The 57,671-nt window shown below is 52.9% G+C and carries 55 protein-coding genes (2 of these 55 cut by a window edge); 24 read left to right on the plus strand and 31 right to left on the minus strand.

Annotated features, from left to right (window positions below):
• Nucleotides 1-1,084, minus strand: the 5' portion of a protein-coding gene (locus B2R29_RS15785) for an MFS transporter (protein ID WP_301181938.1). 242 nt of this gene lie to the left of the window's left edge; only the first 1,084 of its 1,326 coding nucleotides appear in the window; the start codon lies at nt 1,082-1,084; the stop codon falls past the left edge of the window.
• A gap of 103 nt (nt 1,085-1,187) precedes the next feature.
• Entirely contained in the window at nt 1,188-2,408 is a 1,221-nt protein-coding gene (locus tag B2R29_RS15790; RefSeq protein ID WP_301181939.1) for a polyhydroxyalkanoate depolymerase, read from the minus strand.
• Between the two features lie 314 nt (nt 2,409-2,722).
• Between B2R29_RS15790 and B2R29_RS15795 the strand changes: the two genes are divergently transcribed.
• The 3 genes from B2R29_RS15795 to B2R29_RS15805 all read left to right on the plus strand — a co-directional run bounded on the left by B2R29_RS15795 (nt 2,723) and on the right by B2R29_RS15805 (nt 4,721).
• The gene (locus B2R29_RS15795) at nt 2,723-3,082 is read left to right on the plus strand and encodes a DUF962 domain-containing protein (RefSeq protein WP_301181940.1); all 360 of its coding nucleotides are present in this window, start codon (nt 2,723-2,725) and stop codon (nt 3,080-3,082) included.
• Between the two features lie 35 nt (nt 3,083-3,117).
• Nucleotides 3,118-3,930: a substrate-binding periplasmic protein gene (locus B2R29_RS15800; protein ID WP_301181941.1), complete on the plus strand. Its 813-nt coding sequence runs from the start codon at nt 3,118-3,120 to the stop codon at nt 3,928-3,930.
• 83 nt (nt 3,931-4,013) lie between these two features.
• Nucleotides 4,014-4,721, plus strand: coding sequence for a DUF481 domain-containing protein (locus tag B2R29_RS15805; RefSeq protein ID WP_301181942.1), 708 nt, complete (start codon nt 4,014-4,016; stop codon nt 4,719-4,721).
• A gap of 112 nt (nt 4,722-4,833) precedes the next feature.
• Here B2R29_RS15805 and B2R29_RS15810 read toward each other — a convergent pair whose 3' ends face one another.
• Nucleotides 4,834-5,466, minus strand: a complete 633-nt coding sequence (locus B2R29_RS15810; protein WP_301181943.1) for a hypothetical protein — start codon at nt 5,464-5,466, stop codon at nt 4,834-4,836.
• Nucleotides 5,467-5,574: 108 nt separating this feature from the next.
• Between B2R29_RS15810 and smrA the strand changes: the two genes are divergently transcribed.
• Complete coding sequence (smrA, locus tag B2R29_RS15815) at nt 5,575-6,159, plus strand: DNA endonuclease SmrA (RefSeq protein WP_301181944.1); 585 nt, start codon at nt 5,575-5,577, stop codon at nt 6,157-6,159.
• A 5-nt stretch (nt 6,160-6,164) separates the two neighbouring features.
• Here the strand turns inward: smrA and B2R29_RS15820 are convergent, their stop codons facing one another.
• Together B2R29_RS15820 and ilvA are read right to left on the minus strand one after the other, a co-directional pair.
• On the minus strand, nt 6,165-6,881 hold the full coding sequence (locus B2R29_RS15820) for a lysophospholipid acyltransferase family protein (protein ID WP_301181945.1): 717 nt from the start codon (nt 6,879-6,881) through the stop codon (nt 6,165-6,167).
• Between the two features lie 86 nt (nt 6,882-6,967).
• The gene (gene ilvA / locus B2R29_RS15825) at nt 6,968-8,485 is read right to left on the minus strand and encodes a threonine ammonia-lyase, biosynthetic (RefSeq protein WP_301181946.1); all 1,518 of its coding nucleotides are present in this window, start codon (nt 8,483-8,485) and stop codon (nt 6,968-6,970) included.
• Nucleotides 8,486-8,576: 91 nt separating this feature from the next.
• Between ilvA and rpiA the strand changes: the two genes are divergently transcribed.
• Together rpiA and B2R29_RS15835 are read left to right on the plus strand one after the other, a co-directional pair.
• Nucleotides 8,577-9,248: a ribose-5-phosphate isomerase RpiA gene (gene rpiA / locus B2R29_RS15830; RefSeq protein WP_301181947.1), complete on the plus strand. Its 672-nt coding sequence runs from the start codon at nt 8,577-8,579 to the stop codon at nt 9,246-9,248.
• Between the two features lie 9 nt (nt 9,249-9,257).
• The gene (locus B2R29_RS15835; RefSeq protein ID WP_301181948.1) at nt 9,258-11,972 is read left to right on the plus strand and encodes a YdbH domain-containing protein; all 2,715 of its coding nucleotides are present in this window, start codon (nt 9,258-9,260) and stop codon (nt 11,970-11,972) included.
• 49 nt (nt 11,973-12,021) lie between these two features.
• On the opposite strand, the gene rho is transcribed toward B2R29_RS15835, so the two are convergent.
• The gene (gene rho, locus B2R29_RS15840; RefSeq protein ID WP_301181949.1) at nt 12,022-13,284 is read right to left on the minus strand and encodes a transcription termination factor Rho; all 1,263 of its coding nucleotides are present in this window, start codon (nt 13,282-13,284) and stop codon (nt 12,022-12,024) included.
• A 209-nt stretch (nt 13,285-13,493) separates the two neighbouring features.
• The gene (trxA, locus tag B2R29_RS15845; protein ID WP_068436003.1) at nt 13,494-13,820 is read right to left on the minus strand and encodes a thioredoxin TrxA; all 327 of its coding nucleotides are present in this window, start codon (nt 13,818-13,820) and stop codon (nt 13,494-13,496) included.
• A 140-nt stretch (nt 13,821-13,960) separates the two neighbouring features.
• On the opposite strand from trxA, the gene ppx reads away from it, so the two are divergent.
• Nucleotides 13,961-15,469 carry an exopolyphosphatase gene (gene ppx, locus B2R29_RS15850; protein WP_301181950.1) on the plus strand — a complete coding sequence of 503 codons (1,509 nt, stop codon included), beginning with the start codon at nt 13,961-13,963 and terminating at the stop codon, nt 15,467-15,469.
• Between the two features lie 86 nt (nt 15,470-15,555).
• On the opposite strand, the gene ppk1 is transcribed toward ppx, so the two are convergent.
• The 6 genes from ppk1 to ftsY all read right to left on the minus strand — a co-directional run bounded on the left by ppk1 (nt 15,556) and on the right by ftsY (nt 23,144).
• Nucleotides 15,556-17,661: a polyphosphate kinase 1 gene (gene ppk1, locus B2R29_RS15855; RefSeq protein WP_301181951.1), complete on the minus strand. Its 2,106-nt coding sequence runs from the start codon at nt 17,659-17,661 to the stop codon at nt 15,556-15,558.
• Between the two features lie 93 nt (nt 17,662-17,754).
• Nucleotides 17,755-18,765, minus strand: a complete 1,011-nt coding sequence (gene hemB / locus B2R29_RS15860) for a porphobilinogen synthase (protein ID WP_301181952.1) — start codon at nt 18,763-18,765, stop codon at nt 17,755-17,757.
• Between the two features lie 222 nt (nt 18,766-18,987).
• Nucleotides 18,988-19,857, minus strand: a complete 870-nt coding sequence (rpoH, locus tag B2R29_RS15865) for an RNA polymerase sigma factor RpoH (protein WP_301181953.1) — start codon at nt 19,855-19,857, stop codon at nt 18,988-18,990.
• 256 nt (nt 19,858-20,113) lie between these two features.
• Nucleotides 20,114-21,118 (minus strand): permease-like cell division protein FtsX, encoded by a 1,005-nt coding sequence (gene ftsX, locus B2R29_RS15870; RefSeq protein WP_301181954.1) that lies wholly within the window; start codon nt 21,116-21,118, stop codon nt 20,114-20,116.
• Complete coding sequence (ftsE, locus tag B2R29_RS15875; RefSeq protein WP_301182128.1) at nt 21,105-21,806, minus strand: cell division ATP-binding protein FtsE; 702 nt, start codon at nt 21,804-21,806, stop codon at nt 21,105-21,107. Before ftsE ends, ftsX begins: the two co-directional genes overlap by 14 nt.
• Before the next feature lie 18 nt (nt 21,807-21,824).
• On the minus strand, nt 21,825-23,144 hold the full coding sequence (gene ftsY / locus B2R29_RS15880) for a signal recognition particle-docking protein FtsY (protein WP_301181955.1): 1,320 nt from the start codon (nt 23,142-23,144) through the stop codon (nt 21,825-21,827).
• A 95-nt stretch (nt 23,145-23,239) separates the two neighbouring features.
• Between ftsY and B2R29_RS15885 the strand changes: the two genes are divergently transcribed.
• Both B2R29_RS15885 and rsmD read left to right on the plus strand, forming a co-directional pair.
• Nucleotides 23,240-24,007, plus strand: a complete 768-nt coding sequence (locus tag B2R29_RS15885) for a hypothetical protein (RefSeq protein ID WP_301181956.1) — start codon at nt 23,240-23,242, stop codon at nt 24,005-24,007.
• Nucleotides 24,004-24,561, plus strand: coding sequence for a 16S rRNA (guanine(966)-N(2))-methyltransferase RsmD (rsmD, locus tag B2R29_RS15890; protein WP_301181957.1), 558 nt, complete (start codon nt 24,004-24,006; stop codon nt 24,559-24,561). The genes B2R29_RS15885 and rsmD overlap by 4 nt, the downstream gene beginning before the upstream one ends.
• A 5-nt stretch (nt 24,562-24,566) precedes the next feature.
• Here the strand turns inward: rsmD and B2R29_RS15895 are convergent, their stop codons facing one another.
• Nucleotides 24,567-25,217, minus strand: a complete 651-nt coding sequence (locus tag B2R29_RS15895) for a sensor histidine kinase (RefSeq protein WP_301181959.1) — start codon at nt 25,215-25,217, stop codon at nt 24,567-24,569.
• A 12-nt stretch (nt 25,218-25,229) separates the two neighbouring features.
• Nucleotides 25,230-26,867 carry a response regulator gene (locus tag B2R29_RS15900; protein WP_301181960.1) on the minus strand — a complete coding sequence of 546 codons (1,638 nt, stop codon included), beginning with the start codon at nt 26,865-26,867 and terminating at the stop codon, nt 25,230-25,232.
• Nucleotides 26,868-27,022: 155 nt separating this feature from the next.
• On the opposite strand from B2R29_RS15900, the gene B2R29_RS15905 reads away from it, so the two are divergent.
• On the plus strand, nt 27,023-27,928 hold the full coding sequence (locus B2R29_RS15905; RefSeq protein WP_301181961.1) for a lysophospholipid acyltransferase family protein: 906 nt from the start codon (nt 27,023-27,025) through the stop codon (nt 27,926-27,928).
• 85 nt (nt 27,929-28,013) lie between these two features.
• On the opposite strand, the gene B2R29_RS15910 is transcribed toward B2R29_RS15905, so the two are convergent.
• From B2R29_RS15910 to B2R29_RS15925, 4 genes are all read right to left on the minus strand, one after another.
• Nucleotides 28,014-28,613 carry a DoxX family protein gene (locus B2R29_RS15910; RefSeq protein WP_301181962.1) on the minus strand — a complete coding sequence of 200 codons (600 nt, stop codon included), beginning with the start codon at nt 28,611-28,613 and terminating at the stop codon, nt 28,014-28,016.
• Nucleotides 28,614-28,641: 28 nt separating this feature from the next.
• On the minus strand, nt 28,642-28,977 hold the full coding sequence (locus tag B2R29_RS15915) for a hypothetical protein (RefSeq protein ID WP_301181963.1): 336 nt from the start codon (nt 28,975-28,977) through the stop codon (nt 28,642-28,644).
• A 97-nt stretch (nt 28,978-29,074) separates the two neighbouring features.
• Entirely contained in the window at nt 29,075-29,269 is a 195-nt protein-coding gene (locus tag B2R29_RS15920) for a zf-HC2 domain-containing protein (RefSeq protein ID WP_301181964.1), read from the minus strand.
• An 18-nt stretch (nt 29,270-29,287) separates the two neighbouring features.
• Nucleotides 29,288-29,863 carry a sigma-70 family RNA polymerase sigma factor gene (locus tag B2R29_RS15925; protein ID WP_301181965.1) on the minus strand — a complete coding sequence of 192 codons (576 nt, stop codon included), beginning with the start codon at nt 29,861-29,863 and terminating at the stop codon, nt 29,288-29,290.
• 183 nt (nt 29,864-30,046) lie between these two features.
• On the opposite strand from B2R29_RS15925, the gene B2R29_RS15930 reads away from it, so the two are divergent.
• The 4 genes from B2R29_RS15930 to B2R29_RS15945 all read left to right on the plus strand — a co-directional run bounded on the left by B2R29_RS15930 (nt 30,047) and on the right by B2R29_RS15945 (nt 35,786).
• Nucleotides 30,047-30,370 carry a hypothetical protein gene (locus tag B2R29_RS15930; protein WP_301181966.1) on the plus strand — a complete coding sequence of 108 codons (324 nt, stop codon included), beginning with the start codon at nt 30,047-30,049 and terminating at the stop codon, nt 30,368-30,370.
• A gap of 128 nt (nt 30,371-30,498) precedes the next feature.
• Nucleotides 30,499-31,722, plus strand: coding sequence for a TolC family protein (locus B2R29_RS15935; RefSeq protein ID WP_301181967.1), 1,224 nt, complete (start codon nt 30,499-30,501; stop codon nt 31,720-31,722).
• Nucleotides 31,719-32,648: an efflux RND transporter periplasmic adaptor subunit gene (locus tag B2R29_RS15940; protein WP_301181968.1), complete on the plus strand. Its 930-nt coding sequence runs from the start codon at nt 31,719-31,721 to the stop codon at nt 32,646-32,648. The genes B2R29_RS15935 and B2R29_RS15940 overlap by 4 nt, the downstream gene beginning before the upstream one ends.
• 9 nt (nt 32,649-32,657) lie before the next feature.
• Nucleotides 32,658-35,786: an efflux RND transporter permease subunit gene (locus tag B2R29_RS15945; protein ID WP_301181969.1), complete on the plus strand. Its 3,129-nt coding sequence runs from the start codon at nt 32,658-32,660 to the stop codon at nt 35,784-35,786.
• Between the two features lie 57 nt (nt 35,787-35,843).
• Here the strand turns inward: B2R29_RS15945 and B2R29_RS15950 are convergent, their stop codons facing one another.
• The 3 genes from B2R29_RS15950 to B2R29_RS15960 form a co-directional block, all read right to left on the minus strand.
• Nucleotides 35,844-36,698 carry a universal stress protein gene (locus B2R29_RS15950; RefSeq protein ID WP_301181970.1) on the minus strand — a complete coding sequence of 285 codons (855 nt, stop codon included), beginning with the start codon at nt 36,696-36,698 and terminating at the stop codon, nt 35,844-35,846.
• Between the two features lie 72 nt (nt 36,699-36,770).
• The gene (locus B2R29_RS15955) at nt 36,771-38,258 is read right to left on the minus strand and encodes a SulP family inorganic anion transporter (RefSeq protein ID WP_301181971.1); all 1,488 of its coding nucleotides are present in this window, start codon (nt 38,256-38,258) and stop codon (nt 36,771-36,773) included.
• Between the two features lie 177 nt (nt 38,259-38,435).
• Entirely contained in the window at nt 38,436-39,275 is an 840-nt protein-coding gene (locus tag B2R29_RS15960; protein WP_301181972.1) for a DUF6160 family protein, read from the minus strand.
• A gap of 239 nt (nt 39,276-39,514) precedes the next feature.
• On the opposite strand from B2R29_RS15960, the gene B2R29_RS15965 reads away from it, so the two are divergent.
• The 3 genes from B2R29_RS15965 to vapC all read left to right on the plus strand — a co-directional run bounded on the left by B2R29_RS15965 (nt 39,515) and on the right by vapC (nt 41,074).
• Complete coding sequence (locus B2R29_RS15965) at nt 39,515-40,372, plus strand: hypothetical protein (RefSeq protein ID WP_301181973.1); 858 nt, start codon at nt 39,515-39,517, stop codon at nt 40,370-40,372.
• 73 nt (nt 40,373-40,445) lie between these two features.
• Nucleotides 40,446-40,676 (plus strand): type II toxin-antitoxin system VapB family antitoxin, encoded by a 231-nt coding sequence (gene vapB, locus B2R29_RS15970; protein WP_301181974.1) that lies wholly within the window; start codon nt 40,446-40,448, stop codon nt 40,674-40,676.
• Nucleotides 40,676-41,074 carry a type II toxin-antitoxin system tRNA(fMet)-specific endonuclease VapC gene (gene vapC, locus B2R29_RS15975; RefSeq protein WP_301181975.1) on the plus strand — a complete coding sequence of 133 codons (399 nt, stop codon included), beginning with the start codon at nt 40,676-40,678 and terminating at the stop codon, nt 41,072-41,074. Before vapB ends, vapC begins: the two co-directional genes overlap by 1 nt.
• Nucleotides 41,075-41,086: 12 nt before the next feature.
• On the opposite strand, the gene B2R29_RS15980 is transcribed toward vapC, so the two are convergent.
• Genes B2R29_RS15980 through def form a run of 6 tightly spaced genes read right to left on the minus strand, consistent with a single transcriptional unit; the run spans nt 41,087 to nt 47,238 of the window.
• On the minus strand, nt 41,087-41,557 hold the full coding sequence (locus tag B2R29_RS15980) for a hypothetical protein (RefSeq protein WP_301181976.1): 471 nt from the start codon (nt 41,555-41,557) through the stop codon (nt 41,087-41,089).
• A gap of 2 nt (nt 41,558-41,559) precedes the next feature.
• A complete protein-coding gene (locus tag B2R29_RS15985) occupies nt 41,560-43,008 on the minus strand; it encodes a TrkH family potassium uptake protein (protein WP_301181977.1) in 1,449 nt (482 codons plus the stop codon).
• Between the two features lies 1 nt (nt 43,009).
• A complete protein-coding gene (gene trkA, locus B2R29_RS15990; protein ID WP_076514464.1) occupies nt 43,010-44,383 on the minus strand; it encodes a Trk system potassium transporter TrkA in 1,374 nt (457 codons plus the stop codon).
• Nucleotides 44,384-44,407: 24 nt separating this feature from the next.
• Nucleotides 44,408-45,760 carry a 16S rRNA (cytosine(967)-C(5))-methyltransferase RsmB gene (gene rsmB / locus B2R29_RS15995; RefSeq protein ID WP_301181978.1) on the minus strand — a complete coding sequence of 451 codons (1,353 nt, stop codon included), beginning with the start codon at nt 45,758-45,760 and terminating at the stop codon, nt 44,408-44,410.
• A gap of 2 nt (nt 45,761-45,762) precedes the next feature.
• The gene (gene fmt / locus B2R29_RS16000) at nt 45,763-46,713 is read right to left on the minus strand and encodes a methionyl-tRNA formyltransferase (RefSeq protein ID WP_301181979.1); all 951 of its coding nucleotides are present in this window, start codon (nt 46,711-46,713) and stop codon (nt 45,763-45,765) included.
• 3 nt (nt 46,714-46,716) lie between these two features.
• Nucleotides 46,717-47,238, minus strand: a complete 522-nt coding sequence (def, locus tag B2R29_RS16005; RefSeq protein ID WP_301181980.1) for a peptide deformylase — start codon at nt 47,236-47,238, stop codon at nt 46,717-46,719.
• A 105-nt stretch (nt 47,239-47,343) separates the two neighbouring features.
• Here def and B2R29_RS16010 point away from each other — a divergent pair, with 105 nt between their 5' ends.
• The 3 genes from B2R29_RS16010 to B2R29_RS16020 all read left to right on the plus strand — a co-directional run bounded on the left by B2R29_RS16010 (nt 47,344) and on the right by B2R29_RS16020 (nt 50,496).
• Complete coding sequence (locus B2R29_RS16010; RefSeq protein ID WP_301181981.1) at nt 47,344-48,405, plus strand: LysM peptidoglycan-binding domain-containing protein; 1,062 nt, start codon at nt 47,344-47,346, stop codon at nt 48,403-48,405.
• A gap of 60 nt (nt 48,406-48,465) precedes the next feature.
• Entirely contained in the window at nt 48,466-49,614 is a 1,149-nt protein-coding gene (gene dprA, locus B2R29_RS16015; RefSeq protein WP_301181982.1) for a DNA-processing protein DprA, read from the plus strand.
• 69 nt (nt 49,615-49,683) lie between these two features.
• On the plus strand, nt 49,684-50,496 hold the full coding sequence (locus B2R29_RS16020) for a chemotaxis protein CheW (RefSeq protein ID WP_301181983.1): 813 nt from the start codon (nt 49,684-49,686) through the stop codon (nt 50,494-50,496).
• 27 nt (nt 50,497-50,523) lie between these two features.
• Here B2R29_RS16020 and B2R29_RS16025 read toward each other — a convergent pair whose 3' ends face one another.
• Entirely contained in the window at nt 50,524-52,278 is a 1,755-nt protein-coding gene (locus tag B2R29_RS16025) for a sensor histidine kinase (protein WP_301181984.1), read from the minus strand.
• Between the two features lie 105 nt (nt 52,279-52,383).
• Between B2R29_RS16025 and B2R29_RS16030 the strand changes: the two genes are divergently transcribed.
• From B2R29_RS16030 to aroE, 4 genes are all read left to right on the plus strand, one after another.
• On the plus strand, nt 52,384-52,785 hold the full coding sequence (locus B2R29_RS16030; RefSeq protein WP_301181985.1) for a BLUF domain-containing protein: 402 nt from the start codon (nt 52,384-52,386) through the stop codon (nt 52,783-52,785).
• 106 nt (nt 52,786-52,891) lie between these two features.
• Nucleotides 52,892-53,437: an L-threonylcarbamoyladenylate synthase gene (locus tag B2R29_RS16035; protein WP_301181986.1), complete on the plus strand. Its 546-nt coding sequence runs from the start codon at nt 52,892-52,894 to the stop codon at nt 53,435-53,437.
• 17 nt (nt 53,438-53,454) lie between these two features.
• On the plus strand, nt 53,455-54,402 hold the full coding sequence (gene hemF / locus B2R29_RS16040) for an oxygen-dependent coproporphyrinogen oxidase (RefSeq protein WP_301181987.1): 948 nt from the start codon (nt 53,455-53,457) through the stop codon (nt 54,400-54,402).
• Nucleotides 54,403-54,426: 24 nt separating this feature from the next.
• The gene (aroE, locus tag B2R29_RS16045; protein WP_301181988.1) at nt 54,427-55,251 is read left to right on the plus strand and encodes a shikimate dehydrogenase; all 825 of its coding nucleotides are present in this window, start codon (nt 54,427-54,429) and stop codon (nt 55,249-55,251) included.
• Nucleotides 55,252-55,327: 76 nt separating this feature from the next.
• Here the strand turns inward: aroE and B2R29_RS16050 are convergent, their stop codons facing one another.
• Entirely contained in the window at nt 55,328-57,271 is a 1,944-nt protein-coding gene (locus B2R29_RS16050; protein ID WP_301181989.1) for a choice-of-anchor I family protein, read from the minus strand.
• A 179-nt stretch (nt 57,272-57,450) separates the two neighbouring features.
• A protein-coding gene (locus B2R29_RS16055) for a YebC/PmpR family DNA-binding transcriptional regulator (protein ID WP_301181990.1) crosses the window boundary here: on the minus strand, nt 57,451-57,671 show its 3' portion. 499 nt of this gene lie beyond the right edge of the window; 221 of the gene's 720 nt are visible here — the last part of the coding sequence; its start codon lies off the right edge, out of view; it ends in the stop codon at nt 57,451-57,453.

Below are 57,671 nucleotides of genomic sequence, written 5' to 3' on the forward strand. Positions count from 1 at the left end.
TCAATACAAAGTACAACAGTGGCAAAACCCAGATTTCTGACAGCCACTCTGACCTGAACACTCCAAGAAGAAATATCACTCCGCCAACCGCCGCCGACATCATCCCGGCACGCACCATCACCAGGCGACTGGAAACATCGGCAAAGCGCCCCCAAAAGCGTCCTGAAACCAAACTACCCGCACCACTCGCAGCCATAAACAAGGCCAACATACTGATCGCTGCATCCAGCTCCTGATGAGCGAGCACGACGATAAAAGGCGCCGTTAACGCCGAACACAGAAGTAATGAACGGGAGAGAAGAAAACGTCGGAAAGGGGCGTCGGTTTTAAGTAACGATAATCTGGCAAAGGCTTCCTTTAATCCGTTATTTCCGCCGTCTGTCTCTCCCGGGAATTCGTTGATTCCGGCATAGATACCACCAGCAATGATCCACATCAAAGCGGCCAGCGCAAAGCCAGAGGCATAAAGGGTGGTAGACCCTTCCCCCAACACACCACTGATCAGCAAGAGGGCGACTGTCAGAGTAATCAGGCCCGCTGCCGTTTCAGCCCAGCCGTTCAGAGTGCCTCGCCGGGGTTTCGGGATGGTCTTACCCAGCACATCTTTCGAAGCAACAGAACTCAAACCTCGTGACAGACTGAATATGACCACCAATGCCAGCATCGACCAGCCAGCGATACTTCCCTCCAGAAAGAAGGCAACCGCAGCGATACCGGATACCGCCATTGCCTGCAGAGCGCTGCCAAGCACCCACATCCACTTACGGACAGCCATGGTGCGGACAACACTGGCGATAGCAAGTTGAGGAAGCATTGAGCCGGACTCACGGATTGGCACCAGCCAGCCCAGCATCCACGCCGGTGCACCAACAGACTGCATCAGCCACGGCAAGGTGATTTTAGGATTGACCAGAGCATCTCCCAGCTTAGAGAAAAACATGCTTAGTAGGGTTTTCAGAAAATTGCCGGAGACTTCCTGACAAGCACTCTCAGGAATCGATTTACAGGCACGAGCATCTTCGTCGTTAACCAGTTTTTCGTAGATATCATCGGTCAGACCGGACCGGTGAGAAGTGTCTGTCATGAGCAACTAGTCCTGTTAACCCATCAAATAAGGAGTGGATCATGATAGCAGGGGCGATTAAGGCGGGCTAATAAACCGGACCCGAGCGGGTCCGGTTGGCGTTTTAACTATGTTTCACCATAAAGGTCTTCACTGCCGGGGCAATGCTTTCCCGGAATTTACGGCCATTGAAAATACCGTAATGACCAACGCCCGGCTCTTCCCTGTGAACCTTCATCTTGTCAGGAATGCCAGCACAAAGATCCAGAGCGCAAGCCGTCTGCCCTTTGCCGGTAATGTCGTCAAGTTCTCCCTCAATGGTCATCAGAGCCATCTCTTTAATGGCTTTCAGGTCAACCACCTTGCCCCGATATTCCATCGTGCCTTCTGGCAACTGATACTCAAGAAACACCTTACGAATGGTATCGAGATAATAGCGGGCAGGCATATCCATCACCGCAAGGTATTCGTTATAGAATTCCCGGTGCGCCTCTGCACTATCACCATCCCCCTTCACCAGGTCAGTAAAGAACTTGAAGTGCTTGCTGACATGGTTATCCATATTCATCGACATAAAGCCCGACAGCTGGATGAATCCCGGGTACACCGACTGACCACGTCCGGCAAAGCCATCTGGCACGTGACAGATGACGTTGTCTTCGAACCACTCAAGATCTTTACCCGACGCGTAATCGTTTACTTCCGTTGGGCTGATACGTACATCAATCGGCCCACCCATTAAGGTCATGGACTTGGGTACTGCTTTGCTGCCCTGCTCAGACATGACACTCGCTGCCACAAGCGCAGGAACACAAGGTTGACAGACGGCCAGCACATGCGTGTCCGGGCCCAGAAATTCCAGAAACTCAATCAGGTAATCGACATAATCATCAAAACTGAACTCACCCTTGGAGCGGGGTACATCCCGCGCATTCAGCCAGTCTGTGATGTATACCTCATGATCGGGCAGAAATTCCGCAACCGTCCCGCGCAGAAGAGTAGAAAAGTGACCGGATAGTGGCGCGACGATCAGCAGTTTGGGTTGCTCAAGGCCACGCTTGCGACGGCGGAAATGAACCAGGTCACAATAAGGCTTCTCAACCACACTGCAATATTCAATGCCGACTTCGCGGCCATCAATGCGTGTGGTGTCCAACCGCCATTCCGGCTTTTCATAAAAATCGGTCAAGCGTTCAACCAGTTCCAGCGAGGCACGAACAGTGCGCAGGTACCAACCGTAATTCATCGGGTTCCAGGGTTGATAACACATCTGCCGGGACAGGCGTGCTGCCACATGCATTGGGCGTAGCGCATTCATTACGTGGGCATTGATTGTGTAGAGCATTCCATTCCACCTCGTCATCGCACCAGAATTCATCCGGGAGAAGCCCCGAATCAGGGAAGACTTCCAGCATAGCTGAAGGTTCACAGGTATCTGTCCATTCATTAAAAATTAATCCGAACCAACCGGACGTTCAGGACGTTTATTTTCCTCAGGGGTCAAATTGTCTATACTGTGAGTTAAGTTTGCCTCTTTATTGCCCGATATATTCGGGACTTGGCGCACTGCGCCCTGTGGGGAACACTGATAATGACGTTATTTTGCAATGAGCGGATACATCCGCCCGCCAATAATAATAACGAGGAGAGGTGGCCATCGTGAGTACAGAAACGGAAAACAGTGAAAACGCTGTAAACAGAGATCTAAGATTCACCAATTTCAGTGAGTTTTACCCTTATTATCTTTCTGAACACAGAAACTCTACCTGCCGCAGCCTGCACTACATAGGTAGCTCAATTGGCCTTGGGGTTCTGTTGTTTTCGATCACCAGTGGAAAATTTCAGTATATCCCTCTGGCCCTGGTCGCGGGTTATGCCTTTGCCTGGATCGGACACTTCTTCTTTGAGCACAATAAACCTGCCACTTTCCGCTATCCGTTATGGAGCTTTATCGGTGACTGGGTCATGTTGAAAGATTTTTTGCTGGGACGCATCGACAAAAAACTACCTCGTTCCTGATAAAAAATGATCAATTGCAGCCCAATGTGGAGGCGATGATGAAACATGTGTTGAGTGTCGCGGCAACCGTGTTTGCCAGTGCCTTTGCCGTTTACCCCGCATGCGCAGATACTATCAGCCTGAGAGCAGATATATGGCCTCCTTACAATGCAACGCCCAGCAGCGACAAACCAGGTTACATCGTCGAAATTGCGACAGAGATCTGGAACGCTGAAGGTCATCAGGTCGACTACTCTACCATTCCGTGGGAGCGCGCGATCAGCGAAGCACGTACAGGCAACGTTGACTGCATACTTGGCGCTCTGCCAGACGAAGTTCCCGACTTCGTGTTCCACTCCTTGCCCTTAGGTTATGATCAAAGTACGTTTTATACCCGCGCCGTCAACCACTGGACGTATCACTCTCCCACTCAGCTCAATGATATCCGCCTCGGAGTCATTGGCGGATATTCCTATGATCAGGGCGCTGTCGACGAGCATATAGCAACGGCGATCCGCGAGGGCACTCCCGGTAGTCAGGTGCAACTGATGAAAGGCGACAATGCTTTGGAAAAAAACCTGCAGAAACTTCTGTCGGGGCGTATTGATGTCATTGTTGGGTCAGCCACCGTGGTCGACTACACTATAGCAACCCTTGGAATGGACGGGACGGTACGGCCCGCGGGCAATATTGGGGTTGCCGACAAACTCTACATCGCTTGCTCGCCCGCTACACCTACGCAGTCAAAGACCTACACCCGCCAGCTGGACGAAGGCATTCAGCGTTTACGGAAATCTGGTCGACTGACAGAAATACTTCAACGCTACGGACTACAGGACTGGAGTACTGAAACAAGCCTGAAACCTTGATATATGAACTATGAAGTATTGAACCTGTCATAGTCACTCGCTATTCTGCAACCGAATACTGTCGTCTTAAGGAATATCCAAATATGCTTCGCAAGCACGCACTGGTAGCGGCCATCGTTATCGCTCCAACCGCAGCAATGGCTGCTGAACCGTCATGGGATGGCGCCGCAGAACTCGGCACTATCTTCACTTCAGGTAATACAGATACTCAGAGCATTAATGCTAACTTCATGGCAAAACGTACCGGTGAAGTTTGGGATACAACTCTGAAACTGGAAGCCCTGACCAGTGAAGAAGACGGCGTAAAATCAAAAGAGAAGTACAGCGCCCTGACTCAGTTTGACCGCAACTTCACTGAGCACTCCTACATGGCCATCGTCGCCCAACAGGAGCGTGCACGCTTCAGTGGTTATACTTACCAAAGCACGGTATCGATTAACTACGGTTACCGTGTTCTCAAAAACGACACCATGGAACTGAATATTGAGGCTGGTCCGGGTTATCGCCGCGACAAACTGAAAGAGACAGACGAAATTCAGGAAGAAGCGATTGGTCGTCTGGCTCTGGGCTACCAATGGCAGATTCGTGAAGGTGTCTCCTTCATTGAGAACTTCACTGCCGAAGTTGGTAGCGACAACTCTATTTACAAATCAGAGACAGGACTGCAAAGCCAGCTGAGCGGCAGCCTTGCATCTAAGCTCACCTACAAAGTGAAGCATGTGGAAGAAGTGCCAGAAGGCACTGAAAATACTGACACTGAATTTGGCGTTACTTTGGTTTATAGCTTCTGAGGTTTATAGCTTCTGAGGTTTATAGCTTCTGATCATCACGGTTGAGCCATGACCAGTAACCATAACCAGTAAAAAGGGGCGTTAATCGCCCCTTTTTGTATTTTGCTCGTCTTTATTCGTCTTCATCTTTCTGACCGCGCTTTTCCTTCAGGCGATCCATGTCGTGGTGACGCCACTTATCGCGCTCTTCGCGCTGCATCTTACGCCATTTTTTCTTCTGCTCTTCCGTCAGAACAGACTTCACCGTTTTCTCAAAGTCACGACGATCTTTTTCGCGCATTTTCATGCTGACCGGCCACTCTTCTTCAGAGCACAAGGATAACTTTTCTTCGAGCTCAGATTTCTGCTCACTCGTCAGATCAAGTTTTCGGGAAAGACGCTCCAGATGCTCTTCGCGGCCTTCTTTTTCACGCTTGCGTACCTGCTCTTCCGCGATCGCTTGCTGCTCATCCGTCAGTACCGAGCGGATTTCTTCACGCATCTGTACATAGAGATCCTGACGTTGTTCACGACGTTCTTTACCTGCAGCTTCGCTGGGCTTCATCTCACGAAAGCGATCTCGATACCTGTCTTCAATCGCATCGATCTGCTCCTGCTGCTCATCGGACAGATTCAGCGAACTTTCCCAGTCGACTTTCTTCTGGCGGTCATCGAATCCCCAAGCCTGTGCGGTCGTCATCAACACACCGCAGGCAACAAGACTCAAAGAGCGTTGGAAGCGGGCAATGGGAGAAGGCATTTTCATAAATCGATCCTGTGATACGGTGCTTACTATCAGGTTATACTAGGCGTCACAGCCCAAAATTTGTGTCCGACATTGCAAAGATTTGTCGCTGCCCCGGAGGATGTACAAATGACTGAAGAAGATGAGCTCTTTCTGCAGGAGATGCAGGGAGTTAAAAAGCTGCAAACGCAGGAGCGCGTCCCCCTTCGTCGTGATCAGAAAGACAACAATACAGCGGCACGCCGCTCTGCGGCTGTTTCTCAGGAGACGGTCAGTGATAAGAACCACCTTCGCGCCAGTGAAGTCCCCAGAGTCGGTCCTCACGATGTACTTGGGTTCAAACGCCCCGGTATTCAGGATGGCGTCTTCCGTAAACTACGACTGGGTAAGTACGAGATAGAAGCTCGCCTTGATCTTCACCGGCGTACGATTGAAGAAGCGAGGCGCGAAGTTTACCGCTTTGTGAACGACTGCATTGGCGCAGACATCAGAAGCGTTCTGATCATGCCTGGAAAAGGGGATCGCAACGAGGGTGATCCGGCTGTACTAAAGAGTTATCTGGTGTTCTGGCTTGAAGAGTTAGAAGATGTCCAGGCTTTCCATACTGCGCAGCCTCAGAACGGCGGCAGCGGTGCCTTCTATGTATTACTCCGTAAGAGTGAACGCAAGAAACAACAGGCCCGCGAGCAGTTCAGTAAAGGGCGTGTTTACTAAAGCGGCTACTGACCTTGCGCTATCTCAGCATCCATCTGATCTATCTGCGCAGCCATCAGGGCCTGAACCTCATCGGCGAGATGCTTGGCGTCGTCGCGGGTCAGCCCTTCTGTACTGATGGCGGGAAGCTGCACCAGTCGACACTCACCGGCGCGCCAGCGCTTAAGGTTAATGTTCTTATGGGTGCTGCTTGCGCAAACAGGAACTACCGGCAAACCGGCTTCTATCGCCAGAATAAAAGCGCCGCTTTTAAAGGGTAACAAACCCCGGCCATTGCTACGGGTACCCTCAGGGAACATATACACACTGCAGCCTTTATCACGAACAATCGCCGCGGCTTCTTCCATGGCACCCCGAGCCTTTGAACGGTCGCCGCGATTAATAAAAATATTTCCTGCCAACCAGAAAAGAACACCAAACAGAGGGATATACATCAGGCTGTGCTTACCGAGAATCGCCATGTCATCGGGCAGGCTCTCGCCGTACATGTACATGTCCAGGGTGCTCTGATGATTAGCGACGTAAATCCCCTGTATGCTCTCTGTCGGCCTGTTGAGTACATCTACACGAACGTTCATAACGAAACGCGCCCAGGCAAAGATCATGGCAATAATGCGGCTATTATTACGGTTGAATGGTCGAAGCAGACAGATAAGAAGGCCCAACACACACACAACAGGGAAGTAGAGAGCTAAAAAAGCAATTCGAATAGCAGCTAACATATAAAATCCGGCTCGGGGTCGCAGCGAAGCAGTCTAAACTCCTCTGCCACCCCAACAAGGTGAAGATGATTCAAGACAATGGCGTATTAACGCAAAAATCGTTGGTACGCCGTATTCTCTGTCTCATCCCAATAACGATAGCCAAGTTCTTCGAGATATCCCTGAAGCTGTTCACATTTATCGTCAGAGATCTGCAGCCCAACCAATACGCGGCCGTAGGCAGCACCATGATTGCGATAGTGGAATAGTGATATATTAAAGCGTTTACCCAGCTTCTTGAGGAAGTTAAGCAAAGCACCGGGGCGCTCCGGAAACTCAAAGCGGTAGACGCGCTCATCCGTTACCGACGCAGGTGCGTGCCCACCCACCATGTGACGTATATGGTATTTCGCTACCTCATCATCGGTAATATCCATCAGCGCATAGCCTTCCGCCTCAAGGTCGGACACCAGTGCTTTACGGGAGCCAGGCTCGTCAGAGACTTTCACACCAACATAGATCTGCGCTTCATCATCGCGACTGTAACGGTAATTGAATTCAGTAATCGGTGACTTACCCAGCAGACTACAGAAGCGTTGAAAACTGCCCGGTTCTTCTGGGATTGTGACAGCCAGGATCACTTCCCGCCCCTCACCGATCTCAGCAACCTCAGAGATGTAGCGCATGCGGTCGAAGTTAACATTTGCACCGCTGAGAATCGCCACCAGATTTTTATTTGTGCATTGCTCACGCTCGATGTATTTTTTCAAGCCGGCTACTGCCAATGCCCCGGCCGGTTCGCTGACTGCACGGGTATCGTCAAAGGTATCTTTAATCGCGGCACAGATTTCATCCGGCGTACAGGTAATCACCTCATCCACGTAGTCTTTGCAGATCTCCCAGGTGTTTTCGCCAATTTGTGCGACCGCAACACCGTCAGCAAAGATACCCACTTCAGGAAGAACCACACGACTACCCGCCGCGAGCGCAGCTGCCAGACAGGCCGACTCACTACTCTCAACACCCACAATGCGGACTTCAGGAGTCAGCGCTTTGATGTACGCAGCGACACCGGCAATCAGCCCGCCCCCACCGACCGGAATAAAAATGGCGTCCGGGCGCACTGGCATCTGACGGAGGATCTCCATACCCACAGTGCCCTGTCCGGCAATGGTCTCCGGGTCATCGTATGGATGAATGTAGGTATACCCCTTTTCTTCCACCAGCTTTTGCGAGTACTGGAAAGCCTCATCAAACGCATCACCATGCAGGATCACACGTGCACCGCGCGCCTTCACAGACTTCACTTTAATTTCGGGGGTTGTCCTAGGCATAACGATGACGGCTTTTATACCGAGTTTTTTTGCCGCCAGAGCCAAACCCTGAGCATGATTCCCCGCTGAAGCAGCGATAACACCACGTGCTTTTTCTTCGTCGGTCAGTTGTACAACTTTGTTGTAAGCCCCACGAATTTTGAACGAATACACTGGCTGCTTGTCTTCACGTTTAATCCAGATCTGGTTTTCCAGTCGCTCGCTGAGAAACGTGGCGGTGTGGACAGGCGTCTCTTCAGCAACGTCATAGACGCGGGACGAGAGTATTTTTTTCAGGTATTCGTTTAGCATGCCGCTGGTCCAAAAAAATCGAGAGCGAACGCGCATTGTAACGCATGAAGCCTTATAATTCGCGAAAGCATTTCACCCGGATACAGACACTATGAATCAGGACGAACTCAAGCAGGCGGTTGGTCAGGCCGCGGTTGATCACATCAAGCCCCACCTCGACGAAGACAGTATTGTCGGTGTCGGCACTGGCTCAACAGCCAACTGTTTTATCGATGCACTCGCTGCTGTAAAACACCTGTTCGATGGTGCAGTTGCCAGCTCTGAGGCGTCTGCAGAACGCCTCAAAAGTCACGGTATTCCGGTCTACGACCTGAACAGCGTCGATGGTATGGATTTTTATATCGATGGCGCCGATGAAATCAACGAACACCTTGAGATGATCAAAGGTGGCGGTGCGGCACTGACCCGCGAAAAAATTGTTGCTGCCGTGGCCAAGAAATTTGTCTGCGTTGCCGATGAAAGCAAAATGGTCGGCATGATGGGCACCTTCCCATTGCCGGTCGAAGTTATCCCCATGGCCCGTTCACATGTTGCACGTGAGCTGGTAAAACTGGGCGGTGACCCGGTGTGGCGTGAAGGCGTAATCACTGACAATGGCGGCCAGATTCTTGATGTGCACAACCTGAAGATCCAATCGCCGATGCAGCTTGAGTCCGACATCAATCAGATCACTGGCGTAATCACTAACGGCCTGTTTGCGCAGCGCGGCGCGGACGTTCTGCTTCTCGGGACTCAGGACGGCGTTAAGACACTGAAAGTCTGATTCGCTGCTATGAGTGAGCGCAGGGAGTCAAACCAGCAAACTCCTTCTCTGATCCGCCGAGGGTGGTTTCAGGGCATAGCGCTTGCTCTGCTGCTAACGAGCGCCACGATAGTGGCGCTCTATTTCTCGATCGTTCCTCTGTTGAACAACTGGCTCCCCCCTCTTCTGGATCGACTGGTGGCTCCCGGCAGTCATCTTCAGATCCGTAGCCTTACTCGACAACAGTTTGCCGTGGATGAACTGGAGCTCCAGCCATCTCCGGGCATTCTGATTCAGATTCGCAATGCTGAGCTCAATTACCACGGCACAGGGTTGCTGCAAGGAAGGGCCGATAGTCTGACGGCGGAAACCGTCAGAGTACTTATCAGCGCAGACGACGATACACCCTCACAGTCGGCCACGAGCCTGACGCCGGGGACCGATATCGACCTTCCGCATATTACTGAGTTGATGGCACTTCCAGTTGATGACATCCGGGTAGCGTCGCTGGAGATAGATACACCAGACGTTTCTGCCCGATTGACAGGCTCACTACAGCCAGACCATTGGGGCATATCCGGCGACCTCCGGCTACCCCACATTCAGGAAGCCGTTAACGTTAACCTGCAATTGCAGCGCAACGAAAAAGGCAACGCAGAGTTACTGGTGATGCTTTCTCAACAAGAAGCGCTTCTGGCACAACTCTGGACCGGCCTGACACAAACAGAAGACATCAGTGATGCAAACATCAGGTTCGAGGCGGATCTCAGTAAGGTTCAGAACAGTCTGCCGCAAATGGCTGACCTGCCACTCAAAGGTCAGCAGATCATACTGGAAGGTACACTTAACAGCCCTACTCAGGCACGCTGGCCCGATCAGCTGATCGCTGATATGACCGCCACACTGACTACACGAAAATCAGTGATCAGTGACACTATGTCAGTCCAGCCCGCAGGCATCGCGCTGTCAGTGAGACGAGCAACCACCGCTGCCGACTGGAATGCCTTACTTGCCGCTCAACCACTTTCTGCATCGATTACCACAACCGTCGATGGTCAGGCTAGCCGCTGGAAAGCCACTACGCCGGGGCAGGCACTGGCCGCGGTGTGCAATGCCAGCGCAGATACCTGCGAACTTAATGGAACCCTGACAGCTCAACTGAGTGGACTTACTACGACCCAGCTAACACTGGAACCTGCAGGTATCTGGAAGGCCACCGGGCCTACATCGCTAGCACTGCCGCTGTCGGTGAGTTATCAACAACCGGCTCAACAGGAATTGCCAGCATGGCAAATGTCCGGTAACGGGCAATTCAACGCAGAACTCAGTGATACCGGACAGTGGTCAGTCGCCTCCAGTGACGGCCTTGTCCTGAAGGCAACAGTCAGCCCGTGGCAGGGGTGGACTGTCACACCGCTGACTATCTCGTTACTGCAGGACTTAATGGTCAAAGGCAACCTTGATGACAGTCGCCATGCTCAGGCCAGGGATCTGCGCCTGAAGATAGCGCCTTTCACCGCATCATCAAAAGAGCAGGATGCACGCCTGCGCTTCGCACCTTCACACCTTGGCTGCGACCCCGGCGATATCGATCTTCAGGATCTGGCGAATGGTTTACTGGGCAATTGCACGCTATCAACCCGCATGAACGATTCAGACTGGGGGCTGTGGCCAATTCCCGACATCAGTCTGAGCGGCCCAATCACCATCACGATGGATGACATTCGCGAACGGGTTAATGCCTCCCTTGATCTGACCGCCGCGAATGGTGAAATTCATTTCCGCACCCGGGCTGAGCACGACCTGCTATCAGGCAGTGGCTCTCTGCAATGGCATCTCACTGATGCCAGCCTTGACTGGATGGCGCTCGGGCTTGCCGACATGGCGAACCTGACCAGTGTGCAACTGCTCAATGGTCACCTGTCAGGTCAGGGCTGGCTGGACTGGCAAGCCAACGAATCCGGGGTCAAACTGACTCCCGATATGATGCTGAGGGCTGATGGCGTCGGCCTGATTTACGACAACAGCATTACCCTCGAAGAGTGGAATGCCATGCTTGCTCTGCGCCGCCCACAGCAGGGCGAGTACCAGCTTGATGCTCAGTTGTCTGGCAGTAAACTCGACAGCGGTATCCCTTTAACCAACCTTCTCGCCCGGACACAAACGCGCTTTCCGGAAGACTTCAGCTATTTCGAAGTGGACGTTTACGAAATCCACACCGACTTACTCGGTGGTCGCATCTACGCACCCGAGATTCATTACGACAGTCGCAAAGAGGTGAACGCTTTCGGCGTCCGTCTTGATCACCTGCAACTCAGTCAGATCGCCGCAATCGAAAAAGAAGCCGGAATCAAAGCGACAGGTCTGCTGGATGGCATGCTGCCTATTGTTCTGACCAAAGAAGGCCCGATGGTGCCGGGAGGTAACCTGTTCGCCCGTGATCCGGGCGGTACCATCAAATATCAGGACGAGAGTGCTGATGCCCTCGCTCAGGCAGACCAGAGCGTCGGCATGGCAATGAAGCTGTTACAGAACTTTCAATACGACGAGCTGCAGTCAGGTGTGCGCTATCAGCCAGATGGGCAATTAAATCTGTCGCTTCAGTTTGAAGGTAAGAATCCCGACTTCTTTGACGGGCAGAAGACTCACCTGAACGTGAACCTAGATTACAACCTGCTCGACCTTCTCGAAAGCCTGCGGATTGCCAATGACGTCATCGAAAAGGTCGAACAGAAATACAAATAAAAACGCCCGGACAGCAAAGCTGGCCGGGCGTTTCTGAGCAAGTAAGGACTTATTTGCCCTTACGCATCGAATCAAAGAATTCGTCGTTGGTTTTGCTCTGACGGAGTTTATCGAGCAGGAATTCAATGCCTTGCAAGTCTTCCATTTCAGCCAAAAGTCGACGCAGAATCCAGAGGCGCTGAAGATCAGCTTCGTTAAACAGCATATCTTCGCGACGTGTACCAGAACGACGGATATTAATAGCGGGGTAGACGCGTTTCTCAGCGATCTTGCGATCCAAGTGAAGTTCCTGGTTACCCGTACCTTTAAATTCCTCGAAGATAACCTCGTCCATCTTAGAACCAGTATCAACCAGTGCGGTTGCGATGATGGTCAGAGAGCCACCTTCTTCGATGTTACGCGCAGCACCAAAGAAGCGCTTTGGCTTCTCAAGAGCATTCGCGTCAACACCACCGGTCAGAACTTTACCTGACGATGGAATGACGGTGTTATAAGCACGCGCCAGGCGAGTGATAGAGTCGAGCAGAATGACTACGTCACGCTTATGCTCAACCAGACGCTTGGCCTTCTCGATGACCATTTCAGCCACCTGAACGTGACGCGCTGGCGGCTCATCAAAGGTTGATGCAACCACTTCACCGCGTACCGAACGCTTCATTTCGGTCACTTCTTCCGGACGTTCGTCGATCAGCAGAACGATCAACTCACATTCAGGGTTGTTGCGGGTAATAGACTGCGCAATGGTCTGCAGCAGCATGGTCTTACCAGCCTTTGGTGGCGCCACGATCAGGCCGCGCTGACCTTTACCAATCGGTGCAACCAGGTCGAGAACACGTGAAGACAGATCTTCAGTGGAGCCGTTACCTGCCTCAAGAACCAGCCGCTCGTTAGGGAACAGCGGCGTCAGGTTTTCAAACAGGACTTTGTTTTTCGCGTTTTCAGGCTTGTCGTCGTTAATTTCATTAACTTTCAACAGTGCAAAGTAACGCTCGTTGTCCTTAGGCGGACGAATTTTACCGGCGATCTTATCGCCCTTACGCAGGTTGAAACGACGGATCTGGCTGGGTGAGACATAAATGTCGTCCGGGCCGGCCAGATAAGAGCTGTTTGCACTGCGTAAGAAACCGAAGCCGTCCTGCAGAATCTCCAGCACGCCATCGCCGTAGATGTCTTCACCACTTTTTGCGTGGGTCTTGAGAATGGCGAAGATGATGTCCTGCTTACGGGTACGGCTGACGTGCTCAATACCCATATCGCCGGCAATTTTCAGCAATTCGGGGACTGATTTGAGTTTCAGGTCTGAGAGATTCATAGGTGTAGGTATATACGGTTAGGTTATTTGAATTAGATAGATGCTGGATCTGAAGAAATCCTGGCAGAGTCGCCATGGAGGGCAGCAATGAGTGGGGGTTGGCCCGCCTTCAATGTTGCGAAGTCAATATAGACAGATAAAGGGGGGTTGTCCAGCACTGCGGGGACATTTGTCCCCATTTGCAGTGCGGAATACAGCTGACAGGGAAATCAGATCGCCTGTTCGATGAATGCAGCCAGTTCAGACTTACTCATTGCACCGATTTTCGTGGCTTCAGCATTGCCGTTCTTGAACAGAATCAGAGTCGGGATGCTGCGGATACCAAACTTAGGCGCTGTAGCTTCATTTTCGTCAATGTTCAGCTTGGCGATTTTCAGCTTACCTGCGTAGTCATCGGCGATCTCTTCCAGAACCGGAGCGATCATTTTGCATGGGCCGCACCACTCTGCCCAGAAGTCCACCAGTACAGGAACATCTGAACCCAGCACGTCAGCGTCAAATGAATCGTCGGTTACGGTAATAATGTTATCGCTCATGAAATTCCCCTGCAGAAAGTGCAATCAGTTAGAAAGGGTTATTGTACGCCACATTGATGCGGAATCAATTGGATTATTCGACTGGACGTCAGAGACGCCGGAAGGCATATTCATCATAGGGTTATTGGAAACAGATAGTTATGTCAGAGCAGTATTCAGCAGAGGTCGAATCCAGCCGCATTGCCGCAGTCGATCTCGGGTCAAACAGTTTTCATATGATGATCGCAGAAGAGTTTCAGGGTGAAATACGTACTCTGGAAAAGCGTGGAGAGAAAGTTCAGTTGGCGGCGGGGCTGGACAATCAGAACTATCTCAGCGAAGAAGCTATCCAACGCGGCGTTGACTGCCTCGCTCAGTTCGGTCAGCGCCTGCAGGGCATGGACCCGGACAGAGTTGTCGTGTTCGCCACCAATGCTCTTCGCGCCGCACGCAACCGGCGAGAGTTTATTGATCGCGCCGAAGAAGTGCTGGGCTACCCCGTCGAAGTCATTGCCGGGCGCGAGGAAGCACGCCTGATCTATCTGGGCGTTGCCCACACTCAGGCTGATGATGGGGGCCAGCGACTAGTCGTGGATATTGGCGGCGGCAGTACCGAATTTATTATCGGTGAACGTTTTGAAGCGAAGGCCCTTGAAAGTCTGCACATGGGCTGCGTATCTTTCACAAAACGTTTCTTCTCTGATGGCAAAATAAGCCGCAAACAATTTAAAAAAGCCGTCTCCGCTGCACAGCAGGAACTTCTGAACATTAAGGCTCAGTATAAAAAACTGGGTTGGAAAAGTGAGATTGGCTCATCAGGTACTATCCGCGCTGTCGAGCAAGCCATTATCAGTAATGGCTGGGGCAACGAGGGTATCACCCCGGAAGGCCTGGAAAAACTGACAGATCATTGCCTGAGTTATGAGACGGTTGATGACGTCGATATTGAGGGGGTGAAGCCCGACCGTCGGCAGGTATTTATCGGCGGACTGGCAATTCTGAACGCAGTATTTCAAACCCTCGACATCAAACACATGCGCTACTCGGATGGCGCTTTACGCGAAGGCGCACTCTGGGATCTTGTTGGTCGCTCTGAGCACGAAGACGTGCGCAGCCGCTCAATTGCCTCCATGCAGGAGCGCTTCTACGTTGATACGGCACAGGCGGATCGCGTTGAAGCCACCGCGCTCGCTCTGTTCAGTCAGGTCCGTAAAGACATAGGCGCACGCAAAGAGCTGGCGCAATGGTTGAGCTGGGCGGCGCGCATCCATGAAATCGGTCTGAGTATCGCTCATAGCGGATTCCATAAACACGGTGCTTACCTGCTGCAGCATTCTGATATGTTGGGTTTTACCCGTCAGGGACAAATGTTACTGGCCCTGCTGGTACGCAATCACCGGCGTAAAATTCACCCGGAAGAACTCGAATTACTGCCTGCCCGACAGCAAACCATTGCCCTCTGGTTAATTCGCCTACTGCGCGTTGCTATCGTGCTTAATCATAGCCGCGAGGCTTACGACGTTCCCCTGCCTGAGGCAACCACCGACAAAGATGCACTACTGTTGAAGCTGCCTGAAGGCTGGCAAGAGAATTTCCCGCTGACATCCCAGGACCTCGAAGAGGAAGTGGAGTTGCAGAGTGCCGCCGGGCTGGTGCTCAGTATTACCTGAGCTGGAAAGCAGGAAAAAGTGCGAGCGAGAAAAACAAGCATAAAAAAACGGGGCACCGCCCCGCTTTTCTTTTTTACTGTTTTTAATCAGCTCGCACTGGGCGTACCACTACTGGCGGCCAGCTTATCGAGCAACCAGCTTTGTGCAGAAATGACCTCATCATCCGGCCCTGGCTGAGCCCTTACGTAAGAGCCGTCCGTCTGCAGAATCCAGGCCTGGGTGTTGTCTTTAACGTACACCTCAAGTTCTTCTTTCATCCGCTCTTTGATCTTATTGGTCTCAACCGGGAATGCGGTTTCAACCCGACGCAGAAGGTTGCGCTCCATCAGATCAGCACTTCCGGCATAAATTTCGTCATTACCGCCATTCAGAAAGTAATACACGCGCGTATGCTCTAGGAAACGACCAATAATTGAACGAACTTCAATATTCTCAGACACGCCCGCAATTCCTGGACGCAGGCTGCACATACCACGAATAATCAGCTCGACCCTCACACCCGACTGAGACGCACGATAGAGCGCACGAATAACTTTGGGTTCGGTCAGACCATTGGCTTTCATGCGAATTAATGCAGGCTTGCCAGCATCCGCATGCTCACGCTCGCGATCAATCAGCTGAATCAATCGTTTGTGCAAAGTAAACGGCGCATGAAACAGCTTCTTCACACGCATGACTTCACCCATACCGGTTAACTGCTGAAATACTTTATGAACGTCTTCGCAGATAGAATCGTCACAGGTCATAAAGCTGTAGTCGGTGTACGCCCGCGCATTTCCGGCGTGGTAGTTACCGGTTCCGAGGTGCACATAACGACGATACTGATTTCCTTCTTTGCGCACGATCAGCATCATCTTAGCGTGTGTTTTATACCCCACTACGCCATACACAACGACGGCACCGGCTTCCTGTAAACGGTTTGCCAGATAGAGGTTTTCTTCTTCATCAAACCGCGCACGCAGCTCGATCACGACCGTAACTTCTTTACCATTACGTGCCGCATCAACCAGCGCATTTACGATTTCTGATTTGGCGCCCGTGCGATAGAGCGTTTGTTTGATTGATTTAACACTGGGATCTTTTGCAGCTTCGCGAAGCAGATCAACCACTGGCGTAAACGACTCAAACGGATGCAGCAGCAGGGTATCTTTCGAGCGGATACTTTCTAAGATGCTCTTTTTGAAATTAACGTTTTTCGGCAGACCCGGCGTAAACGGAGGATAGCGAAGATCCGGACGATTGATCTGATCAATCACTTCGATTAAACGCCCAAGATTGACCGGGCCATTCACTTTAAACAAGTCAGATTCATCGAGATTAAACTGGCGCAGCAGGAAGCTGATCAACTCATCCGGACAGTTATCTGCCACTTCTAAGCGCATCTCTTCGCCGAAGTTTCGTGAGTGCAGTTCGTCTTCTAGTGCAGACGCGAGGTCTGACGTTTCTTCGTGGTCGATATCGAGGTCAGCATTACGTGTCACACGGAACTGATAACACCCTTTTACCGTCATACCTGGAAAGAGCTCATCCGCATACTCGTGAATAATTGACGACAGAAATACAAAATTATCCCCTCCCTCCTGAACCAGCTCATCAGGCAGGCGCAGAGTACGCGGCAATGAGCGCGGGGCAGGAATGATTGCCAGACCGGTTTGGCGACCAAACGCATCTTTGCCATCCAGCGCGACAATAAAGTTCAGGCTTTTATTAACCAGACGAGGAAATGGGTGCGAGGGGTCCAGCCCAATCGGGCTGATCAGAGGCTGAATATTGTCATCGAAGTACTCACGTATCCAGATACGCTGTTCTTCACTCCACTCAGCACGACGTAGAAAGTGAATATTCTGCTCTTTTAGTTGAGGTAGCAGGGTATCGTTAAGAATTTCATACTGACGCTCAACGGTTGTACTGCAAAGAGAGTAAATTTCGTCCAACACCTGCGCTGGGTGCAGACCATCAATACCAGAAAGCTCGCGATTAAATGTCAGCTGATGGACCAGATCAGCAACCCGTACTTCAAAAAACTCATCCAGGTTTTTACTGAAAATACACAGGAAGAACAAACGATCCAGCAGCGGGTGCGCTTCATCCAGTGCCTGCTCAAGTACACGGATATTAAATTGCAGGTGGCTGAGTTCACGGTTGATGTAAAACTCACTGCTATTGAGATCTATATCCTGTACGTCCGTCATGGATAACTCCGGCGGCTGCTCTGCTTTTGTCTGTGTATTTTCAGCGATTGTCATCAGGGTACCTAAAAATCCTGCGTTAGGGCCAGCGCCTGATCAGACGTCCCCTAATTCAGCAAACTGTTTCGCGAAGTAGGTCAGGATTCCGTCTGCCCCAGCGCGTTTTATGCACATCAGTGATTCCATCATGACGGCGTTGTCGTCTAACCACCCCTGCTGAGCTGCAGCCTTGTGCATGGCGTATTCACCACTGACCTGGTACACAAAGGTGGGCACTTTAAATTCGTCTTTCACCCGGCGCACAATATCAAGGTACGGCATGCCTGGTTTCACCATAACCATGTCGGCCCCCTCAGCCAGATCAAGTGCCACTTCATGAAGCGCTTCGTCTGTATTTGCAGGGTCCATCTGGTAATTTTTCTTGTCGGCTTTGCCGAGGTTGCCGGCAGAACCAACAGCATCCCTGAACGGACCGTAGTAAGCAGATGCGTATTTTGCTGAGTACGCCATAATGCGCGTATTCACAAAATTCTCCTGCTCCAGTGCCGCCCGCACTTCACCGATACGACCATCCATCATGTCAGATGGGGCAACCACATCCGCGCCAGCTTCGGCGTGAGACAGAGCCTGACGGACCAGAGTGTCTACCGTACGGTCATTCAGAACATAGCCTTCGGCATCGATAATTCCGTCCTGCCCGTGTGTAGTAAACGGGTCGAGCGCGACATCCGTAATAACACCCATATCGGGTACGGCATCTTTGATTGCCCGCACGGCGCGCTGAGCCAGGCCGTTGGGATTAAACGCTTCTTCGGCCAACTCTGACTTAGCATCCGCAGGCGTGACCGGAAACAAGGCCACCGCCGGAATACCCAGTTTATAAAGGTGTTTCACCTCATCAATCATTAAATCAATCGACAGACGATCTACACCGGGCATAGATGCCACTTGCTCACGCTCCTGATGCCCCTCCAGAACAAACATCGGATAGATCAGGCTATCAACAGTAAGCTGGGTTTCACGCATCAGGCGTCGGGAGAAATCATCTCGACGCATACGGCGCATGCGGGTTTCCGGGAAAAAGCGTTGTGCATCATTAAAAGCCATGGAACTTACTCCTGAGCCGGCGGGGAATTTCAGACCGATTGTAACCCGCTCGAGCACCTTTGGCGCCCGGAAAACACAGGGTTGCAGAGTATCGGTCCGATATATGACATTTTTATGACAAGACCTGTTTATAGCGCTGATACGCAAGGTCGGTATTCATGAGGCAAAGAAAAAGCCGCTCATCGAGCGGCTTTTCATAAGTACTCTCTTAAGAAGCGATCATTACGCCAGTACCAGGTCGGTACCAATCGCGTTCTTCAGTTTCTTCATTGCATTTTTCTCTAGCTGACGAATACGCTCAGCAGATACTTTGTACATATCAGCCAGTTCGTGAAGCGTCGCTTTCTCTTCGCTCAACCAACGCTGTTGCAGGATGGTACGGCTACGATCATCCAGGTCTGCCATGGCATTTGCCAGGCGACTGTTGGCGTCCTGTTCGTAGTTGTCGGCTTCTACCAGCTGAGCCGGGTCCTGGCTGTGATCTTCAAGATAGTACGCTGGTGCTTTATAGGCACTTTCGTCATCTTCGTCAGCACCGGCATCGAACGCAGCATCGTGTGCATTCAGGCGGCCTTCCATCTCAAATACAGTCTTGGTTTCGACTCCAAGATCTTCAGCAATCGCCGTCGCTTCATCCTGAGACAACCAACCCAGCTTCTTTTTCTGACTACGCAGATTAAAGAACAGCTTACGCTGCGCTTTCGTCGTCGCTACTTTCACAATGCGCCAGTTACGCAGAATAAACTCGTGAATCTCTGCTTTAATCCAGTGCACAGCGAACGACACCAGACGCACACCAACCTCTGGGTTGAAGCGTTTAACCGCCTTCATCAGACCGACGTTACCTTCCTGAATCAGATCGCCCTGATTCAGGCCGTAGCCAGAATAGCTACGTGCAATATGAACCACGAAGCGCATGTGCGACATCACCAGATGACGCGCAGCTTCCAGGTCTTCTTGATAATGAAAACGCTCAGCCAGATCTTTCTCTTCTTCTGGCGTAAGCACAGGAATCGCATTAACAGTCGAAATGTAGGCTTCCAGGTTCGCACCCGGAGACATCGCGTATACTGCTTGCAAACCGTTGTTCATCTCTCACTCCTGAAGGAATTCTTTTGCTCAATCAGCAACTTACAGTGACCTGATTACACATGTGGGGCATGTATCCAACCACCGGATAATCAAAGTCGAGAGCTAAGTTTAGCACCACTATATAGGACCGCAAATGGCTGGATAAGTTCCCTTCAGCGCCACTCACCGTTCTCTATAAGATCATAATAGCGCCATTAGACTCGCTACTGTGTCGATAGTGTGTCGGTAAACGTAAAGCACCCTGATAATCCGGAGTTTACGGCTCTATCCGATGCAGGTGCCTCACCACAGACCACCAGGCACCCAGCCAGCCGAGCAGCATAGCGCCCAACAACAGCACCAGTGCAGCACCTGCCGAGAGCGGCAGCAAGCGGTACTCAGAACCGTAGAGCGCGGCGAGATCTTCGACTGGCCCGCTCACCAGAGCCCAACCGATGGCAAGCAGTATCCAGGACACTAATCCGCCCACCATGCCAAACCAGAGGCCGGTATACAGAAACGGCCGGCGAACCCAGGCATTCGTCGCGCCTACCAGCTTGGTGACACGAATTTCATCAACACGCGCCGCGATCGACAAGCGAATGGTATTACCGACCACCAGCAGAATTCCGAGTGCCAGCAAAGCGCCCATCACCCAAACAATACGCTCGCTTAATGCCAGAAGTGCATGCAGACGATCCAACCAGGCGGTATCCAGCTCAACACTGTCAACGCGGGGCTCGCTTCTCAGGCTATCCGCCAAGGCAATGACATCCTGCTGTGGCAAGGCCAGTTCGGGCTCGACAACAATCACCCCGGGCAAAGGATTTTCTGGCAGCAGGTCCAGGGCCTCGCCCAGCCCGGAACTGGCTCGGAACTCGGCGAGGGCGTCATCCGCGCTGATAAAGCGTACATCGGCGACTCCGTCCATACTTTCTATGCAACTCAACAATTGCTGCGCCTGAGTATCCTGTACAGCGGGCTTCAGATACACACTCATACTGCCGGAGGCCTGAAAGCGATTACTCAGCTGACTCAGGTTATCCAGCGTCATCCACATGGCGCCGGGGAGCGTCAGTGATATGGCAATCACCAGCCAGGTCATGATACTGCCTAATGGCTTGGTCAGCAGTCGCATCAGAGTTTCAACAGCCACCAGCTGATGCTGCTGAGCCCAGCCATTCAGTTGGTCTTTCAGACTGACCTTGTGCGTTGAGGCACCCACCTGTGGTTTACGCGGTGCATTCGCCGTCTGGCGTTTTGGAGAATCAGGTGCGGACATGGTCACCCCGCTCAAAACCAGCGCGCTGCCCGCCACTGTCGTGCAAGGAGCCATGATCCAGAATCAGACGGCGATGCCCCATGCGTTCAATCAAAGGGATATCGTGCGTAGCAATCAGCACGGTGACACCCACTTGCTGAAAGCGCAGAAACAGCTTCATGATTTCTTCAGAAAGCTCAGGATCAAGGTTACCGGTCGGCTCATCCGCCAACAGGAGCTGCGGCTTATTGACCACGGCACGGGCAATGCCGACGCGCTGTTGTTCACCGCCTGAAAGTTCAATGGGGTTGCGACGCTCGAAGCCGAGCAGACCTACTGAATCGAGCGCAGCGCGAACCCGGCGCGCGGCTTCGGCAGGTTGATACCCGGCAATAAGAAGAGGCATCGCCACATTGTCATATACGCTACGATCAAACAGCAGCTGGTGATTCTGAAACACCACACCCACTTTACGGCGCAGCAAGGGCACCAGTGAGCTCTTCATGGTATTCACGCAATCGCCATCGACAAACACCTGACCTTTCGACGGGCGCTCCATCTGCAGCATCAGTTTGAGCAGGGTACTTTTACCTGCACCGCTGTGACCGGTGAGAAAGGCAAACTCGCCACGAGCCAGTTCAAAGCTGACTTTACTCAGAGCTTCCTTACCACCGGGATAGCTTTTGCTGACCCCATCGAAGCGTACCATTGGCATAGAGTTAATCCGTCAGTCGTCACCAATCCGGAACAAGGCCCGGGTGAAATCATCTGCGTTAAACGGACGCAGGTCTTCGATTTTCTCACCGACACCGATGTAACGCACCGGCAGACCAAACTGTTTCGCCAGTGCGAAGATGATGCCGCCTTTTGCCGTACCGTCGAGTTTGGTCAACGTCAGGCCCGTGACGCCCACGGACTGGAGGAAGGTTTTTGTCTGGTTGATGGCGTTCTGCCCCGTACCCGCATCCAGAACCAGCATCACTTCATGCGGTGCGGTGTCGTCGATTTTTTTCATAACACGAACGACTTTTTCCAGTTCCTGCATCAGGTTGTCTTTGTTGTGCAGACGCCCGGCAGTATCGGCAATCAGAATATCGACACCGCGCGATGTCGCTGCCTGCACCGCGTCAAACAGGACAGACGCCGAATCTGCCCCCGTATGCTGCGCCACAACAGGTACGTTGTTCCGCTCGCCCCACACTTGCAGCTGTTCAACCGCCGCCGCACGGAAGGTGTCACCCGCCGCCAGCATGACGCTTTTACCACGCGCCTGAAACTGTTTAGCCAACTTACCGATCGTGGTGGTTTTGCCCACACCATTGATGCCGACCATCAGAATCACGTAAGGCTTTTTGCTGCTATCAATAACCAGAGGTTTCTGCGACACCGCCAGCATATCCTGTAGTTCTTCAATAAGAGCCTCGTAGAGAGCGTCAGAATCACGCAGCTCTTTACGACCTACACGCTTCGTCAGACGGTCGATTATTTCAGTCGTTGCTTCAACACCGACGTCGGCCATAATGAGCTGGGTTTCCAGGTCTTCCATCATGTCGTCGTCGATTTCTTTTTTACCCAGCAGCAGTGTCGACAGACCATCGGTGAGGTTAGAGCGGGTTTTGCTCAGACCGGCCGATATGCGCCCGAAGAAGCCTTTCTTCTCGTCTTTGGCTTTTTCAGGCACCGGTACCATCACGTCCGGATCGACTACGTCTTCTGGCTCGGCAGCAAGATCATCGGCGGCGATCTGCGACGCGGACACCTCGGTTTTGATCTCGGGCTCAGATGGAGCTTCTTTCTTCTGGGGCTCTGCTTGCTCCGGAACAGTTTCTGTCACTGGCTCTGGAACGGGCTCCGCCGCCTGCTGAAGAATTTCTTCAGTTTCACTGACTGGCGTTTCGGCCTGAACCAGTGGGGCTTCGGGTACCAGATTGGTAGCCTCGGAAGCTTCCGCTACATCATTGTTGTCTTCTACCTGCTGGGGTGCCTGCGGGTCTGCAGGCTGAGCATTCTCAGGGCTTTTTTTCTTTCGTTTAAAAAAATCAAACATCGGCGTCTCTGAATCTGATCAATCAGGATGGGCGCATGCGCGCTGATGGGGTGCTATCCTAACACTATGAGTTGTTTACAGGGAGTTCTCCTTAGATGTTCCATGGATTAAGCCGTCGCACCCTGAATGCTCTGATCATCGGCTGCCTCCTTATCATCACCGTCATCAATCTGAATTTCACTACGAATGAAGACACGCCTCTTGAACCCTTAGACGCGCCGCCGCTTGCCGACACGGGCTGGCATCTGTGGCACAGCAATAAAGGCGTGCCCGTGTACTGGCAGCCGACGGCATCCGCCAATATTCAGATCGCCGTCATCGGAGAAGATCATTACGCGCTCAAGACGCAGGTTCCGGCAAGTGATTGGGCATTACATCTGGCGACCCGTATCACACCGACGGAACATTCACGAAGGGCGGGGCTCGCTCTGCAGGGCCCTCTGACGGGCGTCGAAATGCAGCAAGCGGCTTCGTTTCTGATACAGAAACTTTCTCTGACAGCGCCCGAGACTCCCACCGAAAAGATGACCCTTTGCCAGCAGCAGCACCCGGCTGGCGCTCTGTGGTGGAACCGCGAACAGGGCGCCAGCGCAGTGCAGCCAGCCTCTCCCGGTCATAAGCCGACACCAACGAGAGAAGAGTGGGCTCATTTCAGACAAGGTGAAATAAAACGTCTGCGCCGCGAGTGGCTGAACCCAGGGTCGGCCATCGACATTGCCTCTGAACTTGCCTACCATCAACAAGCTGAAGACTATTTTCTTACATTATATCAGGCACTTGCGGTCTCTCAACGTACTGAACCGCAAGCGTTTTCTGAGTGTCTTACAGCGCTGAATTCATCTGCATCACGGAGCTCTGAGTGAGCCGACAATCTCATCATCAATTACGTATCATTGGTGGCCAGTGGCGTTCTCGCCGACTGCGCTTTCCTGCCATTGATGGCCTGCGTCCAACGATGGATCGTGTTCGCGAGACGGTGTTTAACTGGCTGCAATCTGACATTGAGGGTGCACGTGTGCTCGATGCCTTCGCCGGCAGTGGCGCGCTTGGGTTTGAAGCGCTATCCAGAGGCGCAAAAGAAGTCATTTTCCTGGAGAAGCATGCGAAGGCGGCCTTTCAGCTTAAGGACAACCTGAAGCAACTCGATGCGCGCAATGCTCAGGTCTGGGCTGGAGATGCTCTGATGTGGCTGGAACAGAACCCAGAACCTTACGATCTGGTATTCCTTGATCCGCCGTTTGGTAAAGATCTGTTGCAGCCCGCACTAAACAAACTGACGTTACTGCCCGGTGCTCTGGTTTATATTGAACACGAAGCCAGCCTCGAGCCCGAATTTCCGGGACACTGGGAAGAGTTGAAGAACAAAGGCACCAAGGAGTTTGTATTCCGCCTGTTTGAAGTTGGCGAAACGTCCTGAGCCGATCAGGGTAAGGTGATTATGGCCTCTGCACCACCGTCTGCGGCGTTTTGCAGATCAAGTGTTGCAGGCTTCGCTGGCGTAGAGTGGTGAGCAACCATCAACTCGGTAAAATATAACCCCATACCGGTGCTCCCCTCTTTATCCCGGTCCCCGCTATCACTGTCATCACTGCCATCAAGAATATCCTCAGGGTAACCCGGACCGTCGTCACTCACTCTGATCTGGAGCCCTGCGCCCTGCTCTTCTGCGGTCACTGCGATATTTTTTGCGCCGGCCTGAGCACTGTTATTCAGAAGATTCGTCAATGCCATCTGCATTAAGGCATCGTTGTAATAGCCCTGACAGTCAGAGTCTATGCCGATCGTTACCTCAACGTCAGGCCAGTGCACTCTGAAGCACTCAATCGCATGCTTTACTGTATCCGAGGGCCAGGCGTCATCTGCCGGAAAATTCCCGCGTTCCTGTAACCGATACAGTGTCACCAACTGCATCGCATCCTGATGTACCCGACGACTGCGCGCGAACACCGGGTACAGTTTGTCTCTATGCTCCTTCGGCATTTCCTTCATGGCCTTTTCGCCCTCCAGCAGGACAGAGTGCAGCTGGTTTTTAAGGTCATGAATAATTGCACCGGCAAGATCTTTAAGATTCATCAGATTCCCTCTCTACAGTCCCGCCGAGCGACGTAAGCGCTCACAGGTTTCTTTCAGACGCTTATAACGATCGTGTCGTTCATCGAAATGACCGACATTACCAACCCGGCGCAGCAGGCGATAACAGTCTTTTAGCTGACCGACATCCAACTGCTCGTTTTCGATATAACTGACTTTTGCCTGAATGGCATTGAGAAGCACACTGATTCCAGCCTCTTCAAACCGGGTTGCCTGATCAAAGGCGGCAATCGCTTCTTTAAGCTCACCACGCTCGTAATGGGCAACGCCTTTTTCATTCAGCTCAGCGGACTTTTCACGCGCATTTATGTTCGACAAGCGTTCTTCGATTGAACCCAATCGTTGCAATAGTTTATTGGCGACACCCTGATCCTTCATGACCTGAACCATATTGGCGGCTTTCTCAGACTGGCCGGTATCAATATAGACCTCTGTCATGGTCAACTGCTGCTCGCCCGTCGGTTCTTTTATCCGGGCCAGAACCCCTTCAGCTTTATCGGCACTGCCACGGGCTTTGTTGTCGTCTTCAACCGCCTTGTAGGTTCTGCTCTCAGCAATGGTGGCATCAAATACAACGCCCATATTGCCCGAGAACTCCTGCTTCATTTCATCCAAGGCTCGCAAGGCTTTATTACACAGCAAGCGATTCTCTTTGGTTTGTTCAGCGTCCAGATTATGTTGTGCTGCTTCGACAAACTGCTGATAAGTCACCGAGCTTTTATAGCAGGAATAACGCGCCAGTCTCATCGCCTGCTCGAAGGCATCCTGAGCGACGGTGTAGCTTTCGTTCGACAGAGCCAGCTGGCCTAACTCCAGCTGACGCAACACGGCACGCGGAGAGATTCTGACGGCAGCTTCAAGTTCCTGCTGAGCCTCTTCGCTCTTTCCCTGGCCAATGAGGATCTTCGCCAACCAGTCATGACACTGAACGTACAAGGGGTGATCCAGTAGTGTGGCTCGAATCAGAGACACGGCCTGATCGGTATCGCCCAGAAAGTGAAAACACACCGCCTGACCAAGACGAGCCCAGGACGCCGGGCGGCTTTCAAGAACCCGAGTGTAGGCCTCAAGAGCATCTTCGTAGCGCTCCTGTTTAAGGCAGAGTTTTCCCTGTAAGCGGGAAACAGGAAGTAATAAGCGAGGATGTTCTATTCTGATCTGATCTGCGATTTCTATCGCCCAATCAATCTGCCCCTGATCAACCGCCCTGTTCATAGGCAGAAGAATAGTTTTGAGGATACTGAGCCGATAAAGCCGCTCGCGCAGAATACTCAGAGTGAAGGGTTTCGTGACATACGCATCCGGGTCGTATTCGAGCGCCCCCATGACGCGGTCAACTGCATTTTCACCTGTGATCATCACAAACGAGGCGGTAGCTCGAAGCCGGCTGGTATATCTGGCCTCTTCCAGGATCTGCTGTCCATCCTTAGCTTTCCCAAGGTTGTAGTCAGACAGCACCAGGTCGAAGTCATGCTCCATGATGTGCTCTACGGCCTCTCGCCCATCCGTAGCCGTATAGACATCATCGGCTCCTAACACCGAAAGCATGCTTTTCAGCGCACTGCGCGCCTCAACAAGGTCATCAACGATCAGTATTTTCTGTCCCTGCAGGTTAAAGCTCGCTTCCGTCATAACGCTGGCAATCCCGACTGCTACTAATTGGTTATCTGGCTGAAGTTATATTCCCCCATATCCTGCAAGGGTCATTTGAGTTTAGCAGAGGCTCAGAAAGTGACCGGCAATGGCGTAGGTTGTACACTTTGTTCACTCTGTTGAAGGTGAGAAATGTGAATAGTCTGATTGGTTATCTGATGATCGGCGCAGTAAAGTTGATGGGGCTCGTCTCGTTGCCGACAGCGCAACGTATCGGTCGCATATTAGGAAAGAGGCTGGCATCAAAGCGCACCCGCTCCCGCGAAGTCGCACGGGTTAATCTGGCGATGTGCTTTGCCGATAAGAGTGACGATTATCGCGAAACCCTGCTCTACGACACGCTGATCCAGAATGGCATGACAGGCGGCGAAATGGGCCCTATGTGGGGATACTCCCATGACAAGCTGCTGACCATGGTGAGAAAAGTCCATAACCTGGAACTGCTGGAAGAGAAACTCGCCGATGAGCGAGGCCTTTTATTTATGTCCCCACACCTGGGTAACTGGGAAATCGTCAGTGCCTGGCTGGCCACATTAACATCAGCAACCATCATGTATCGCCCGGCAAAGATGAAAAATTTCAGCGACTGGATGGTATCCCGCCGCGAAGCCGTTGGGGCAGAACTGGTGCCTACCACAGGAGGCGGCGTTAAGGCCTTGTTCGCTACTCTGAATGCCGGAAAAGTCGTCGGCTTTTTGCCGGATCAGGAGCCGAAACGTGAGCGGGGTGTGTTCGCCCCTTTTATGGGTGTTGAAACCCTGACGCCGACATTACCTCATCAGATGATCCGCGAAACAGGCTGTCAGGTGATTTATGCGTTTGGTGAGCGTTTACCAGATGCCCAAGGGTTCGATATCCATCTGTTTGATGCACTACCTGAACAGTTTGATCCTGATCCTGTTGTCTCAGCGACGGCGATGAACCAGTCTATTGAGAACTGCGTTCGTGTCTGTCCTGCTCAATATCAGTGGACGTACAAACGCTTTAAACGCCGCCCGAATGACGGAGTTAATCCCTATAAAATAGCGAAAGTCCCCTGATGCAGAACAAGCCATAGGAGGAATAAACAAAGAAAAACAGGGCCACTGGAATCAGTGGCCCCGTTTGCTTCAGGCATGATGTATTTCAGTCGCGCTCCAGCGATCGGGAGACATAGAAATCAACGCTGGTATAACGGCCACCCCCTGTAAACAGTAAGGTCAGCAGCATAATGAAATAAGTCGCAGCGAACTCGATACCGTTATTGAGCACAACAAGCGACCCCCGCCCGGTCAACCAGCTGTAATTACCGTGCTCCTGCAGGATATTTTTCGCTCGTTCGAGGCGCTCGGCCGACTCCAGCACACGTTCATTGGCAAGCCATGAACTGCTGTCTGCAATAGCTAGCCAACCGTGCTCAAGATGCACCGTCAGCGCGGCAACGACCATGGTCGCCATCAGTGGAATACTGACCAGCCGCACGGCGATACCCGGAATCAACAACGCACCGCCCACCAGCTCAGTGCCCGCTGCGAGCACAACCATCAGCTCAGGAAATGGCAACCCAAGGCCCCAGTCAGCATTACCAAACCAGGCCACAGTACTATCGAACGACTGAAACTTGGTCCAACCTGCCTGCATCATGACGGGAGCCAGATACAGTCGCAGCAGCAACGGCGCGAGGCCATCAAGATGCAGGATTCGCTGAAGTACAGCCTTGTAGTGTTGAGTCATTGTTCTGAGCATGGGTCAGCCTTTATTTGCCACTGAGGTCTTATTTAGAACCGCCGCATTTGCCTTCGCCGCACTTGCCTTCAGAGTCAGACTTAGCACCGCACTTGCCTTCACCGCACTTGCCTTCACCGCACTTGCCTTCAGAGTCAGACTTAGCACCGCACTTGCCTTCAGAGTCGGCTTTAGCACCGCATTTGCCTTCGCCACATTTGCCTTCACCGCACTTACCTTCAGCAGACTTTTCAGCGTGATGACCTGCAACCTGATAGCCAGATTCCAGCGACTGGGATGCAAATGGGTTTTCAGCAGCAGTTACTGTGGCCGAAGCGGCACCAAGGAGCATTGCAGCAGACAGCGTAGTCATGGTCTTTTTCATAGTAATTTCTCTCTGATTAATAACTGAGTATTTGCAGCGATTCTGCCGCACATGATTATGGTCGTACCGTCGGACAGTTTTCTTACACAGGGGGAAATTAATTTTTATCGGATTCTTGCTCCGACGTTTTCTCATCCTGAATTAACATCCTCAACGAGCTGAGCTGACGACCAAACTCACGGCAGCCCGAACACATTGCTGTGTGCACTTTAAGATTCATTTTTTCAGACAGTGTCAATGGCCGCTCCTGGCTTTCCGACAGCAGTCGGGTGGCTTGTTCACAACTTAGCATGGTGGTCCTCCCGAACGATTATTGAAACCAGTGATCAGATAAGCACGCCCGTAACTTCAGACGCGCGCGATGCAGAAGAACATGAAGATTGCTCGTCGACAGCTCAAGCGAGGCGCATATTTCCGCGGAATCCAATTCAATAAATTCGCGCATCATAAACACCCTTGCCTGCTCTGCGGGCAGTGCCTCAAGGCAGGTATCAAACACCTGCCAGAACTGAGTACTATCGGCCAGTTCGTGGGTGTTCCCCCAGCGCCTTGGGGTTGCTCCTGCCTGCCAATGCCCTCGCCCATCAAAGAGTTCGTCGTCATCCGAAGCGCAATCCTTACAGGCTTCACGCACGGGTTCCCGGTACTGGCCTCGCAGTACATCCGCAATTTTCTTGCGCAGGATAGAGAACACCCAGGTTTTCAGTGTCGACTGGCGCGAAAAAGACGACGCATTTTTCAATGCTCCGGCAAGTGCTTCCTGCACCGCGTCTTCGGCCAGGTGTTCATCGTCGAGCTGCAGCCGCGCGAAGCTGAGCATCTGCCTGCGCAGACTGTCTAAATCTTCGTCACGAAAGGTCACGTGCAACTGGTTTTTTTCTGCCATTGCTGAGATCCTGAAGGTAGTCTTATGTGACTATACTAAAAGTTTGCCCTGAGTTTGCCCTAATAGCTCAGAACGCTCAGGCAATACTACGAATACGACAACCACCAAACCGCTGTCCGGAAATATATGCCTGCAACTGATAACAAACATCAGCTATTCAGACCATCGCCTGCGGTGATACTGATGCTGTTCGTTCTTATGTTGCAAAGTCTTGCGCCCTTCAATGAAGTGACGGATATATTTTCAGCCGATCCGGATGCCTCAGATATCGCTCATCACGATTCAGACCATCACAGTGATCACAATCATCAAGAGCATACTGTTGAAGACTCTTGCCCTGAAACAGGCCACACAGGTTGTCATGCTCATCAGCACATAACCCCTACGACACTGCCTCAACACTGGTCAGCACCACAACTCAGTAATGTGATTATCAAACAACCCGGCCCCTTTGTCCGGGCTCCATTCTCTCCGCTCACGGGTATCTACCGCCCTCCGATCTCCTGAATAGCCAACCGCTAAATCAACCCGATTCCGGGCGGCCTTATGGTCGCCTGACAGATCAGCTATTCAGGAAAACATATGAAATCACACATCTCATGCGGTGTAGTGGGCCTGTTTTTGCCCTGAGCACCGTGTCGTCAGCATCCTCTCAGGCGTTGACTCTTGAAGAAACGATAAAGCGTACGCAAGCCGCTCATCCACAGTTCAGAGCCTATTCGGCACTGCAACGTGCGAGCAAGGCTGACATTGATACTCAATCCCTGGCCCCTCCGGTTATTCTCAGTGGCGAGGCTGATAACTTCATCGGTAATGGCAATTACCAACAGGCAACACAGGCCGAGTTTACACTCGCCCTGTCATCAGTCATTGAGTTAGGAGGTCAGCGTGAGGCCAGACGTCAGCAGGCGTTATCGGCTTACGAACTTTCAGACGCTCAGAGTAAAGCGCAGACACTGTCGTTACTGAGTGATGCCACACGTGCGTTCATCACGACACTGGCGTCACAGGAAAGACTCGCACTGGCAACAGAAAGTCTGAATCTCAACGAGCAGGCGTTAGCGGTCGTCGACAAGCGCCACCAGCGCGGCGCTGCCCCTGTCAACGACCGCCTTCGCGCCGAAGCCGCGGTTGAGCGCGCGTCCTCCACCCTCAGACAGGCGCGCATGCAGCTCAACGACGATATCTACCGGCTCACAAATTATTGGCTGACAGCCAACGAGTCACGGGACGAAATCCGCCTGGCCGGCGACCTGTATGACACAGGCCCCATAGCGGCAGAATTTTCTCAGTTACTGACGACCATCGATAGCGCGCTGGTTCTGGAGGTTTACGCCAGTCAGGCCCGACTGGCCGAAGCCGGGGCCACTCTGGCGCAAGCTGAAAGCACCGGCGGTGTCGACTGGCGACTTGGTCTGACGCATTTCGCTGACAGCGGTGATAAAGCCCTGAGTGCAGGGGTCAGCGCCCCTCTGTTCAGCGGTCGTCGCGGGGTATCAGCAAACAACGCTGCCCGGCAACGTTCTGTCGCGAGTGAACATCAATACCTGAGCCACAAACGCGAGGTCACGCAAAAACTCCATACCACATGGAGTGCTTTGAAACGACACTCCGCCAATGTCGAGGCCTACCGACAAAAGATCATCCCGCTGTTGAAGCAAGCCATGAATGAAGTCGGGCAAGGGTACGCCCAGGGCCGCTACCGATATCAGGATTGGCAGATTGCCCAGGAAGAGCTGATCGAAGCGCAGCACCAGCTCATCACCAGTGCCACTGGTGCACAGATCAGCCGCACGTTAATCGAAGAGTTAACCGCCACTGCCGTGAGTAACCAGACAACACAGGACGCACCACTATGATGTTTCGACTATACACCCTCACCCTCTGTCTGCTGCTTAGCCTGTCTTTATCTGCAAGCGCCTCAGATGACCATGACCATAAACACGAGCAAGAACACGAGCACGAGCACGAGCACGAGCACGACAGCGAAGCGGCTGAGATATCAGCCTCTATGGCCAGCGCCAATGGCATTAAAACCGCACACGCATCGTCCGGGCCGGTGAGCACCAGTTTGCCTGTCTTCGCGACGCTGGTGACGCCTCCTCAGCAGGAGGTCAGACTCAGTGGCCGCTTTCCCGGTCTGATCACCGACGTCCGCGTTGCACCCGGCGATACCGTCACCAAAGGACAATCGCTGGCCAGCATCGAAAGCAATGAAAGCCTCAGTCGCTATGATCTTAAATCGCCCATTTCAGGGGTCATCAGCGACAGCCATGCGGCGGTTGGTAATCTGGCCACCAGTGCACCCTTGTTTGTCATCGTCGACTTATCCAGGCTCTGGCTGGAAATTCCGGTACATCCCTCGCAGCGACAGCAAATATCAGTCGGCCAGCAGGTGACTATGCCCGGCGACAACCTATCCACCCGGATTGAGTCAATAGCGCCTCCCGCCCACGGTCAGTCGTACTGGCGAGCGCGGGCTCAGGTGGCTAATGAAAGTGGAGACTTAACTCCCGGCGAGGTAACACTGACGCACATCACAACCGCCGAAACCTCCGCCAGAGTGCGGGTCGAGAACCGTGCCCTGCAAACCCACGAAGGAAATACCGTGGTGTTTGTGCATCACGATGGAGAGTACGAAGCACGCCCAGTAACCACAGGCGCTCGTGACGCCAACTTCACCGAGATCACGGCCGGATTAAACGCGGGAGAAGAGTACGTCACGGCCAACAGTTACCTGATAAAAGCAGACATCGGTAAGTCCGGTGCTGCACACCAGCACTAAGGAGGTCACATGCTGAATGCCATCATACGGCTGGCAGTGGAGCGACGCTTCCTGATGCTGGCCTCAAGCTTGTTAGTAATTGCCGCAGGGCTCTGGAGTTATCGCTATTTAGCCATTGATGCTGTACCGGACATTACCAATGTTCAGGTTCAGATTAATACGGAAGCGCCCGGATACTCCCCCCTCGAAGCCGAGCAACGGGTGACATTTCCGGTCGAAACCGCACTCTACGGGCTGCCCCAACTTGAATACACCCGGTCGTTGTCACGCTACGGCCTGTCTCAGGTGACCGTTGTTTTTAAAGACGGCACCGATATTTACCACGCACGCAATCTGATCGATGAGCGGCTGGGGCAAATAAGTGGTTCCTTACCTGAAGGGCTGAAGCCGGCCATGGGGCCAATCAGTACCGGGCTTGGCGAAATATTCAGTTACACCGTCACAGCCGACAGAGATGCCCGTCAGGCGGACGGCAGCCCGTACGATGCGATGGCCCTGCGCACAGTGCAGGACTGGATCATCCGGCCGCAGCTGGCTCAGGTGAGCGGCGTTGCTGAAATCAATACCAGCGGTGGTTTCGAAGAGCAGATTCATATCCGCCCGGACCCAGCCTTGTTACTGCAACACCAGATCACGGTGCCTCAGTTGGTATCCGCGATCAGGCGCAACAACAGCAACCGAGGCGCAGGCTTCATTGAAATTCATGGCGAACAGCAGCTGGTACGAGCCGTCGGTCAACTGACCTCTGTTGATGACCTCCGCGAGACGGTCGTTAAGCGCAACGGCAACGCCATCATCCGCATCCGTGATCTTGCCGAGGTCACGAAAGGAAAGGAGTTACGCACAGGGGCCGCAACACGCAGAGGTAAAGAAACCGTTCTTGGCAGCGCCATGATGCTGCTGGGAGAAAATCCGAAGGAAGTCGCAGAGGCGCTTGAATCACGCCTTGAGGATATCGCAGCCAGCCTGCCCGATGGCGTGAGGACCGAAGTCGTTTACAACCGCACGGATCTGGTTGGCAAAACATTGACGACGGTGAGAACGAACCTGCTCGAGGGCGCTCTTCTGGTCATCCTTGTCCTGTTTATCATGTTGCGCAATCTGCGCGCGGCACTGATCACGGCCGCGGTCATTCCACTGGCGATGCTGGCAACAGTGACCGGCACGGTTCAGACCGGCGTCTCGGCCAACCTCATGAGCCTGGGCGCACTGGACTTCGGTTTGATCGTTGACGGCGCCGTTATCATCGTAGAAAACTGCGTCAGGCGTCTGAATGCCAGCCAGTCAGCGCTTAATCTACAGCAACGACTTGAGCTGGTGTATTCCGCCACCAGCGAGGTGATTAAGCCGAGCCTCTTCGGGGTCGCCATTATCACTCTGGTGTATATCCCGATCTTCAGCCTCACCGGCATCGAGGGCAAAATGTTCCATCCCATGGCGGCGACGGTGGTGATTGCGCTGCTCTCGGCCATGGTGATCAGCATTACACTGGTTCCTGCCGCTATTGCGGTTTTTCTGAAGAACCGGCCAGGCACTCAGCACGGCGACGACTCCGATAAGGCGACCCGGCCTTATTACCAGACTCTGTACGAGCGACTTATTCAGAGGGCGCTTAATGTGCCGGCTGTAATTACCGGCGCAGCGATTCTCCTGGTGGTTGGCTGCCTGCTTCTCAGTACCCGCCTCGGTTCAGAATTCATCCCTCAGCTGGATGAGGGTGACATTGCGCTGCACGCACTACGTATCCCAGGAACATCTCTACAACAATCGTTAGAGATGCAGGTATTACTTGAGGAACGCCTGCTTACTTTTCCTGAGGTTGCGACCGTCTTCTCCCGGTTGGGGACGCCTGAGGTGGCAACCGACCCGATGCCGCCCAATGTCGCGGATACGTTTGTTATCCTCAAACCAAAAGCCCAGTGGCCAGACCCGAGCCTGCACAAAGCTGAGCTGGTAGCGCGGATTGAAGCCAGCGTGCGAGAGCTGCCGGGAAATAACTACGAATTCACGCAGCCCATTCAGATGCGCTTCAATGAATTGATCTCAGGCGTGCGCGCCGACCTTGGGGTTAAGGTCTTTGGTGATGATCTGAACCAGCTACTTGCTTCGGCCAATGAGGTTGCCACGCTTCTTCGCTCTGTAAAAGGCAGTGCCGATGTCCGGGTAGAGCAGGTGACCGGGCTTCCTGTACTGACTCTGCACCCCGACCGTCTGCAATTGGCGGCCTATGGACTGACCGTTGACGACGTTCAGTCACTGTTGTCGACCGCCATCGGCGGACAGTCTGCAGGACAGATCTATCGTGGCGACCAGAGCATTCCTCTCGTCGTCAGATTTCCCGACGCTCTTCGCCAGAACTCAGACCTGATTAAAGCACTGCCTGTACCTTTGGCGGATGGCGGGTTTGTACCGCTGAGCGAAGTCGCTGACATCAAACTCGCTCCCGCCCCTGCGCAGATCAGTCGTGAGAATGGTAAACGACGTATTGTCGTTACTGCCAATGTACGCGGTCGTGATCTCGGCAGTTTCGTAGAAGAGGTCCGCCGGAGAGCGGCCTCAGAAGTCAACTTACCCAGCGGCTACTGGCTCGAATACGGCGGCACCTTCGAGCAACTCCAGTCAGCACAGGCACGACTAACCTGGATAGTACCTGCCACTCTGGCATTGATTCTGTTTATGCTGATATCAGCCTTCGGCAACCTGCGCGACGCTCTGATCATCTTCAGCGGTGTGCCTCTGGCCTTAACCGGGGGAATACTCTTTCTTTGGTTAAGAGGGATGCCAATGTCGATTTCAGCGGCGGTGGGCTTTATCGCACTGTCCGGCATATCGGTATTGAACGGCCTCGTCATGCTGACCTTTATTCGCCAGCTCCGGGATAATGGCCACGACTTGCGTGACGCCGTAATCCAGGGGGCAACCATGCGGCTGCGGCCGGTATTGATGACCGCGTTCGTTGCAGGGCTTGGGTTCGTCCCTATGGCGTTAAATACCGGGATAGGCGCAGAAGTTCAGCGACCACTCGCCACTGTGGTGATTGGTGGCATACTGACAGCAACGACCCTGACTCTGCTCGTTGTGCCGGTACTGTATTACTGGCTGAACCAGCGAGGTTCTACAGAATCCAACCCGGCCTGAGAATGGCAATAAAAAAGGGGCCAGTGGCCCCTTCTTTTCTTTCATGTCACTGCTGCCTTATCGCAAGAGCAATAGCGGCACCTTGCTATGACTGACCATATTGCGGGTGTGCGAACCCACGAAAAACTGACGGATACGCGAGTGACCATAGGCTCCCATCACGATCAGATCAATCTGATGCCGGAACTGGTAGTCATTGAGAATCGACAGTACATCGCCCTCGCACTGACGCGTGACCACTTTAAAACCGGCTTTTTCAAGACGCTCATGCGCTGTCGTAAACTTCGCGACGTGCTCAGCGTCCGTGTGATTAACCATCACCAGATGGCACTCTGCTTCTTTCAACAGTGGACTGTCAGCGTACGCATCTAGCGCACGCTCGACCGCCTCACTGCCGTCGTAAGCCACCATAAAACGAGTCGGAGTGCGGAAGGATACACCTGTGGTAATCAATACAGGACAAGCCACTGAACGAAGCACCGTCTCCAGCTGGCTACCCAGCGTCGCGACCGTCGGGTCCGGATGGTCCTCGCCCTGACGCCCCATCACCAGAACACGGGTATCGTCAGCAAGTGACAGGACTTCTTCTGACAGACGACCATGACGCTGTTGAACGCTGCAGTCCTGAGCACCATGCTCTTTCGCCCGTTTTTCAGCAGACTCAAGCATGATGCGGCTACTTTCTATAGCCAGCTTAGCGCGCTGAGCATCCAGCTCAGTGAGCTGCTCCAGTAAATGCTCACGGCTACCAAAGCCAATACTGCCACTCAGATCAGCCGCATTTTTATCGACCTTTTCAAGAGTGTGCAGCAGCGTCAGCGGTTGCTGCAATCGCTGGCTGACCCAGGAAGCAGCGTCAACGACGGCCATTGCACCCGGGGAGGCATCGATACATGCCGTAATCTGTTTCATCGTTACTCCTTATCACTCTCTTTCGACAGCAAAACCAAGGCGTTCTACCTATCCATTGTTGATGGCAGTCTGTTAATGACCAGCCATCATTTTTTCGACTTCTTCCGGCTTATCATGCACACCGAAGCGGTCGACAATCGTAGCGCTGGCTTCATTCATACCGAGCAGCTCAACCTCTGCACCTTCGCGGCGGAACTTAATCACCACCTTATCCAATGCAGATACTGACGTAATATCCCAGAAGTGGGCATGCGTCAGATCAATAGTTACCTTAGAGACCGCTTCACGGAAATCGAATGACTTACTGAAGGCATCCGATGACGCAAAGAACACCTGACCGATCACGTTATAAGTGCGTTCACCCGGTGCATCCCGCTCGCTTTTAACTACCATAAAGCGGCCAATTTTGTTCGCAAAGAACAACGATGCCAGAAGGACACCAACGAGTACACCCAGTGCCAGATTGTGCGTCGCGACAACCACAGACACTGTGGCCAGCATCACAATATTGGTCGACATCGGGTGCTTCTTCAGGTTGATCACAGACTCCCAGGAGAAGGTACCGATAGACACCATAATCATGACAGCAACCAGAGCCGCCATCGGTATCTGCCCGATCCATTCATCCAGAAAGACCACCATGATCAGCAGGAACAAGCCTGCGATAAAGGTCGACAGACGACCACGACCACCCGACTTAACATTGATAATCGACTGACCAATCATGGCGCAGCCCGCCATGCCGCCCAGCAAAGAAGAACCAATATTGGCCACACCCTGCCCCTTACATTCGCGGTTTTTATCGCTCTCGGTATCCGTTAGTTCGTCAACGATGGTGGCTGTCATCATGGATTCCAGCAGACCTACGGCGGCTAACGCGGCGGAGTATGGAAGAATGATCCACAGCGTCTCCAGCGTCAGCGGCACGTCTGGCCAGAGGAAAATTGGCAGGGTATCCGGCAGCTCTCCCATGTCGGCAACCGTGCGAACATCGATACCAAAATACATAGATACCGCGGTGATCGTCAGAATGCAGACCAGTGGCGACGGCAGCCAGCTGCCGACTTTAGGCACATACGGAAACAGATAAATAATGCCGAGACCCGCGGCCGTCATAGCGTACACATGCCAGGTCACGTTCGTGAGTTCAGGCAACTGCGCCATAAAAATCAGAATCGCCAGAGCGTTCACAAAGCCCGTGACCACCGACCGCGAGACGAAACGCATCAGGTCACCGAGCTTTAAGAACCCGGCCACAATCTGAATGACACCACACAATAATGAGGCCGCAAGCAGATACTGCAGACCATGCTCTTTCACCAGAGTGACCATCAACAGAGCCATGGCACCGGTAGCTGCTGAAATCATCCCCGGGCGACCGCCGACAATGGCGATAATCACAGCAATACAAAAAGACGCGTACAGCCCCACCTTAGGGTCAACACCGGCAATAATAGAAAAGGCAATCGCCTCAGGGATAAGCGCCAGGGCAACAACAGTACCCGACAGGAAGTCACCGCGAATGTTCGAAAACCACTCACGCTTCAGAGTATTCAACATAAGTAACTGCTCACTTACTAATAAGACACGCACCCGAAGAACTCAGGCGGAAAAGCCGGCATTGTACAGAGCTTGATCAGTGGGGCAACTCGCAACGAAGAAGAGACAGAAAGCCAAACACAAAAAAGCCAGCTTACCGCCCCTGGTAAGCTGGCAAAACCCACTGAGTGGAGGGTTTCAGTGGCCGTAAATTTTCAGGCTGCCGCCAACCATGTTGAGGTTGTCGACTTTCATTGAACCGATTGATCGCCCACCGACCTGAATTGACCCGACAGTGATATCGGCATTCATCCCGATATTGTCTATGGCAAGTGCACCACCGCCCTGCATATTCTCCCCACTGTAAATATCCGCTTCGATAACGGCATTGGCGCTTAGCAGGTTCGGGTTATCGTCATAATCAGAACGGGTCATACGAAAGTCACGGATGCCGAGCCCCAGTGCTGGCATATCGAAATCCATATCATCAATACCCATCCTGAGATCAATATGCAGCTTGTCGGCGCCAAGATCGTCATCATGACCGATGGTGGCCCAAAGCTGAGTGAATATGCCATCCAGTTTGAAATTATCGATCAGGGTAAAGTTCAGATCCCCATCGGCGTCACGAATCTCCCAGGCCTGGGTACGGATACTGAAATCCACCGGCGCCGCATAGCCTACTGGATAGAACTTCAGGGAGAGTTCACCTGCCTCTGATATATCAATATCAAGCTTCAGATCATCAAGTAGCGGAGAGACATTCTGGATAAAAGGTGTGCCACCGTTCGCCGCTGTGTAACCTTCAACAAACAGGTCGTCGCGGTCAGCACCGCCCAGAAATATCTCGGTAATCGCAAGAGAGCCTTCGTCTGTGTAGACGATCTCACCGATGTCCATCTGAGCTTCCATTTCAATGGTAATACCGGACTGCCCGGATACGGTGCTCATGGCGTATTCATCAAGAGATTGCAATTCAGCCAGAGCTGATAGTGGTAGCGTGAGTGCCACCAGACTTACAGTTGGTTTTATTATCATTATTCTTATCCCTGCATCGTTCGCGAGAATAAGCCAGTACCGCATCCCTCTGGCTACTGTTGCAGGTACCAGAATATGCCCCGTTGAAATGCCTCGCCAACGAGTTTAGTCAGGTCGCGCCAAAGTGACCCGATAAGATAACAAAAGCCTCTACATGGCCCGTTTTACTGTATTGATCTTCACCTGACACTGCCCCGGGCGTCAGCTATCATCGCGGAACGACATCCGAGGCTCTCCTTTTGCTGCTCTTATTTACAAAGATACTGGTTACGTTTCTAACGGTCGTTATGCTGGCTGTCGTAGCACGACGCTATGGCCCGGCATGGGCAGGTGTACTGGCAGGCTTTCCGCTGGGTAGCGCCATTACTCTGTACTTTATGGGGTTTGAACTGGGCTCTGATTTCGCAGCAGAAGGAGCGACATATACCCTGATTGGTCTGACCGGCAGCCTGGCGTTGGCTACCAGCTATCTGTATGCCAGCCGTCGCTGGCATCGTCCAAGGCACGTTCTGATACCCGCGACGATAGCACTGGGGGCATTTCTCGCAACGGTCACGCCGCTGCAGTACTGGAACGCCAACTGGTGGCAGAATGCACTGATTATTCTGGCTCTGATCGCCATAGCAAGCCGGCTTCTCCGGTCTGTACCTGACGCCAAAGTCGCACTGAACAGTGACAACCTCTGGCAACGTCCGGCACCAGCGATTCTGTTCCGTGCGGTCATGGCAACCATCAGCGTACTGGGAATTACCGCGATAGCACACTGGCTGTCCCCCTCACAGGCAGGCTTATTAGCAGCGTTTCCTGTCAGCTTTTTTCCGACACTGATCGTATTGCAGTTAAGCTACGGCGCACCGGTCGTCGCTGCCACGGTCAAGCAGTACCCCGCAGGGCTGGTCTCTATGGTGATCTACGTAGCATCAGTCACTCAGATATACCCAATTCTGGGGCTCCAACTGGGCACTGCCGCTGCACTTCTGATTGCGACCTTATACCTCTTGGGGTACGCGTTGGTTAAGTTCCGTCTGAAGCGCGCGCCGTCCTCTGCGATGAACAGTGGAAGTATTAACCAAGCATCAGAAAATGGAGCGGACTAGGTATATGTTATTGACATATACCTAGTCCACTATCATATTAACTAAATCAACCTTCTGTTTAGTGAGGCTAGTTATGGCAGAAGCATCCATATTTTCGAACAACAAGAATCAAGCGATACGAATTCCGCGAGCACTTGAGTTTGCAGACGGTGTGAAAAAGGTGAATATCTTTTCTGTCGGGAATGCACTCATCATAACCCCCGTTGGTGAGAGCTGGGATAGTTGGTTTGAGGGGTTGCGCGCCACGGATGACTTTATGATTGAACGAGAGCAACCGGACGAACAAACGCGTGAGAACTTCTGATGATTAAGTATCTGCTCGATACTAATATCGTGATCTACGCGATCAAAAATAGACCTGAGCAGGTCCGGGAGAAATTCAATACGCATGATGGGCAGATGGCAATTTCCTCTGTCACCCTGATGGAATTGTTATACGGTGCGGAAAAATCCACCAACCCTGAACGTAACCTGAAAGTTGTCGAGTCGTTTGCGAGCCGACTGGAAGTTCTGGACTTTGGCGCACACGCTGCACAGCACACGGGGCAAATCCGCGCTGAACTTGCTCGTAGCGGACGCCCTATCGGCCCGTACGATCAAATGATCGCAGGCCATGCCCGCTCACTCGGTCTTATTGTAGTGACCAATAACGAACGCGAGTTTCAACGGGTTTCTGGTCTACGGGCCGAAAACTGGGTTTAGCCTCCCAGTTCATTACCGCTTCACAAGCGGCGCCCCCTCAAGAAACCTTTCAATCTCGGATGCCATAAGATTGCGGAAGTAGAAACTGAATTCCTTTCCATCGCGCCCGTAGAAAATCAAACAACAGTTATAACCGACCTGACTGATAACCATTTCAACCTTGAATGCTTGCCACTCACTCCACCTGCCAGTCCAACTCTTTTCTCCGCGAATGACCCGGAGTCTCTCTCGATCAAACTCAATCGATTCCTTATGCGACTTCGGAAATAAGCCGAAAGGTAGCCACCAGTAAACCGTCAAAAGAAGAGCAGACATAGCAAAGTAAATCTGCCCCTTCAGATCAGACAAACTCCAACCTAGCTCGATATAGGCTGAAGTAAGTAAGACAAAAGGGACGAGAGCAACGATTGGAATAAACAGACGCTGATTACTGACGCGTTGTAGCTTATTTTCAGAAGACATATCCCTGTCGATAATCCTCAATATTAACTCCGCCAGAAGCTCGGGGTAATCAGCACCAACAGGGTGAAAATCTCCAGACGTCCAAGCAGCATAGTCAGGGCCAGTATCCACTTGGCGGTATCGGAGATATTGCCGTAATGTGCTGAAACTTCACCAAGGCCCGGACCGAGGTTATTAAGGCAGGAGCCGACGGCTGAGAACGCGGTGACCTGATCCAGCCCGGTCGCCATCAAAGCTAGCATCATGACCATGAAGGTAACCACATAGAGCGCAAAGAAACCCCAGACGGATTCCAGAATACGGTCGGCTACCGGTTGCTTGCCGAGCTTAACCGGAATAATGGCATTGGGGTGAATCAGTCGATGAATCTCGCGCAGGCCCTGTTTGAATACCAACAGGATACGAATGGCTTTCATGCCACCGCCGGTCGAGCCCGCACAGCCACCAATGAATGCCATCATAAAGAGGAGTACAGGCAGGAAAACCGGCCAGACCGAGAAATCGGCGGTACCAAAGCCAGCCGTTGTGGCAACCGACACCAGTTCAAACAAGCCATAGCGAACGGCACCGCCAAAGTCGTAGGTATCTGTCATCCACAGTGCGATCACGGTGAGAAGCGCACCACCCAGCATAACGAACAGAAAGAACTTCACTTCTGAATCGAGAAAATAGTGACGCACGGTTTTGTATCGCCAGGCGTAGAAGTGCAGAGAAAAATTCAATGCTGCCACCAGCATAAAGAACATGGCGATGGCTTCAATCAGTGCGCTGTCAAAGTGCCCCATGGAGGCGTCATAGGTTGAGAAGCCCCCGATACCGACCGTCGAGAAGCTGTGCGCGATGGCATCAAAGGTGTTCATACCCGCGAGCCAGTAAGCCAGTGCGCAGGCAATGGTCAAAGACAAGTAGATATACCAGAGTGCTTTTGCGGTTTCTGTGATACGTGGCGTGAGCTTGGAGTCTTTCAGAGGGCCCGGCATTTCAGCACGGAACAGCTGCATACCACCAATGCCGAGCATCGGCAGGATCGCTACGGCCAGTACGATAATCCCCATACCGCCCAGCCATTGCAGTTGCTGGCGATACCAGAGTATCGATTTCGGCAGATATTCGAGACCCGTCATCACCGTCGCACCGGTGGTTGTCCAGCCCGACAGGGATTCGAAGAAGGCATCGGCAAAGCTCAGACCGGGGTTTTCGGCGAGCATGAAAGGTAATGTGCCGGCCAGTCCCAGAGTCAGCCAGAACAATGCGGCAACAATAAACCCGTCACGGGTTTTAAGTTCTTTTTTAACGCCCCGGAAAGGCAGCCAACTGAAGAAGCCAATCCCGAGAACCAGAGACATGGCAACGCTGAAGGCCTCAGTCGCTCCATCGTCATACCACATAGAAACGACCATGGGCGGCAGCATGGTCAGACTGAACAACATCAGGAAAATGCCCAGTACCCGGGCAATCACAGTAAAGTGCATATCAGAAGAAGCCCAAGCCCACCTGGAAGAGTCGTTCCACATCGGCGATGTGGCGCTTATCCATCACGAACAGAATCACGTGGTCATCCGATTCCACTACCACATCCGAGCGTCCCATAATGACGTCATCGCCGCGCACAATCGCACCAATGGTGGTACCCGGCGGTAATTTAATCTCACCCACACGACGCCCGACCACCTTAGATGACATGCTGTCACCGTGAGCGATAGCTTCAATGGCTTCAGCGGCGCCGCGACGCAGGCTGTGAACATTTACCACATCGCCCCGGCGCACATGCGTCAGCAGACTGCCGATGGTTGCCTGTTGCGGTGAGATCGCAACATCGATCATGCCACCCTGCACCAGATCAACGTAGGCCGCTTTATTAATCAGGGTCATCACTTTGCGGGCGCCATGGCGCTTCGCCAACAGCGAGGCCATGATGTTTACTTCGTCATCGTTGGTCAGGGCACAGAAGACGTCGGTATTCTCAATATTCTCTTCTTCGAGCAGGCTCTTGTCGGTGCCGCTGCCGTGCAGGACCACAGTGCGGTCGAGATTTTCACTCAGATAACGCGCACGCTCAGGGTTGTGCTCGATGATTTTAAGCCGGTAGCGTTTTTCCAGTGCTTTCGCGAGCCGGTAACCAATGTTGCCGCCCCCCGCAATAATGACGCGCTTGTACGAATCTTCTGCACGGCGCAGCTCACTCATGACGGTATGGATATGCTCACGGCCAGCGATAAAGAAGACTTCATCATCGGCTTCAATCACGGTATCGCCTTTCGGCTCGATCGCGGTATTGCGCCTGAACACCGCGGCAACACGGGTTTCAACGTTGGGCAGATGATCTTTCAGTGTTGAGATGGCCTGTCCGACAAGAGGCCCACCGTAATAGGCTTTAACAGCAACCAGCTGAACTTTACCGTCGGCAAAATCGAGTACCTGCAGCGCTCCGGGAAATTCCAGCAGGCGCCGGATGTATTTGGTAACAACCTGCTCCGGTGAGATCAGAACATCAATCGGAAAAGCATCGACATTAAAGAGGTCCGTCTGCTTCAGGTAAGCATTGGAGCGAATACGGGAAATCTTGGTCGGCGTTCTGAACAGGGTGTAAGCCACCTGACAGGCGACCATATTGGTCTCATCGGAATTAGTCACCGCAACCAGCATGTCTGCATCATCGGCCCCAGCGTCACGCAGCACATGCGGGAACGATCCATGACCATAAACGGTTTTAACATCGATACGGTCCTGCAGTTCGCGCAGGCGATCGGTGTCTGTGTCGATAATGGTGATATCGTTTTTCTCACTGGAGAGGTTTTCTGCCAGTGTTCCCCCGACCTGTCCGGCGCCAAGGATAATTATCTTCATATCAGCTCAGAGTCCCGTCTGCCTTCAGCAGTTATTGTCTGCAGTTTTGTGCAAGAGCGCGTAATAAAAGCCGTCGTGTCCGCGCGGCGTCGGAAATAACTGCCGCCCGGCATTGCAGGCGATTCCCCAGTCATTGTCCAGTGTAACGAGCGTTGCATCCGGATGCACATCAACAAAACGTACAATCTGCTCGCTGTTTTCTTGTGGCAGCACCGAACAGGTGGCATACAGCAGGCGCCCGCCCGGCTTCAGCATCTGCCAGGCGCGCTCAAGAATATCAGCCTGTACCTCAACCAGCTGCGCAATGTCTTCCCGGCGGCGCAGCATGCGGATATCTGGGTGCCTGCGGATAACACCGGTCGCAGAACAGGGCACATCCAGCAAAATGGCATCGAACCCCGGCTCATCGTCACAATAATCCTGCCACCAGGGCTCGTCTGAGCACATGTCTATGCAGGCGATATCTGCGCTGAGTTTCAGACGCTCAAGATTTTCGTGTACCCGCTCAAGTCTCGACTCATCGGCATCCACCGCCATCAGACGAATATCGGCTGACTCCAGCAAATGAGCACTCTTACCTCCGGGCGCGGCACAGGCATCGAGCACGCACTCGCCATCTTCTGGTGCCAGTATCTGAGCCGCCAGCTGCGCGGCTTCATCCTGCACACTGACGTCGCCGTCCGCAAAGCCGGGCAGCGTCGTTACGTCGCATGACTCCTCAAGGTAAATTGCTGAGCTACTGTGCTCACCGGCCATTGCTTCAATACCGGCTTCCTGCAAACGCCCGAGATACTCATCCCGGCTGATATGACGCTGATTCACACGCAAACACAATGGGCCACGCTCGTTGTTTGCATCAAGTATCTCCGGCCATTGTTCGGGCCAGGCTTTGGTCAGCATTTTCACTAACCATTTTGGATGACTGGTCGCGGTTACCGGGTTGTCGTCCAGAGGCGGTAGCAGGCTTTCGTACTCGCGGCCGTAACGCCGTAAACACGCGTTGATGACCGGCTTAGCGTAGCCTTTACCCATCTCTTCGCAGACATCAACTGTGGCATGTACCGCAGCGTGTGGCGCTTTGCCCTGCATAACCAGTTGATACAGCCCGACGATCATCAGAGCATGAAGATCCTGATCTTCTTCCGGAAACGGGTTCTTCAACAGCATTTTGGTCAGCGCATTCAGTCGGAAGTACCAACGGCAACTGCCCAGAGTCAGATCCCGGAAGAAGCCCCGTTCACTGTCTTCAATGCGATCTTCGAGGGAAGGGATCACCTGATTAAGCGATTGCCCAGACATGACCGCAGCCACAGCAAGTGTCGCTGCGTGGCGCGGTGTCATGGCACTGGCTTTACCGCGCCCATATAGATTCTGCATGATCAAAGCTCAGAAGAAAGTACGTAAAACGGCTGAAACAGATTCGGCTGGCCGTTGATAATGTCAGCGACAGCCATCGGTTTTTTACCGGCCAGTTGCAGCTTAGTCAGTTTCAGAACGCCCTCGTTACAGGCGACTTCGATACCGTCCGCAGACACATTAGCAATGGTCCCTGGCGCCAGCTGTGTCGCTTTATCCAACGCCACTGCGGCATGAATCCGGATACGCTCGTCACCCAGCAAGGTATACGCCATAGGGAAGGGGTTAAATGCACGAACCCTACGCTCCAGCTCATCTGCGGGTGCGTCCCACTGAATCAATGCTTCCTGCTTGCTCAGTTTGTGGGCATAACAGGCAGCGGCGTCATTCTGTTGCTCAGGGGTCAGTGTTCCTGCTTCAACATCCGCCAGCGTCTTTAGCAACGCCCCCGGCCCCATCTCAGCCAGACGATCGTGCAGCGAGCCGCCGGTGTCATCGAGATTAATTCCGGTCGTGACTTTACTCAGCATATCGCCCGTATCCAGGCCGACATCCATCTGCATGATAGTAATGCCTGTCACCATGTCTCCGGCCTCGATACAGCGCTGAATTGGCGCTGCGCCACGCCAGCGAGGCAAGAGAGAAGCATGCACGTTCAGGCAACCAAACTTCGGTGTATCCAGAACACGCTTCGGTAGCAGCAGGCCATAGGCAACCACCACCATAACATCGGCGTTGAGCGATCTGAGCACCTCTACATCGGCATCGTCTTTAAAATTGAGCGGCTGATACACCGGGATATCATGCTCAAGCGCGATTTTTTTTACCGGGCTGGGCTGAAGCTTTTTACCGCGCCCCGCCGGACGGTCTGGCTGACTGTAGACACCAACAACTTCATGCTCACTGTTAACCAGCGCAGACAGGTGAACCGCGGCGAAATCCGGCGTACCGGCAAAAACAATGCGTAGAGCCATGTATTAACGTTTCCCCTGACGGGCTTCGATTTTGTGTTTTTTGTCCAGCTTGCTCTTGATGCGATTACGCTTCACAGGCGATATGTAATCAACCATCAGCTTACCTTCGAGGTGGTCGACTTCGTGCTGAATGCACACTGCCAGCAGGCCACGACACTCAAGCTCGAACGTCTCACCATTACGGTCGACAGCTTTCACCAGGCAATGCTCAACACGGGTAACGTCTTCATAGAAGCCGGGCACAGAGAGACAACCTTCCTGCATCGACTCCAGCTCACCATCAAGCACGGTAATCTCGGGGTTGATGAATACCAGTGGTTCGCTCTTGTCTTCAGACACATCGATCGTAATGATGCGTTCGTGTATGTTCACCTGAGTCGCTGCCAGGCCGATGCCGGGTGCGTCGTACATGGTTTCAAACATGTCGTCGACGATTTTCTGCACTCGTTCGTCGACCTCTTTTACAGGTTGTGCAACGGTTCGCAGACGTGGGTCCGGGAATTCCAGAATATCTAGTATGGCCATGAGAAATGCGGTACTTATGGAATTTTATGGTAGTGACTTGCTAATATGGCCGCGTGGCAGCCAATTCAACGTCACCCTGAACGCTAATAATAAAGGGAATAAAGGATGAGCAAAACCATCAAACGACTACTCGTTACAGGTTTGATGTGCCTTTCAGCCGGTGCAAGCGCACTGGAACTCAGAGCTGATGCCCCTGAGCGCTATACGGTACAAAAGGGTGACACCCTCTGGGATATCGCAGAACGCTTCACTGGCAACGCTTGGGAATGGCCTGAAATCTGGTACCAGAACGACCAGATCAACAACCCTCACCTTATCTACCCTGGTGACATGATCGGCCTGATTGACGTAGATGGCCAGAAAAAACTAACCGTAATGGAACGTGGACAGGCATCCCGCACCGTTAAATTGCGCCCGGGTGACGTAAAAATGTCTCCTTCGGCACGGGTTCAGCCTATCGAAGCTGCCATCGCGGCTATTCCGATGGACGCGATTCAGGGTTTTCTGCGTGACCACCGCATTGTCGAGCCCGAAGAGCTTGCCAAAGCGCCTTATATTGTCAGCGGTGCTGATGGACGTGTGCTGATGGGCGCCGGAACCAAAGTTTACGCACGCGGCAAAGTTGATGGCCAACTGGCCTCTGCTTACGGCATCTACCGCAAAGGTGACGTATTCGTTGATCCGGTAACGGATGAAGTGTTGGGTATGGAAGCCACCGATATCGGTAAGGCGTCTGTTGAAACCGTTGAGGGCGATGTCATCACCCTGATGTTGGAAAAGACCAACCAGCAAGTATCAACCCGCGACCGCCTGCTGGAAACAGAAGACCGCGAACTGAAATCCCGTTTTATTCCTAAAGCGCCGGGTCAGCGTATTGCGGGTGAAATTCTAGCTGTGACCAATGGTGTATCTCACGTTGGACAGTTCGATGTGGTTGCTCTCAACCGCGGCGAGCGCGACGGTATGGAAGTGGGCCATGTCATGCTGATCAAAAAAGCTGGCGAAGTCGTTTACGATCCTGTTGAGAAAGAAAAGATCCGCCTGCCAGCAGAGGACGCCGGTAGCATGATGGTGTTCCGTGTGTACGAGAAGATGTCCTACGCTCTGATCATGCGCGCTCAGCGTCCGCTGAAAGTGGGCGATTACTTCGAGTCACCGAAGATCTGACCAACCTCAATAACAGACGCATCTCATGCAGAGGGGCGTCTGGCTGGCCACGGAGGCCGAATGTCCATGGATGGACTCAAGAACTCACCCGACCGCAATACGCTGCTTGCCTGGTGGCGTTTACGCAATATCTCTGGCGTCGGCAATGTCGCGCTAAACGACATTCGCAATCAGCTGGCAGATGCTGAGGCACTGACTGAATGCAGCAGCGCGGATCTTATCCGCTTCGGCCTCAAACCCGATCAGGCAGACCGCTGGCAGAACGATGCCTCTCTTAACCAAGGCTTTGAAGTTCTTGAACGGTGGTGCCAGCACCCGAATCAAGGGGTGCTTCTGGCTGGATCGGCAGACTATCCGGAATCCCTGAACGTACTTCGTGATGCGCCCATTTTTCTTTGGTACCGCGGCAACCTGAGCGCGCTGGAGCAACCGGCTATCGCTATCGTCGGCAGTCGTGGCGCATCCGCCGGAGCCCTCGACTGGACGCTGGATACCGCCGCTGAGCTTGCTTCCGCCGGGATCTCTGTCGTCAGTGGTCTGGCCCTGGGCATCGACGGCGCAGCACATCGCGGTGCAGTGTCGGCAGGAGCAACCATTGCCGTGATGGGAACCGGGCCCGATATCATATACCCGGCGAAACACCGCAGTCTGGCAGCCAGCATCATCGAGCAGGGCTTATTGCTGAGTGAGTTCAGCCCCGGCACGAAAGCACAGGCGCGTCACTTTCCGTCCCGTAATCGCATTATCAGTGGGCTGAGTAGCGCGACCGTCGTGGTCGAAGCCGGTATCAAAAGTGGCACTATGATTACCGCCCGTATGGCCGCCGATCAGGGCAGAGACGTATTGGCCGTACCCGGAGCACTCGGGAATCCCCTGAGCCGGGGCCCACACCAGCTGATTCGCGAAGGCGCCCTGCTGGTTGAGACTGCTCAGCAGATTCTTGAAGCAACAATGACAACCCACATGCCGGCTCAGCAAGCATCATTGCCGGGATTTACGGACAACGACAACCGCGCGGCGTCAGCCACCAGCGCCCCAGTATCGGACGCCCCCGATCTGCTCAATCATATCGATTTCAACCCGACACCAGTCGATGTTATCGCCTTGCGTAGCGCCCGCCCAATCCCTGAGCTTCTGGGTGAACTTCTGATGTTGGAGCTGGAGGGCTGGCTGTTACAGGCGCCCGGCGGCTATTGCCGGGCACGGTGAAATCCTTGTTCGGCACATGGTAATGCTCCAGACCTGATCTACACTTTATCGAATCAGGAGGAGCCACCAATGAACCAGACCGCCGTTGCCACAAAACCCGATGTGGCTGGAAGCTACCTTACCTTTCACTTACCACGCGCCAAGTACGCCCTGCCCGTCGATTCGATTCAGTACATCACGACTCTGGACGCCATCGACCCGCACGATGTTCCCGGTGGTAAATCAGGCATTCGCCGCATGTTCACCTATGAAGGCAACCAGATTCCGCTATTCAACTTCAGCCGCCTTATTCGGTCATCCTCACAACTGGAGGAATGCGAGCAGCTTATTGAGATGCTGAAGCTACGTCGCCAGGATCATATTGACTGGATTAAGGCCCTCGAACACAGCATTAACCATAGCGAAGAGTTTAAGAAAGCGACCGATCCTCACCTGTGTGCATTTGGCCTCTGGTACGACAAATACAAAGCGCTCGATGAAGAGCTGCGTAAGATCATGGCCCAGTTCGACGCGCCGCATAAACACATACATTCTCTGGCGAACCGGCTACTGAAAATGGCACAAGAAGAAGGCAACGCTGAGGAGGCGAACCGGATTCTGAACGATGAGAAGCACTCCACCCTGAAAGTGCTATTGCGCCTGTTCGATCAAGCAGCAGCGCGCCTCGAAGAAATGCTGAAGCCCGTAGTGGTTATATTGCGCGCAGCAGGCAGAACTTACGGCATTGAACTCGACTCCATTGATCAGATCATTGAATTCGACAACCGTCACTGGCTTCCAGATGAAGAGCAGGAACTGCAACATGCCTGCTACGACGGCTTTCTGCAAAAGAACGAAGGTGAGCTTTTCATCCGCTTGGAACCGGCTCATTTGACTAAGTAGAAATAAGCTAAGTAGAGATCAGCTGGATTACGCCCCTCGCGGTAACCTGATCTCAAAGCAGGCCCCACTCCCCTCACCTGCTTTATATTCAATGCGTCCTTTATGGCGCTCAATAATGCTGTACACGGTCGACAACCCCAGACCCGTGCCCTCGCCGACAGGTTTGGTGGTAAAAAACGGATCATAGATTTTAGCTCTGACATCGTCTGGAATACCGGGGCCAGTATCAGATAATTGAATGATCCACTCATCTGCCACTTCCGTGATTGCGACAGAGATCGAGCCTTGGCCCGACATGGCATGGATGCTGTTCTGAATCAGATTAATAAACACCTGCCCCATCATGCCCGAGTTCCCCTCCAACAAAGCTTTGTCCGGCAACTGTTCAACTATTGATATTCCATCCTGGAGCTGATGGCGAAGTATGCCAACGCTGTCGTGATAGCAGGCAACGAGATCAAAGTCGCCACTCTCCAGCTGATCTTTGTGAGCGAAATTTTTGAGGTTTTTCACTATCTCGCACACGCGACTCAACCCATTCCGTGAATCGGCAACCAGGGAGAACACATCCTCCAGAACAAATTCCAGGTCGATCGACTTTTCTCTGTCCTGAATCGTATTCCGCAGCTGCTGGCGTAGCTGCTCATCGCCCGCATCCAAAGTCTGGGCAAACTGATCATGTAAGCGGATCAGTTCACTCATCCCGGATATATATTCATCAAGGGGCTCGAAGTTACTGAGTACAAATGACACCGGGTTATTAATTTCATGAGCAATGCCCGCGGCGAGCTGCCCTAACGAGGACAGTTTTTCAGCATGAAATAACTGTTCCTGGGTACTGTAGAGCTGCTTTAATGTTTCCTGCAGACGATCATACTGAACTCGCAGGCGTTGCTCACTCTGCCGTCTTTCTATCAGCACACGCAGCTGATCCGCCGTTTTTTCCAACAGGTTCACCGTGCCGACATCCAGATTGGCCAGCTGCTCTGACGTCAGCAAAATGAGTAGATATCCCCGAATTTCTTCATAACAGCGGAAAGGGATAAGTATGCTGCCACGGATGTGCGCACCGATAATGTCGGTGGCTTTTTCGTGTACCGGCAAGGTTGCATCCAGCTGCACTCGAATCGGTTGCTCACTGACCGTGAAACCAACGAACTGGGCATCCAGCGTATCGTGCCAACTGAGTCCCTGCATCTCCGCAGGATAAGTGCCCAACAGCTCGTGATCAGGATCAAGCAATACAGACCGGGCCCCCAGAAGATCCGTCAGCAGTGCAGCTACTTCCCTCAACTGCTTATTGCCCAGCGACTCATCCCGGCCTGTACGTGCCAGCCAGGTCAGAAGCGCCAGCTCAGATTCGCGCCGGCGACGCTGCCCACCAATAGCGTTAAACGCTTCGCTCTCGGCCATCAGAAGGTTACGCAGGAAGCCATCAGACCACTCCTGAAGCGCCTGCAAACGGTGAATCTGCCAACCCTGAATCTGTTCAGCAAAGCTCTCCATACATTCTTCTTCTGTGAAGCAGATAATACGTAACTGAGTGTTCTGGAGACGCTCCCGTATAAACATCAGTTGCTCGAATATCCAGACGTGATTATCAGTCGTAGCAATCACTACCAGCACAGGTAAATCCGGATGTTTCTTTAACCACTTCTGGGTTGCCTTACCCGGGCCCAAGGGTTCCGACGTCTGCAAACACGAGCGCAAGTCATCCGAGAGATCGACCGGAGCCTGACCTAACAGTGCCCACTCAGGCAAAACAACTGGCGTATATGACATACAGGGGTTCCCTTCTTCAGAAGCGTCTACACTCAGGTTAGTTAACAAATTGGCCTTCGTTCACAACAAAGGTAGAAAGTCACCGATAAACTCCGGAGTCGTTCAATGCTGATACGTTTGACTTATCTGAGCCGCGCTACACGCGACATGAGCCTGCAGGATATTCAGAACATTCTGACGGTGGCACGGGACAATAATCAGAGCATCGATATCTGTGGCATGCTTTGCTACGACCAAAGATACTTCCTGCAAACGCTCGAAGGCGAGCGCGAGGAGGTCAATGAACTGTTCCTTGATATCGCAGACGACCCACGCCACGATGACGTCGTCATTGTTGGCTACGAATACATTGATGCAACCACATTTGGTGCCTGGGATATGGGGTTTGCCCCAGCGTCAGACGACTTCTACAAACTTCTCAACGAGGTTGGCCAGAACACGTTTGACCCGAGAGAATTCACCCCGGACCAGGCCGTGACTTTCCTGTCTAAACTGTCAAAGCAATAGCTACCTACGCCGACCTTGCGCTGTCTCAGTTTCGTCTTCTTGCCGCCACGCCGGGCTTGAGGTAGGGTTCCGCAGTCTTTATTACCAAATAAGCTGGAACCCCTCCGTGAACCCTTGGCACTTACATCAGGCCCTACGTTGTATCCGCTCTGGTGGCGTTATCGCTTATCCGACTGAAGCGGTCTGGGGGCTCGGCTGCGATCCGACCGATAAACAGGCAGTCCACAGAATTCTCGATCTCAAGTCGCGCCCTGAGCATAAAGGCCTGGTACTGGTTGGCTCATCTCTCGATCAGTTTCAGGACTGGATCAAGCCACTGTCAGATGACGATATGAACACAGTCATGGCCACCTGGCCGGGCCCGATGACCTGGGTACTGCCCTGTTATGACTCAGTACCGACCTGGCTCCGGGGTGAACACAGTAGCCTGGCCGTGCGAATCAGTGACCACCCGATAGTCAAAGCGCTCTGTGACGAAGTCGGACCGCTGGTATCCACATCGGCTAACCCCGCTGGTAAAGAGCCCGCTCGCTCTGCCCTGAAAGTACGCAAGTACTTCCCTGACGGGTTGAACTGCCTGCTCCCCGGCAAGCTCGGTGGGCGACGCCAGCCTTCCGAAATACGAACACTCGACGGCCAGCGCCTGCGCTGAGCAAATCAGGAGACCTAATGGCCAACACTTCATGCGACATTCAGGCAGTGAAATCCTTCCTGCTGGATCTGCAAGACAGAATTTGTGCAGCCCTGGAAGCCGCGGACGGCAAAGCGGCTTTTGTTGAAGACGCCTGGGATCGCGAAGACGCAGGCAATAATCCTATGGCTCTCACCGGTGGCGGCAGGACGCGGGTGATTACCGACGGCACCATCGAAAAAGGCGGCGTGAATTTTTCACATGTTCGCGGCGCAAAACTGCCAGCATCAGCCACGGCCAACCGCCCGGAGCTTGAGGGGCGTAGTTTTCAGGCGATGGGCGTCTCACTAGTTATCCATCCAGAGAATCCCTACATTCCAACCTCTCATGCCAACGTGCGTTTCTTCGTTGCCGAGAAAGAGGGCGAAGAGCCAGTCTGGTGGTTTGGTGGAGGCTTCGACCTGACGCCTTTCTACCCGTTCGAGGAGGATGTTGTGCATTGGCACCAGGTGTCTAGAGACCTGTGTGCTCCATTCGGCGAAGATATTTACCCCAAGTACAAGAAGTGGTGCGACGAGTACTTCTTCCTGAAGCATCGGAATGAAACCCGTGGCGTTGGCGGCCTCTTCTTCGATGACCTGAACAGCTGGGATGGCAAAGTCGACTTTGAGCGCAGTTTTGCCTTTATGCAGGCAGTCGGCAATGGCTATATTGATGCTGTTGTACCCATCATAGAACGCCGTAAAGGCACAAATTGGGGCGAGCGTGAGCGTAAATTCCAATGCTATCGCAGGGGACGCTACGTCGAGTTCAATCTGGTTTTTGACCGCGGCACGATATTTGGCCTGCAAACCGGTGGACGTACAGAGAGCATCCTGATGTCGATGCCTCCTGTCGCGCACTGGGATTACGACTGGAACCCTGAACCGGGCAGCCCTGAAGAACGCCTTTACAAAGATTTTCTGCCTCACCGGGACTGGGTGTAGTACCGGCAGCAGTAAGGAGACGCAATGACCGACCTCTATGCAGTAGTCGGCAATCCGATCTCGCACAGCAAGTCACCTGATATTCAGAATGCCTTTGCTGAGCAGACCGGTGAAGACTTATTTTATAAAACGCTGCTGGCGCCATTAGATGACTTCGACGGCGAAGTCAGGCGCTTTATCGCGCACGGAGGCAGCGGATTAAACGTAACGGTGCCATTCAAAGAAAATGCCTATCGCTTAGCCAACGAACTAACCGCCCGTGCTAAACGCGCAGAGGCCGTTAATACACTAAAGAAGATGCCTGACGGTACCCTGCTCGCCGACAATACCGACGGTGCTGGTCTGGTCAGAGATCTGATGATTAACCACTCGGTGATTCTGGAAGGCAAGCGTATCCTCATTCTCGGTGCCGGTGGCGCAGTCCGCGGCGTGCTGCACCCCCTTCTGGAGCAGCAACCGGCTGGGATCGTTATTGCCAACCGCACAGAGTCAAAAGCACAGACGCTGGCAAACGACTTTGCCGACCTCGGTCGTATTTCAGCCTGTGGCTTCAGCGATATTGAAGGCAGCTTTGATCTCATTATCAATGGTACATCCGCCAGTCTGGCTGGCGAAATGCCTCCGATACCGGTTTCAGTTATTCACCAGAACACGACGACCTACGACATGATGTACGGCAGCAGCATGACTGTCTTTAACCGATGGGCCGAAGAACACGGAGCCCTTCGCACCATTGATGGCCTGGGCATGCTGGTCGAGCAGGCGGCTGAGGCATTCTATGTCTGGCGCGGAGTGCGCCCGCAGACTGCCCGGGTGATGCAATCGCTACGGAATGAACGTCGCCGCTGAGTCATTCGCTGTCGTACTTTGGACATAAAAAAAGCCCGGCTGCCGTATGACAACCGGGCTTTTTATTGGCTAACGCTTATCGGATATCCTGAAAACCGATCGAGTACACGGTCGTGGTTCCGCTGACTTCATTACCGACTGCAATAAAGTGCTTACCTTCACGGGTGAAGTACTCAATGGACTCAGGGCCGAGGTCGCCTGCATCAACACTGTATGTGTCGTTATCGCATTCAGTCCCATCAACCACAGTGCAGACAGGTGCATCAAAGTCGCGATTATTCAGGTAGCTCTGATACTCAGGGTCAGTTGGATCAGTAATGTCGAAAACCATCACACCACCCTGACGCTCTAAACCAACAAAGGCAAAGAAACGATCTCCGATCTTCGCGACTTCAATCGCTTCTGGTTCAGTACCTTTGTCGTCAGAGCGGTTGTCGCCTGAGTCGTTCTCGTCGTTGGTCGAGTTAAAGTCCTCAGGGTCTACATCGTATACTTGCTTGGCAATCACATCGCCACTGTCATACACGAGATCGCCGGCTGCATCCCAGATTGAGAACGAACGAGCACCAAAGGTCACGATGTCATCAGCGGCAGCGTATTCCGCCTGATCAGTCGTTACTTTGATACGCTTCAGCTGGTCATTGTCGTCCAGAGCCGCCTTGAGAGGATGTGCGTCAGCCACCAGCTCTTCGATGTCACCACCACGGGCTTCATCAATCCACGAGATGCAATCGTCTTCTTCGTTGGCGTAGGCATCAGCATCTTCATCGTCACCCCCCGGTGCGAAGTCATCGCCATCCCATTCATGACCGGCAGCATCACAGGCCTGTTGAGTCGTCTCGTAGATATACTCGCGGCCATCACCTTCGTTAGCGGTCAGGATGTACGTTTCGCCATCAATTTCAACACTGACGATGGTATCCGGCATGTAGAGACCAACCAGCTGTTCATAGCTGTCGAACTGACCGGTACCATCATCCTTGTTGGATGCATCCAGTTCGTTTTCAGAAGCAGGGCTCCATGACTTCTTACCCAGACCTTTCATGCCTTCAACCGTCGCGTTAGCAACGTCGATAATCGCGACTGCGTTATTTTCCTGCATGGCAACCCAGGCTACGGTGCCATCAGAGTTCAGCGCCAGATATTCAGGTTCCAGATCCTGAGCCACTGTTGTACCGGCAGGCCCAGGAAGTCGTACATCCGCCGGAACTTCATCCGCGCGACTGCCACCGACATTAAAATCAGCAAAGCTAACCTGAGATACCACAGCGTCGTCAGGACCAAAGCCATTCTTAAGGTCAACAATGGTGACAGAACCTTCAGGGTCATTGGTGTAATCGCCACTCGGCTCACCTTCGTTAGCCGTCAGAATGTAGCGGGCGTCTTCACTGAGAGTCACCATATCCGGCAGTGCGCCAGCAGTGTAGGTGCCAATCAATGCCAGAGTGTCTGAGCGATACAGAGCAATCAGACCGTTGTCCTGCTTGGTATCTGCTTCAATCGCCACAGCAACAAGGCCCTGTTTCGCCGATACGCTGTTAGCTGCGCCAATTTCAATACCTGCGGCAGTCGCAGCGGCAGAGAGATCAATGGTGCCGTGCTTAGCTGGCGCGCTTGTGGTCTGCGCCAGAGAGAGCACATCAACGGTCGCATCTTCGGCATTCACTACGTAGAGCTTGTCCGAGCACTTATCGTAAGACACGATTTCAGCCGACGCGGTATCAAACTCATTGCCTGACACGTAAGTATCAACAACTGACAGTTCGAGGGTTCCCGATACCGAGGTGTCGGTTGCTGTCGTTACTGTTTCACACTCGATACCCAGATCCGCCAGCGTTGGGCTATTGTTGGTCTCATTGCCAGTATCAGTGTTGTTACCAGTGTTGGTATCTGTGTTTGTATTGTCGTCAGCGTTATTGTTGCTGCTGTTATTATCGTCGCCGCCGCAAGCTGCCAGAGTAGCTGCGAGAATCGCAGGTACAATGATCTTCAATGCGGGTGCCGTCAGTGATGTTTTCATGGTCTTCCCCAGAGTCACATATTTATCAGTGACGCAGGATGACCGAGAATTATTTCAACTAAGTGACAGGCGTATGGTGATAACTCTCTGGCCTGCACTGCTACTCAGATTTATGTTACGGAATAAAAAACGGGAGCCTGTGCTCCCGTCTTTTCAATCAACTATCTGACCAGTCGTGCTTATTCAAACGAGCCGTTGTGGTAGATTTCCTGAACGTCTTCGAGGTCGTTAATCAGGCCTGCGAAACGCTCAAACTGCTCAACATCGTCACCGGCAATCGGGTGCTCCATGGTCGGCAGGTAGGTGATTTCTTCGACTTCAAAATCGATGTCCGGATTCATTTCCTGCAACGCCGTTTTGGTTTTGAAGAATTCCGTCGGTGGCACCAGTACGGTGATCA

Source organism: Thalassolituus sp. UBA3500 (assembly GCF_002377545.1).
In the GTDB taxonomy this organism is placed as follows: domain Bacteria; phylum Pseudomonadota; class Gammaproteobacteria; order Pseudomonadales; family Oceanobacteraceae; genus Thalassolituus.

Bases quoted from the DNA above. Each gene is read 5' to 3' on its own strand.
- B2R29_RS15790 (WP_301181939.1), bottom strand. From the start codon at position 2,408: ATGCTCTACACAATCAATGCCCACGTAATGAATGCGCTACGCCCAATG.
- B2R29_RS15800 (WP_301181941.1), top strand. From the start codon at position 3,118: ATGATGAAACATGTGTTGAGTGTCGCGGCAACCGTGTTTGCCAGTGCC.
- B2R29_RS15805 (WP_301181942.1), top strand. From the start codon at position 4,014: ATGCTTCGCAAGCACGCACTGGTAGCGGCCATCGTTATCGCTCCAACC.
- B2R29_RS15810 (WP_301181943.1), bottom strand. From the start codon at position 5,466: ATGAAAATGCCTTCTCCCATTGCCCGCTTCCAACGCTCTTTGAGTCTT.
- smrA (WP_301181944.1), top strand. From the start codon at position 5,575: ATGACTGAAGAAGATGAGCTCTTTCTGCAGGAGATGCAGGGAGTTAAA.
- B2R29_RS15820 (WP_301181945.1), bottom strand. From the start codon at position 6,881: ATGTTAGCTGCTATTCGAATTGCTTTTTTAGCTCTCTACTTCCCTGTT.
- ilvA (WP_301181946.1), bottom strand. From the start codon at position 8,485: ATGCTAAACGAATACCTGAAAAAAATACTCTCGTCCCGCGTCTATGAC.
- rpiA (WP_301181947.1), top strand. From the start codon at position 8,577: ATGAATCAGGACGAACTCAAGCAGGCGGTTGGTCAGGCCGCGGTTGAT.
- B2R29_RS15835 (WP_301181948.1), top strand. From the start codon at position 9,258: ATGAGTGAGCGCAGGGAGTCAAACCAGCAAACTCCTTCTCTGATCCGC.
- rho (WP_301181949.1), bottom strand. From the start codon at position 13,284: ATGAATCTCTCAGACCTGAAACTCAAATCAGTCCCCGAATTGCTGAAA.
- trxA (WP_068436003.1), bottom strand. From the start codon at position 13,820: ATGAGCGATAACATTATTACCGTAACCGACGATTCATTTGACGCTGAC.
- ppx (WP_301181950.1), top strand. From the start codon at position 13,961: ATGTCAGAGCAGTATTCAGCAGAGGTCGAATCCAGCCGCATTGCCGCA.
- ppk1 (WP_301181951.1), bottom strand. From the start codon at position 17,661: ATGACGGACGTACAGGATATAGATCTCAATAGCAGTGAGTTTTACATC.
- hemB (WP_301181952.1), bottom strand. From the start codon at position 18,765: ATGGCTTTTAATGATGCACAACGCTTTTTCCCGGAAACCCGCATGCGC.
- rpoH (WP_301181953.1), bottom strand. From the start codon at position 19,857: ATGAACAACGGTTTGCAAGCAGTATACGCGATGTCTCCGGGTGCGAAC.
- ftsX (WP_301181954.1), bottom strand. From the start codon at position 21,118: ATGTCCGCACCTGATTCTCCAAAACGCCAGACGGCGAATGCACCGCGT.
- ftsE (WP_301182128.1), bottom strand. From the start codon at position 21,806: ATGGTACGCTTCGATGGGGTCAGCAAAAGCTATCCCGGTGGTAAGGAA.
- ftsY (WP_301181955.1), bottom strand. From the start codon at position 23,144: ATGTTTGATTTTTTTAAACGAAAGAAAAAAAGCCCTGAGAATGCTCAG.
- B2R29_RS15885 (WP_301181956.1), top strand. From the start codon at position 23,240: ATGTTCCATGGATTAAGCCGTCGCACCCTGAATGCTCTGATCATCGGC.
- B2R29_RS15895 (WP_301181959.1), bottom strand. From the start codon at position 25,217: ATGAATCTTAAAGATCTTGCCGGTGCAATTATTCATGACCTTAAAAAC.
- B2R29_RS15900 (WP_301181960.1), bottom strand. From the start codon at position 26,867: ATGACGGAAGCGAGCTTTAACCTGCAGGGACAGAAAATACTGATCGTT.
- B2R29_RS15910 (WP_301181962.1), bottom strand. From the start codon at position 28,613: ATGCTCAGAACAATGACTCAACACTACAAGGCTGTACTTCAGCGAATC.
- B2R29_RS15915 (WP_301181963.1), bottom strand. From the start codon at position 28,977: ATGAAAAAGACCATGACTACGCTGTCTGCTGCAATGCTCCTTGGTGCC.
- B2R29_RS15920 (WP_301181964.1), bottom strand. From the start codon at position 29,269: ATGCTAAGTTGTGAACAAGCCACCCGACTGCTGTCGGAAAGCCAGGAG.
- B2R29_RS15925 (WP_301181965.1), bottom strand. From the start codon at position 29,863: ATGGCAGAAAAAAACCAGTTGCACGTGACCTTTCGTGACGAAGATTTA.
- B2R29_RS15930 (WP_301181966.1), top strand. From the start codon at position 30,047: ATGCTGTTCGTTCTTATGTTGCAAAGTCTTGCGCCCTTCAATGAAGTG.
- B2R29_RS15940 (WP_301181968.1), top strand. From the start codon at position 31,719: ATGATGTTTCGACTATACACCCTCACCCTCTGTCTGCTGCTTAGCCTG.
- B2R29_RS15945 (WP_301181969.1), top strand. From the start codon at position 32,658: ATGCTGAATGCCATCATACGGCTGGCAGTGGAGCGACGCTTCCTGATG.
- B2R29_RS15950 (WP_301181970.1), bottom strand. From the start codon at position 36,698: ATGAAACAGATTACGGCATGTATCGATGCCTCCCCGGGTGCAATGGCC.
- B2R29_RS15955 (WP_301181971.1), bottom strand. From the start codon at position 38,258: ATGTTGAATACTCTGAAGCGTGAGTGGTTTTCGAACATTCGCGGTGAC.
- B2R29_RS15960 (WP_301181972.1), bottom strand. From the start codon at position 39,275: ATGATAATAAAACCAACTGTAAGTCTGGTGGCACTCACGCTACCACTA.
- vapB (WP_301181974.1), top strand. From the start codon at position 40,446: ATGGCAGAAGCATCCATATTTTCGAACAACAAGAATCAAGCGATACGA.
- vapC (WP_301181975.1), top strand. From the start codon at position 40,676: ATGATTAAGTATCTGCTCGATACTAATATCGTGATCTACGCGATCAAA.
- B2R29_RS15985 (WP_301181977.1), bottom strand. From the start codon at position 43,008: ATGCACTTTACTGTGATTGCCCGGGTACTGGGCATTTTCCTGATGTTG.
- trkA (WP_076514464.1), bottom strand. From the start codon at position 44,383: ATGAAGATAATTATCCTTGGCGCCGGACAGGTCGGGGGAACACTGGCA.
- rsmB (WP_301181978.1), bottom strand. From the start codon at position 45,760: ATGCAGAATCTATATGGGCGCGGTAAAGCCAGTGCCATGACACCGCGC.
- fmt (WP_301181979.1), bottom strand. From the start codon at position 46,713: ATGGCTCTACGCATTGTTTTTGCCGGTACGCCGGATTTCGCCGCGGTT.
- def (WP_301181980.1), bottom strand. From the start codon at position 47,238: ATGGCCATACTAGATATTCTGGAATTCCCGGACCCACGTCTGCGAACC.
- B2R29_RS16010 (WP_301181981.1), top strand. From the start codon at position 47,344: ATGAGCAAAACCATCAAACGACTACTCGTTACAGGTTTGATGTGCCTT.
- dprA (WP_301181982.1), top strand. From the start codon at position 48,466: ATGTCCATGGATGGACTCAAGAACTCACCCGACCGCAATACGCTGCTT.
- B2R29_RS16020 (WP_301181983.1), top strand. From the start codon at position 49,684: ATGAACCAGACCGCCGTTGCCACAAAACCCGATGTGGCTGGAAGCTAC.
- B2R29_RS16025 (WP_301181984.1), bottom strand. From the start codon at position 52,278: ATGTCATATACGCCAGTTGTTTTGCCTGAGTGGGCACTGTTAGGTCAG.
- B2R29_RS16030 (WP_301181985.1), top strand. From the start codon at position 52,384: ATGCTGATACGTTTGACTTATCTGAGCCGCGCTACACGCGACATGAGC.
- hemF (WP_301181987.1), top strand. From the start codon at position 53,455: ATGGCCAACACTTCATGCGACATTCAGGCAGTGAAATCCTTCCTGCTG.
- aroE (WP_301181988.1), top strand. From the start codon at position 54,427: ATGACCGACCTCTATGCAGTAGTCGGCAATCCGATCTCGCACAGCAAG.
- B2R29_RS16050 (WP_301181989.1), bottom strand. From the start codon at position 57,271: ATGAAAACATCACTGACGGCACCCGCATTGAAGATCATTGTACCTGCG.